The 57,671-nt window shown below is 73.2% G+C and carries 39 protein-coding genes and 5 pseudogenes (2 of these 44 only partly in view); 33 read left to right on the forward strand and 11 right to left on the reverse strand.

Annotation, left to right across the window (positions count from 1 at the left end):
- Both JD77_RS22050 and JD77_RS22055 read left to right on the forward strand, forming a co-directional pair.
- A pseudogene (locus tag JD77_RS22050) lies at window positions 1-1,420 on the forward strand (MFS transporter); it begins 148 nt to the left of the window's first position.
- Window positions 1,421-1,431: 11 nt separating this feature from the next.
- A complete protein-coding gene (locus JD77_RS22055; protein ID WP_145775988.1) occupies window positions 1,432-2,040 on the forward strand; it encodes a TetR/AcrR family transcriptional regulator in 609 nt (202 codons plus the stop codon).
- Window positions 2,041-2,059: 19 nt separating this feature from the next.
- Here JD77_RS22055 and JD77_RS22060 read toward each other — a convergent pair whose 3' ends face one another.
- Both JD77_RS22060 and JD77_RS22065 read right to left on the reverse strand, forming a co-directional pair.
- Complete coding sequence (locus JD77_RS22060; RefSeq protein WP_145775989.1) at window positions 2,060-3,982, reverse strand: helix-turn-helix domain-containing protein; 1,923 nt, start codon at window positions 3,980-3,982, stop codon at window positions 2,060-2,062.
- Between the two features lie 14 nt (window positions 3,983-3,996).
- A complete protein-coding gene (locus JD77_RS22065; protein WP_145775990.1) occupies window positions 3,997-4,779 on the reverse strand; it encodes a 3-hydroxybutyrate dehydrogenase in 783 nt (260 codons plus the stop codon).
- A 249-nt stretch (window positions 4,780-5,028) separates the two neighbouring features.
- Between JD77_RS22065 and ruvC the strand changes: the two genes are divergently transcribed.
- The 8 genes and pseudogenes from ruvC to JD77_RS22105 all read left to right on the forward strand — a co-directional run bounded on the left by ruvC (window position 5,029) and on the right by JD77_RS22105 (window position 14,517).
- Window positions 5,029-5,556, forward strand: a complete 528-nt coding sequence (gene ruvC / locus JD77_RS22070) for a crossover junction endodeoxyribonuclease RuvC (RefSeq protein WP_145775991.1) — start codon at window positions 5,029-5,031, stop codon at window positions 5,554-5,556.
- Complete coding sequence (ruvA, locus tag JD77_RS22075) at window positions 5,553-6,155, forward strand: Holliday junction branch migration protein RuvA (RefSeq protein WP_145775992.1); 603 nt, start codon at window positions 5,553-5,555, stop codon at window positions 6,153-6,155. Before ruvC ends, ruvA begins: the two co-directional genes overlap by 4 nt.
- Complete coding sequence (gene ruvB, locus JD77_RS22080) at window positions 6,152-7,228, forward strand: Holliday junction branch migration DNA helicase RuvB (protein ID WP_145775993.1); 1,077 nt, start codon at window positions 6,152-6,154, stop codon at window positions 7,226-7,228. The genes ruvA and ruvB overlap by 4 nt, the downstream gene beginning before the upstream one ends.
- Window positions 7,229-7,366: 138 nt before the next feature.
- Complete coding sequence (gene yajC, locus JD77_RS22085) at window positions 7,367-7,714, forward strand: preprotein translocase subunit YajC (RefSeq protein WP_211372628.1); 348 nt, start codon at window positions 7,367-7,369, stop codon at window positions 7,712-7,714.
- Window positions 7,715-7,938: 224 nt separating this feature from the next.
- Window positions 7,939-9,876 carry a protein translocase subunit SecD gene (secD, locus tag JD77_RS22090; protein WP_211372629.1) on the forward strand — a complete coding sequence of 646 codons (1,938 nt, stop codon included), beginning with the start codon at window positions 7,939-7,941 and terminating at the stop codon, window positions 9,874-9,876.
- Between the two features lies 1 nt (window position 9,877).
- Window positions 9,878-11,064, forward strand: a pseudogene (gene secF / locus JD77_RS22095) (protein translocase subunit SecF).
- 100 nt (window positions 11,065-11,164) lie between these two features.
- Window positions 11,165-11,730 (forward strand): annotated as a pseudogene (locus JD77_RS22100) (adenine phosphoribosyltransferase).
- Between the two features lie 333 nt (window positions 11,731-12,063).
- Window positions 12,064-14,517 carry a RelA/SpoT family protein gene (locus tag JD77_RS22105; protein ID WP_211372839.1) on the forward strand — a complete coding sequence of 818 codons (2,454 nt, stop codon included), beginning with the start codon at window positions 12,064-12,066 and terminating at the stop codon, window positions 14,515-14,517.
- 145 nt (window positions 14,518-14,662) lie between these two features.
- Here the strand turns inward: JD77_RS22105 and JD77_RS22110 are convergent, their stop codons facing one another.
- Both JD77_RS22110 and JD77_RS22115 read right to left on the reverse strand, forming a co-directional pair.
- Complete coding sequence (locus tag JD77_RS22110; RefSeq protein WP_145775997.1) at window positions 14,663-15,502, reverse strand: peptidylprolyl isomerase; 840 nt, start codon at window positions 15,500-15,502, stop codon at window positions 14,663-14,665.
- 67 nt (window positions 15,503-15,569) lie between these two features.
- A complete protein-coding gene (locus tag JD77_RS22115; protein WP_145775998.1) occupies window positions 15,570-16,454 on the reverse strand; it encodes a peptidylprolyl isomerase in 885 nt (294 codons plus the stop codon).
- A gap of 291 nt (window positions 16,455-16,745) precedes the next feature.
- On the opposite strand from JD77_RS22115, the gene JD77_RS22120 reads away from it, so the two are divergent.
- From JD77_RS22120 to JD77_RS22130, 3 genes are all read left to right on the forward strand, one after another.
- Complete coding sequence (locus JD77_RS22120) at window positions 16,746-17,465, forward strand: MBL fold metallo-hydrolase (RefSeq protein WP_145775999.1); 720 nt, start codon at window positions 16,746-16,748, stop codon at window positions 17,463-17,465.
- A gap of 54 nt (window positions 17,466-17,519) precedes the next feature.
- A complete protein-coding gene (gene hisS, locus JD77_RS22125) occupies window positions 17,520-18,848 on the forward strand; it encodes a histidine--tRNA ligase (protein ID WP_145776000.1) in 1,329 nt (442 codons plus the stop codon).
- A gap of 75 nt (window positions 18,849-18,923) precedes the next feature.
- On the forward strand, window positions 18,924-19,859 hold the full coding sequence (locus JD77_RS22130; protein WP_145776001.1) for an acyl-ACP desaturase: 936 nt from the start codon (window positions 18,924-18,926) through the stop codon (window positions 19,857-19,859).
- A 284-nt stretch (window positions 19,860-20,143) separates the two neighbouring features.
- Here the strand turns inward: JD77_RS22130 and JD77_RS22135 are convergent, their stop codons facing one another.
- Window positions 20,144-20,650, reverse strand: a complete 507-nt coding sequence (locus JD77_RS22135; protein ID WP_145776002.1) for a PaaI family thioesterase — start codon at window positions 20,648-20,650, stop codon at window positions 20,144-20,146.
- A gap of 56 nt (window positions 20,651-20,706) precedes the next feature.
- Between JD77_RS22135 and JD77_RS22140 the strand changes: the two genes are divergently transcribed.
- The 15 genes and pseudogenes from JD77_RS22140 to mltG all read left to right on the forward strand — a co-directional run bounded on the left by JD77_RS22140 (window position 20,707) and on the right by mltG (window position 38,218).
- Window positions 20,707-21,207, forward strand: a complete 501-nt coding sequence (locus JD77_RS22140) for a winged helix-turn-helix transcriptional regulator (RefSeq protein ID WP_145776003.1) — start codon at window positions 20,707-20,709, stop codon at window positions 21,205-21,207.
- A 379-nt stretch (window positions 21,208-21,586) separates the two neighbouring features.
- Window positions 21,587-22,639, forward strand: coding sequence for a S1 family peptidase (locus JD77_RS22145; RefSeq protein ID WP_145776004.1), 1,053 nt, complete (start codon window positions 21,587-21,589; stop codon window positions 22,637-22,639).
- Window positions 22,640-22,794: 155 nt separating this feature from the next.
- The gene (gene aspS / locus JD77_RS22150; RefSeq protein WP_145776005.1) at window positions 22,795-24,618 is read left to right on the forward strand and encodes an aspartate--tRNA ligase; all 1,824 of its coding nucleotides are present in this window, start codon (window positions 22,795-22,797) and stop codon (window positions 24,616-24,618) included.
- A 107-nt stretch (window positions 24,619-24,725) separates the two neighbouring features.
- Window positions 24,726-25,540: pseudogene (locus JD77_RS22155) on the forward strand (sugar nucleotide-binding protein).
- 119 nt (window positions 25,541-25,659) lie between these two features.
- Window positions 25,660-26,256: a helix-turn-helix domain-containing protein gene (locus JD77_RS22160; RefSeq protein WP_145776006.1), complete on the forward strand. Its 597-nt coding sequence runs from the start codon at window positions 25,660-25,662 to the stop codon at window positions 26,254-26,256.
- Window positions 26,253-27,602, forward strand: coding sequence for an MFS transporter (locus JD77_RS22165; protein WP_145776007.1), 1,350 nt, complete (start codon window positions 26,253-26,255; stop codon window positions 27,600-27,602). Before JD77_RS22160 ends, JD77_RS22165 begins: the two co-directional genes overlap by 4 nt.
- Entirely contained in the window at window positions 27,599-28,165 is a 567-nt protein-coding gene (locus JD77_RS22170) for a GNAT family N-acetyltransferase (RefSeq protein ID WP_145776008.1), read from the forward strand. The genes JD77_RS22165 and JD77_RS22170 overlap by 4 nt, the downstream gene beginning before the upstream one ends.
- Before the next feature lie 99 nt (window positions 28,166-28,264).
- Window positions 28,265-28,468: a hypothetical protein gene (locus JD77_RS22175; protein WP_145776009.1), complete on the forward strand. Its 204-nt coding sequence runs from the start codon at window positions 28,265-28,267 to the stop codon at window positions 28,466-28,468.
- A 75-nt stretch (window positions 28,469-28,543) separates the two neighbouring features.
- On the forward strand, window positions 28,544-30,040 hold the full coding sequence (locus JD77_RS22180; RefSeq protein WP_145776010.1) for a replication-associated recombination protein A: 1,497 nt from the start codon (window positions 28,544-28,546) through the stop codon (window positions 30,038-30,040).
- Between the two features lie 2,185 nt (window positions 30,041-32,225).
- A complete protein-coding gene (locus JD77_RS22185) occupies window positions 32,226-32,843 on the forward strand; it encodes a hypothetical protein (RefSeq protein ID WP_145777721.1) in 618 nt (205 codons plus the stop codon).
- A gap of 149 nt (window positions 32,844-32,992) precedes the next feature.
- Complete coding sequence (locus tag JD77_RS22190) at window positions 32,993-33,454, forward strand: DUF948 domain-containing protein (protein WP_145776011.1); 462 nt, start codon at window positions 32,993-32,995, stop codon at window positions 33,452-33,454.
- 28 nt (window positions 33,455-33,482) lie between these two features.
- Entirely contained in the window at window positions 33,483-33,788 is a 306-nt protein-coding gene (locus tag JD77_RS22195; protein ID WP_145776012.1) for a hypothetical protein, read from the forward strand.
- The gene (gene alaS, locus JD77_RS22200; RefSeq protein WP_145776013.1) at window positions 33,785-36,463 is read left to right on the forward strand and encodes an alanine--tRNA ligase; all 2,679 of its coding nucleotides are present in this window, start codon (window positions 33,785-33,787) and stop codon (window positions 36,461-36,463) included. The genes JD77_RS22195 and alaS overlap by 4 nt, the downstream gene beginning before the upstream one ends.
- A gap of 100 nt (window positions 36,464-36,563) precedes the next feature.
- Window positions 36,564-37,025 carry a Holliday junction resolvase RuvX gene (gene ruvX, locus JD77_RS22205; protein ID WP_145776014.1) on the forward strand — a complete coding sequence of 154 codons (462 nt, stop codon included), beginning with the start codon at window positions 36,564-36,566 and terminating at the stop codon, window positions 37,023-37,025.
- Window positions 37,022-38,218 (forward strand): endolytic transglycosylase MltG, encoded by a 1,197-nt coding sequence (gene mltG / locus JD77_RS22210; RefSeq protein ID WP_145776015.1) that lies wholly within the window; start codon window positions 37,022-37,024, stop codon window positions 38,216-38,218. The genes ruvX and mltG overlap by 4 nt, the downstream gene beginning before the upstream one ends.
- Before the next feature lie 107 nt (window positions 38,219-38,325).
- Here mltG and JD77_RS32925 read toward each other — a convergent pair whose 3' ends face one another.
- Window positions 38,326-38,685 carry a transposase gene (locus JD77_RS32925; protein WP_211372630.1) on the reverse strand — a complete coding sequence of 120 codons (360 nt, stop codon included), beginning with the start codon at window positions 38,683-38,685 and terminating at the stop codon, window positions 38,326-38,328.
- 134 nt (window positions 38,686-38,819) lie between these two features.
- Between JD77_RS32925 and JD77_RS22225 the strand changes: the two genes are divergently transcribed.
- Window positions 38,820-39,623 (forward strand): protein phosphatase 2C domain-containing protein, encoded by an 804-nt coding sequence (locus tag JD77_RS22225; protein WP_145776016.1) that lies wholly within the window; start codon window positions 38,820-38,822, stop codon window positions 39,621-39,623.
- A gap of 237 nt (window positions 39,624-39,860) precedes the next feature.
- Here the strand turns inward: JD77_RS22225 and JD77_RS22230 are convergent.
- From JD77_RS22230 to JD77_RS22250, 5 genes and pseudogenes are all read right to left on the reverse strand, one after another.
- Window positions 39,861-40,060, reverse strand: a pseudogene (locus JD77_RS22230) (type II toxin-antitoxin system RelE family toxin).
- A 77-nt stretch (window positions 40,061-40,137) separates the two neighbouring features.
- Complete coding sequence (locus JD77_RS22235; RefSeq protein ID WP_145776017.1) at window positions 40,138-40,407, reverse strand: type II toxin-antitoxin system prevent-host-death family antitoxin; 270 nt, start codon at window positions 40,405-40,407, stop codon at window positions 40,138-40,140.
- Window positions 40,408-40,841: 434 nt separating this feature from the next.
- A complete protein-coding gene (locus JD77_RS22240) occupies window positions 40,842-41,321 on the reverse strand; it encodes a hypothetical protein (protein WP_145776018.1) in 480 nt (159 codons plus the stop codon).
- Between the two features lie 12 nt (window positions 41,322-41,333).
- Window positions 41,334-41,672 carry a hypothetical protein gene (locus JD77_RS22245; protein WP_145776019.1) on the reverse strand — a complete coding sequence of 113 codons (339 nt, stop codon included), beginning with the start codon at window positions 41,670-41,672 and terminating at the stop codon, window positions 41,334-41,336.
- 317 nt (window positions 41,673-41,989) lie between these two features.
- A complete protein-coding gene (locus JD77_RS22250; protein ID WP_145776020.1) occupies window positions 41,990-42,412 on the reverse strand; it encodes a hypothetical protein in 423 nt (140 codons plus the stop codon).
- 739 nt (window positions 42,413-43,151) lie between these two features.
- Here JD77_RS22250 and JD77_RS32305 point away from each other — a divergent pair.
- The 4 genes from JD77_RS32305 to JD77_RS33950 all read left to right on the forward strand — a co-directional run.
- Complete coding sequence (locus JD77_RS32305) at window positions 43,152-43,364, forward strand: hypothetical protein (RefSeq protein ID WP_211372885.1); 213 nt, start codon at window positions 43,152-43,154, stop codon at window positions 43,362-43,364.
- Between the two features lie 93 nt (window positions 43,365-43,457).
- On the forward strand, window positions 43,458-52,406 hold the full coding sequence (locus tag JD77_RS34825; RefSeq protein ID WP_145776021.1) for a WD40 repeat domain-containing protein: 8,949 nt from the start codon (window positions 43,458-43,460) through the stop codon (window positions 52,404-52,406).
- A 721-nt stretch (window positions 52,407-53,127) separates the two neighbouring features.
- Window positions 53,128-56,469 (forward strand): WD40 repeat domain-containing protein, encoded by a 3,342-nt coding sequence (locus tag JD77_RS22260; RefSeq protein WP_145776022.1) that lies wholly within the window; start codon window positions 53,128-53,130, stop codon window positions 56,467-56,469.
- On the forward strand, window positions 56,367-57,671 hold the 5' portion of the coding sequence (locus JD77_RS33950) for a WD40 repeat domain-containing protein (protein WP_246141329.1). Its footprint extends 1,797 nt past the window's final position; 1,305 of the gene's 3,102 nt are visible here — the first part of the coding sequence; the start codon lies at window positions 56,367-56,369; the stop codon falls past the right edge of the window. Before JD77_RS22260 ends, JD77_RS33950 begins: the two co-directional genes overlap by 103 nt.

A 57,671-nucleotide genomic window follows, 5' to 3' on the forward strand; every position in this document is an offset into this window, starting at 1 on the left:
CCCAGGGCGAGCTGGAGTGGTCCATCAACTCGTACACCCTGGTCTTCGCCGGCCTGCTCTTCACCTTCGGCGTCCTCGGCGACCGTGCCGGCCGCCGGCGGTTCCTGCTGATCGGCCTGGCGTTCTTCGGGCTGGCGTCGCTGCTGTCGGCGTACGCCCAGAACCCCGGCCAGTTGATCGCGGCGCGCGCGCTGATGGGCGTGGGCGGGGCGGCGATCATGCCGGTGACCCTCTCGATCATCTCCAACGTCTTCGACCCGCGGGAACGCGGCCGAGCGATCGGCATCTGGGCCGGGGCGGTCGGCCTCGCCGTCGCGATCGGCCCGATCCTCGGCGGCGCGCTGCTGGAGCACTACTGGTGGGGCTCGGTGTTCCTGATCAACGTGCCCGTGGTGGCGCTGGGCGTGGTCCTGGTCGCCCTGCTGGTGCCCGAGTCCCGCGACCCCGACCCCGGACGGGTCGACCTGGCCGGCGTGCTGCTGTCCGTGGTGGGGCTGGTGGCGCTCACGTACGGCATCATCGACGGCGGTGAGCACGGCTTCGGTCGGCCGCTGGTCTGGGCGTCGCTCGTGGGCGGCTTGGCGATGCTGGCCTGGTTCGTCACGCACGAGCTGCGCAGCGACCACCCGTCGCTGGACGTCCGGCTGTTCCGGGTGCCCCGCTTCGCGGCGCCGGTGGCGATGGTCGGGCTGATCTTCTTCGCGGCGATGGGTGTGATGTTCTTCAGCTCGTTCTACCTGCAACTGGTGCGCGGCTACAGCCCGCTGGAGACCGGCCTGCTCTTCCTGCCGTTCGCCGTCGCCCAGCTGGTGTTCGCCCCGCGCAGCGCGGCGATGGTCCGCCGGTACGGGGGCAGGGCGGTGGCGGTCGTCGGGCTGGCGCTGACCGTCGTGGCCCTCGGGGCGTTCGCGTTCGTCGACGCGGGCACCCCCATCTGGGCGATCCTGGTGCTGTACTTCCTCCAGGGCGCGGGGATGGCCAACATCATGCCGCCGGCCACCGAGTCGATCATGTCGGCGCTGCCGCGGGAGAAGGCGGGCGTCGGCTCGGCCGTCAGCAACACCGTCCGGCAGGTGGCCGGCGCGCTGGGCGTGGCGGTCCTCGGCTCGGTGCTGTCGGCCGTGTACCGGGACGACGTCGCGCCGGCCCTGCGTGGCCTGCCCGCCCAGGCCCACGAGGCGGCCGGCGAGTCGATCTCCGGGGCGTACGCGGTGGCGGGCCAGCTCGGGCCGGCGGCGCCGCACCTCGTCGCGGCGGCCGACCACGCCTTCGTCTCGGCCATGCACTGGGCCGCGGCGCTCTCCGCGGCGGTCGCCGCGCTCGGCGTCGTGGTCGCGCTGCGCTGGCTGCCCGGCCGCGCCGGGGCCGACCGGCGCCCGCGCCGGTGGCCGGCGAGCCGGAGTTGGCTGGAACCCCGTAGGTTCGGCGACAATGTCGGACATGACATCTGCCGCCGAGGCTCCGCGGTCGCCCGGGCGACCGCGGAGCGTCCGCGCGGACGAGGCCATCGTGGAGGCCACCCTCGACCTGCTCGCCGACGGCAACACGATCGAGACGCTGACGATCGAGGCGATCGCGGCCCGGGCCGGGGTCGGCAAGAACACCATCTACCGCCGCTGGCCCGGCAAGAACGCGCTGCTGATCGACGCGCTGCGCCGGCTCAAGGGCATCGTGCCGCAGCCGGCCGGCCACTCCGTCCGGGACGACCTCGTGCTGCTGGTCGGCGCGGTCGGCCACCACATCGACCCCCGGGCCGCGAAGATCATGCCGTACCTCGTGCCCGAGGCGAACCGCAGCCCGGAGCAGTACCAGCTGTACCAGAACATCATCGAGCCCCGCCGGACGCTGATGCGCGAGGTGCTCCGCCGCGGGATGCGCAGCGGCGAGCTGCGGGCCGACCTGGACGTCGAGGTGGCGATGGCCCTGCTCACCGGCCCGATGCTGATCCAGCGGTTGCTGCGCTGGCACCCCGACCTGGACGAGGGCCTGCTCCCGGAGCGGATCGTCGACGGCGTGCTGGAGGGCATCCGCGCCCGTTGAGCGCCGGAGCCCGGCCGGCTCAGCCGGAGGGCGTACGCAGGCGGTGCAGGCGCAGTGCCAGCTGCACCTCCAGGGCCCGCTCCGGCTTCTGCCAGTCCGCGCCGAGGAGCTGGCCGACGCGCTCCAGCCGTTGCGTCACCGTGTTGACGTGCACGTGCAGCAGCTCGGCCGCCCGGGCCAGGCTCCCGCCCACCCCGAAGTAGGCCTCCAGCGTCCGGACCAGGGCGGTGCCCCGCCGGGCGTCGTAGTCCACCACCGGCCCGACCGTGGCGGCCAGGAAGCGGGCCACGTCCCGGTCGCCCCGGTCCCCGCCCACGGCCCCGAGCAGCAGCCCGACGAAGCCCAGTTCGGCCGTGCTCGCCCCCTGCCCGGCCCGGCCGAGCGCGCCCAGCGCCGTCAGGCAGCGGTCCGCCTCCTGGAAGACGGCCGCCAGCGACGCCGGCCCGGTCGACGGGCCGCTCGCCCCGGCGGTCACCGGCCGCCCGGTGATCCGGGACAGGTCCCGCGACACGGCGCGGGCGGCGGCGCCGGTGTCGCGGCCGGGCAGCATCAGCACCACCCGGCCGTCGCGCGCCGCGGCCAGGCCGCCGCGGGTCGAGGCGTACGTGGTGGCCCAGGACAGCACCCGCTGCCGGGCCGACCCGGTCGCGGCGATCGCGTCGTCGTCGACCGCGACGAGCACGTGCGGGGCGTCCAGGTCCACCCCGAGCCGGCGGGCCCGGCTGCGCAGCGCGTCGGTGTCCCGCAGCGGCCGGGCGATCAGGTCGTCGAGCAGCTCGCCCCGCACGCGCCCCTCCGCCTCGGCGACCGTCCGGCGGAACAGCAGCAGCAGCGCGGTGACCAGCGCGGCCCGCTCCAGGATCCGCTGGTCGGCGCCGGCCAGCTCGCCGTCGGGGCGCAGCACCAGCGCGCCCAGGTTCTCCGCACCCGCCACGACCGCCGCGTACCAGAGCGGGCCGCGACGGACGCTGCGCCCCTCGGTGCGCGACGCCGCCACCGCCTCGACCAGGTCCGCCCGGTCGGGCTCCTCGATCTCGCCCACCCGGGCCAGCCGCCGGCCGTCGGCGTCGAGCGCCAGCAGCGTCCCGCCGAGCACGTCGGTCACCGCGGACGCCACGTCCTCCACCCCGCCGCCGCGCAGCACCAGCGCGGTCATCCGGTCGTGGGCCGCCGCCGCCCGCTCCACGGAAGTGCTGTGGGCGCGGATCGTGGTGTTGGCCGCCGACAGCTCCTCCAGGGCCGCGCGGGTCTCGGCCAGCAGCCGGGCCGTGTCGATGGCCACGGCCGCGTGCGCCGCGAGGGAGACCAGCAGCGCCACCTCCTCGCGGGCGAACGGCCGCGCCGAGCGGTTGGCCGCGTACAGCACCCCGATCGAGGTGGAGCCCAGCCGCAACGGCACCCCGAGGATCGCCACCAGGCCCTCCTCGCCCACCCCGGCGTCGATCTCGCCGGTGTGGTGGAAGCGGTCGTCCTCCGGGTAGTTCGCGGTGACGTACGGGGTGCCGGACTGGGCCACGAGGCCGCCCAGGCCGGCGCCGAGCGGCAGCCGCAGCCGCTGGAAGCGCGCCGAGACCGAGCCGTCGGTGACCCGCATGTACGTGTCGCCGCGTTCGTCGTCGTTCAGCGTCATGTACGCCACGTCGGTGCCGAGCAGGTTGCGGGCCCGGTGCACGATCGCCCGCAGCACGTCGTCGAGGTCGCGCAGGCCGGCCAGGTCGCTCGCCGTGTCGTACAGGCCGGACAGCTCGATCTCCCGGCGGCGCCGGCGCTCCAGCAGCGCGCGGACCCGAAGCGCCACCACCTTGGCCTGCTCCAGCTCCGCCAGCCGGTCGGCGGGCAGGCCGGCGGCCCGGGCGGCGACCAGCGGCCCCTCGAACTCGACCGCGGCCGCCTCGCGGGCGAGCAGCTCCAGGAACTCCACCGGCGACGACATGACCGACATTGTGCGGGGCGCCACTAGTTCGCCGTCCAGCCCCCGTCGAGGGCGATCGAGGCGCCGGTGATGAACGAGGCCGGCGGGGAGCACAGGTAGGCGACCAGCTCCGCGACCTCCTCCGGCTCGATCAGCCGCTTGATCGCGGCCCGGGCCAGCATGATCTTCTCCACCACCTCGGACTCCGGGATGCCGTGGGTGGCCGCCTGGTCGGCGATCTGGCTCTCCACCAGCGCGGTCCGCACGTACGCCGGGTTGATGCAGTTCGCCGTCACCCCGTGCGCCGCGCCCTCCAACGCGACCACCTTCGACAGCCCCTCGAGGGCGTGCTTGGCGGAGACGTACGCCGACTTGTACGCCGAGGCGCGCAGCCCGTGTACGGAGGAGATGTTGACGATCCGGCCCCAGCCCCGGGCGTACATGTGCGGCAGGGCGCGCCGGACGAGCAGGAACGGCGCCTCCACCATCACCCGGTGGATGTCGGCGAAGCGCTCGGCCGGGAAGTCCTGCACCGGCGCGACGTGCTGCAACCCGGCGTTGTTGACCACGATGTCCACCGCGGCGTCGAGCCGGTCGACCGCCGACGCGTCGGCCAGGTCGACCCCCTCGGCCCGGCCGTCCGCCTCGGCCGCGACCTCCTTGGCCGCCTCGACGTTGCGGTCGACCACCAGCACGGACGCGCCGGCCGCGGCCAGCCGCAGTGCGCAGGCCCGGCCGATGCCGCTGCCACCGCCGGTGACGAGGGCGGTGCGACCGGTCAGGTCGACCTGTACGACGTGGGGGACCGCCACGGGTTCTGCCGTCATGGCGCAAGAAGTTACGAGTTGCGTGGCCCAACGCACATGGGGTGGCGACACATACTCGCCGGCCGAACTGTGTGGCGGGCTCACCGCGTTCGGCCCCTCGACGGGTCGCCGGTGGTGGGGGAGCTGGCCGCCGGCCTGCCGGCGGGAACCTCGTCACGGCCCCGGCCGGCGTGTCCCCGGCGGCGGGCGTCCGGGGCGACCAGTAGGGTGTCGAACACACGTACTGCCGACGGTCGGGGAGGAGGCGGCGTGCGCGTGCTGGGCGTCGACCCGGGGCTGACCCGGTGCGGGGTCGGCGTGGTCGAGGGCGTGCCGGGTCGCCCCTGCACCCTGGTCGCCTACTACGTCGTCCACACCGATCCCGAGGACGGGCTGCCGGCGCGCCTGCTGCACCTGGACACCTCGCTCACCCGGCTGGTCGCCGAGCACCGCCCCGACAGCGTCGCCGTCGAGCGGGTGTTCAGCCAGCACAACGTCCGCACGGTGATGGGCACCGCGCAGGCCAGCGGCATCGCCGTGCTGGCCGGCGCCCGGGCCGGGCTGCCCGTGCAGACCTACACTCCGAGCGAGGTGAAGGCGGCCGTCACCGGCTCCGGCCAGGCGGACAAGGCGCAGATGACGGCCATGGTCACCCGGCTGCTGCGGCTGCCCGAGCCGCCGCGGCCGGCCGACGCCGCCGACGCCCTCGCACTGGCCATCTGCCACGTCTGGCGCGGCGGGACGCGCTCGAAGCTGGCCGCCGCGGCCGACCGGGCCCGACGAGGAGGAACACGATGATCGCCAGTGTGCGCGGCACGGTCACCGCGACCGGTCCGGACCACGCGGTGGTGGAGGTCGGCGGGGTCGGCCTCGCGGTGCAGTGCGCTCCCGCCACCCTCGCCGAGCTGCGGGTCGGCGAGCCGGCCCGGCTCGCGACCAGCCTGGTGGTCCGGGAGGACTCGCTCACCCTGTACGGCTTCGCCGACGACGACGCCAAGCAGCTGTTCGAGCTGCTCCAGACGGCCAGCGGAGTGGGGCCCCGGCTGGCCCAGGCGGTGCTCGCCGTGCACACCCCGGACGCCGTGCGCAAGGCGATCGCCAACGCCGACACCGCCGCCCTGACCCGGGTGCCCGGCATCGGCAAGAAGGGCGCCGAGCGCCTCGTCCTGGAGTTGCGTGACCGGATCGGCCCAGTGCCGGTGGCGCCGGACGGCGCCGTCGGGGTGACCGCGGGCGCGTGGCCCGACCAGGTCCGCCAGGCCCTCGTCGGGCTCGGCTGGGCGGCCGCCCAGGCCGATCAGGCCGTGGCCGCCGTCGCCGAGACGGTCGACGGCGCGCCCCCGCCCGTGCCGGTCCTGCTCAAGCAGGCCATCCGCCTCCTCGGCCGGACCCGATGACGGGGGAGGACCTCGTCTCGGCGTACGTCAGCGACGCCGAGCGGGACGCGGAGGCCAGCGTCCGGCCCAAGCGGCTGGAGGAGTTCATCGCCCAGCACCGGGTCCGCGACCAGCTCGACCTGCTGCTCAAGGGCGCGATGCGGCGCGGCTCCCCGCCGGACCACATCCTCCTGTCCGGGCCGCCTGGCCTCGGGAAAACGACGTTGGCCAATATCGTGGCGGCCGAGCTGGGCTCGGGCATCCGGGTGACCAGCGGCCCGGTCATCGAGCGCTCCGGCGACCTGGCGGCGATCCTGACCAGTCTCGCCGAGGGCGACGTGCTGTTCATCGACGAGATTCACCGCATCGCCAAGCCGGCGGAGGAGCTGCTGTACAGCGCGATGGAGGACTTCCGGGTCGACGTAATCGTCGGCAAGGGCCCGGGCGCCACGGCGATCCCGCTGGACGTCGAGCCGTTCACCCTGGTCGGCGCGACCACCCGGTCCGGGCTGCTGACCGGGCCGATGCGCGACCGCTTCGGCTTCGTCGCGCACCTGGACTTCTACTCGCCGGCCGACCTGGAGGCGCTGCTGCGCCGCTCGGCGCGCATCCTGGGCGTGCCGATCACCGACGGCGGCGCCGCCGAGATCGCCGGCCGCTCCCGGGGCACCCCCCGGATCGCCAACCGGCTGCTGCGCCGGGTCCGCGACTTCGCCGAGGTCCGGGCCGACGGCGTGGTGACCGTGGAGACCGCCCGGGCGGCCCTGGCCGTGTACGACGTGGACGCGCTCGGCCTGGACCGGCTCGACCGGGCGGTGCTCACGGCCCTGGTCGACTCGTTCCGCGGCGGCCCGGTGGGCCTGTCCACCCTGGCGGTCGCGGTGGGAGAGCAGCCGGACACCGTCGAGGAGGTGTGCGAGCCGTTCCTGGTGCGGGCCGGGCTGCTCGCGCGTACGCCCCGGGGGCGGGTGGCCACCGAGGCTGCCTGGCAGCATCTGGGGCGTACGCCGCCGAATGGTACATTTGGTCCCGTCTCCCCTTCCGCGCCGGATCTGTTCTCCGCCGCGCCCGATGCCGCCGCCGGTCAGCCGTGATCCCATCGTGATCTGCGTCGCATTCGGCGTTCCCAGGCGCAGCGACTAGACTCGCCGCGGTCTGTACAGGACGTGAGAATCCGCCTCCGCTCCGGCGCCACTCGTGCCGGGCCGGGGCCAATGGGAAGGTCAGTAACCGTGCTCTACGCAGCAGCGGGCGGCGGGGGAGGCGGCAGCCTCATGCCGCTCCTCATGATCGCCCTGCTCTTCGGCGTCATGTACTTCATGATGATCCGCCCCCAGCAGAAGCGCCGCCGCGAGGCGCAGCAGATGCAGTCCGCCCTCGCCCCCGGCGACGAGGTGGTCACCATCGGCGGTCTCTACGGCACGGTGACCGGCGTCGACGACGACACCGTCCTGCTCGAGGTCGCTCCCGGCGTGCAGACCCGGTACGCGCGTCCGGCCATCGCCCGGGTGGTCAGCCAGGCCGAGCGGGTCGAGTCGACCGAGCCGGCCGTCGAGGAAGCCGAGACCGTCAAGGAGTGACCTCCGTTGCCCGACGGGGCAGCGAAGGCGCCGCTAAAACTGGATAGTTGGGTCGACACCCGACGCCGGCGCGCGACGACCGCCGGTCGGCGCACCCGCGCCGGCCCCTGGGCCGTCGTGCCGGCGTCGGGTTGCCGGCCAGCACAGACACGTCGCCGGATCCCCGGCCCGACAACCGTCGCTGCCGCGCCCGCGGCGCGGCCGTACAGGGAGACAGGACAGCCGTGGCACCACCTCAGGGACAGATGCGGCCCGGACGGCAGCTCGCCGTGCTCGGGCTCATCTTCGTCGTCCTCTATCTTTTGGTCTTCTTCGCGGGCGGCGCCACGGGTGGCTGGAAGGACCGGCTCGAGCCGCGGCTCGGCCTGGACCTGATCGGCGGCACCCGGATGACGCTGGAGGCGACGAACAGCCTCGACGGCAGGCCCCCGACGAGGGAGAACCTGGAGGAGGCCCGCCAGATCATCGAGAGCCGGGTCAACGCCTTCGGCGTGGCCGAGGCCGAGGTGGTCACCGAGGGCAACCGGAACATCGTCATCTCCCTGCCCGGCGAGAACCGGGACCTCGGGGACGTGGGCGACGCGGCCGAGCTGCGCTTCCGCAAGGTGCTCAAGGCCGCCGACGGCAGCGGCCAGACGGCCCCGCCGGCCGCGACGCCCACGCCGGCCCCGTCCGGCAGCGCGTCGCCCGCGCCGTCCGGCAGCGCCTCCCCGGCGCCGTCCGGCAGCGCCTCCCCGGCGCCATCGGGCAGCGCCGCGCCCTCGGCGAAGGCGGGCGCGTCGCCGAGCGCCGGCGGCCAGGGCGGCATGGCGCCGGCCCCGAGCGCCACCCCGTCGGCCTCCGCCTCGCCGAGCGCCGCCGCGCCGTCGCCGAGCGCCAGTGCCGAGCCGGTGCCGCAGGGCGTCGAGGAGCAGCGCAAGGCCGTCGAGCAGAAGGTCGGCGCGGCCGCGTGGCAGACGGCGAGCGGGCTGCAGGGCCCGGCCGACCTCACCGCCGACCCGTCGCTGGCGGAGAAGCTCAAGCCGTTCGGCAGGCTCACCCCGCGCGAGGTCGCGGTGCTGTCGCCGGAGATGCAGTTCAACGTCCCCACCATCAGCTGCGAGCAGCTCGACAACCGGCCGGCGGCGTCGATCAAGGACGAGAAGCAGAAGGCGGTCGCCTGCGAGGACGGCGCCGTAAAATACCTGCTCGACGTCGGCAAGGTGCTCGGCACCGACGTGAGCGACGCCAACGCGGTGCTCGACCAGACCAGCTCCTGGGTGGTCAGCCTGAACTTCACCGGCGACGGCCAGAAGAAGTGGACCGAGCTGACCCGCGAGGCGTTCAACAACACCGGCCAGGCCTGCGACCAGACCGCGCTGGGCCAGGACGGCAAGTGCCGGGTCGCCGTGGTGCTCGACAACAAGATCGTCTCGTCCCCGGAGATCCAGGGCGTACTGACCGGTGACTCGCAGATCACCGGCAACTTCGACAACAAGTCGGCCAGCAAGCTGGCCGGCCAGCTCCGCTACGGCGCGCTGCCGGTCACCTTCGAGCCGCAGGAGCAGCAGAACGTCACCGCCACCCTCGGTGCCAGCCACCTGCGCGCGGGCCTGCTCGCCGCCGGCATCGGCATGCTGCTGGTCATCATCTACTCGTTCTTCTACTACCGCCTGCTCGGCTCGGTGATCTTCCTGAGCCTGGTGCTGTCGGCGCTGCTGGTCTTCGGCGCGCTGGTGGTGCTCGGCCGGCAGATCGGCTTCACCCTGACGCTCGCCGGCATCGCCGGCATGATCGTCTCGCTCGGCGTGGCGGCGGACTCGTTCGTCATCTACTTCGAGCGGCTCAAGGACGAGATCCGCGAGGGACGCAGCCCGCGTAGCGCCGTGCCGCGTGCCTGGATCCGGGCGCGCCGCACGATCATCTCGGCGAACGCCATCACCATCCTGTCCGCGGTGGTGCTCTACGTCGTCTCGGTCGGCGCGGTGAAGGGCTTCGCCTTCGCCCTCGGCCTGGCCACGATCCTCGACCTGGTCGTGGTCTTCCTCTTCCGTCACCCGATCATGACGATGTTCGCCCGGACCCGGGCGTTCCTGTCCCCGCGGGTCAGCGGTCTCGGCCGGATCCTCCCGCCCCCGCGGACCGAGCAGGCCACCCGCACCTCGCGCGTCAAGGAGGCCTGAGATGGCTGCTAAGAGTGGGCTGGCGAGCCGCCTCTACCGGGGTGAGGCGGGCCTCGACGTCGTGGGCCGGCGCAAGCTGTGGTTCACCGTCGCCGGCGCGCTGATCCTGGTCGCCGTGCTCAGCTTCGCCCTGCGCGGCTTCAGCCTGGGCATCGAGTTCGCCGGCGGCAACTCGTTCCAGGTGCCGGCGAGCGTCGGCACCCTGGAGCAGGCCGAGCTCAAGGTCGGCGACGCGTTGGGGACCGCGGGCGGCGGAGCCAAGGTGGTCACCGCGCAGAAGGTCGGCGGCCCCGGCGGCGACTCCTACGAGCTGCGCACCACGCAGCTCAGCGCCGAGCAGGCCAACGCGGTGAAGGCCGAGATCGCCCGCGAGTTCGGGATCGACCCGGCCCAGATCAGCGGCAACCAGGTGAGTGAGGCCTGGGGCAGCCAGGTCACGGAGCGGGCGCTGCTCGGTCTGGTGATCTTCATCGCGCTGGTGATGGTCTACCTGATCCTGCGGTTCGAGTGGCGGATGGCCGTGGCCGCGGTCTCCTCGCTGTTCATGAACCTGATCCTCACCGCCGGCATCTACTCGCTGGTCGGCTTCGAGGTCACCCCGTCGACGATCATCGGCTTCCTCACGATCCTGGGCTTCGCGCTCTACGACGTGGTGGTGGTCTTCGACAAGGTCCAGGAGAACACCCGGGGCATCACCGCGAACAACAACCAGACGTACGGCGACGCGGCGAACCTGGCGATCAACCAGAGCCTGATGCGGTCGCTGAACACGTCCGTGGTCGCGCTGCTCCCGGTCGGCGGCCTGCTCTTCATCGGCGCCGGCCTGCTGGGCGCCGGCACCCTGAAGGATCTCGGCCTGGTGCTCTTCGTCGGTATGGCCGTCGCGTTCCTGACGTCCATCCTGCTGGCCACCCCGCTGCTGGTGCTCCTCAAGAACTACGAGCCGCGGATCCAGGCGCACAACAAGCGGGTGCTGGCCCGCCGGGCCGCCCTGGCCGGGGCGGAGGCCACCGGGAAGGGCGGCGCGCGGGCCGAGACCTCCGACGAGCCGATCGACCCGGAGGCGGCGGCCCTGGCCGGGCCGCGCCGAAGGTGGGCGCCGGCCGGCCGGCAAGCGCCCGAGCGGCGCGCGGGGCGGTCGCCCGCCGCGGCGGCGGCAACCGGCCGGGCGGCGCGAAGCGTCGCTGACGGGAGCGGGCACCCGGTAGCAAACGGTGCGACGGCGTCCTTCATGCTGTGCGGGCGGCGTGAAGGACGCCGTCGTCGTTGGAAGGGAGACGGGACCGCCGTGACGGAGACGCACAGCGCCGCGGTAGGGGAGACAGCGGCCCGCAGGTCGCCGAACTGGTCGCCAGCCGGGTGCTGGACGTACCGGACTTTCCCAAGCCGGGCGTCATCTTCAAGGACCTGATGCCGCTCTTCGCCGACGGCGACGTGTTCCGTGAGGTGATCGACGGGATCGTGGCGTACCACGGGCGGGACTCGTTCGACGCGGTCGTCGGGATCGAGGCCCGGGGCTTCGTGATCGCGGCGGCCATCGCGTACGCCACGGGAGTCGGCGTGGTCCCGGTGCGCAAGGCCGGCAAGCTGCCCCGCGCCACCCACTCCGCCTCGTACGCGCTGGAGTACGGCGAGGCGACGCTGGAGGTGCACCAGGACGCCTTCACGGCCGGCCACCGGGTGCTGGTGGTCGACGACGTGCTGGCCACCGGCGGCACGGCCGAGGCGACCCTCGACCTGGTGGAGCGGGCCGGCGGCACGGTCGCCGGCTTCACGGTGCTGATGGAGTTGGGCTTCCTCAAGGGTCGGGAGCGGCTTGCCCCGCGGCCGGTGCACGCCCTGCTCAGCATCTGAGCGTCCGTCCTGCGGTGGTGGCTGGGGTCCGCCGGGCGCGGACCGCCCACGCGCCGTCAGGAGTCGATCACGATACGTCCGGGTTGTCCGGACGCGGTTGGCGGCCCGGGCGCCCGGTCCGTGCCCGGTTGACCGGTCGGATGCGGACGGCCGTCGGAAGGACCCCGGCCGGTACGTCCGGCGGAGCGGCGGGGCACCGTCCGTGCGGGTAGCATTGCCCTTTGCTGACCCGGGCGGGTGACCGTCAGGGTGGCGGAAGACCAGGCTGGCCGGCACGGCTGGCATACCCGGCGAGCGGTGAGGAGGCCGGTGTCCCACGATGTCGTCCCTCCGGTGGAGGGCACGGTGCACCCGACAGGCGACGCTGACGGTTCGGTGACCGACCGGGGCGCTGACGCCCGGGGCACGGTCCCCGGGAACGGCGCGGGGCCCGCCCGCGCCGACGGCGGCACGCCGGGTGCCGGAGTCGTGGCGCCGTTCCCGGCCGGGGGCGCCAGCGAGCCGTCGCCGAGCGCCGGCTTCGCCCTCTCCAACGCGCCGACGGGCCGGCGGGTGCGCGCCCGCCTGGCCCGGTTCAACGCGCCCTGGCAGACCTCGCAGGTCAGCGAGGTGCTGGAGCCGCTGATCTCCAGCCACCGGGAAAACCACCCGAAGGCCGACGCGCGACTGGTCCAGCGCGCCTTCGACACGGCGGCCCGCTGGCACTCCGGCCAGTACCGCAAGTCCGGCGATCCGTACATCACCCACCCGCTCGCGGTGGCCACCATCCTGGCCAACCTCGGGATGGACACGACAACCCTGGTCGCGGCGCTGCTGCACGACACGATCGAGGACACCGAGTACACCCTCGACCAGATGCGGGCGGACTTCGGCGGCGAGGTGGCGCTGCTCGTCGACGGGGTGACCAAGCTCGACAAGGTCAAGCTGGGCGACGCGGCCAAGGCGGAGACGATCCGCAAGATGGTCGTGGCGATGGCCAAGGATCCGCGGGTCCTGGTGATCAAGCTGGCCGACCGGCTGCACAACATGCGCACGCTGACCTTCCTGCCCCGCCCGAAGCAGGAGCAGAAGGCCAAGGAGACGCTGGAGATCCTCGCCCCGCTGGCCCACCGGCTGGGCATGAACACGATCAAGTGGGAGCTGGAGGACCTGGCCTTCGGCACGCTGTTCCCCAAGCGGTACGAGGAGATCAACCGCCTGATCGGGGAGCACCAGCCGCAGCGGGAGGCGCTGCTGCGCCAGGTCACCCAGAAGGTGGGCACCGACCTCAAGGCCGCGAAGATCAAGGCGGAGGTCACGGGCCGGCCGAAGCACCTGTACTCGATCTACCAGAAGATGATCGTGCGGGGCCGCGACTTCAACGACATCTACGACCTGGTCGGGGTGCGCATCCTGGTCGACACGGTGCGGGACTGCTACGCGGCGCTGGGCGTGATCCACGCGAACTGGCAGCCGGTGCCGGGCCGGTTCAAGGACTACATCGCGATGCCCAAGTTCAACATGTACCAGTCGCTGCACACGACGGTCATCGGGCCCACCGGCAAGCCGGTGGAGATGCAGATCCGCACGTACGCGATGCACCGCACCGCCGAGTTCGGCATCGCCGCGCACTGGAAGTACAAGGAGCACAAGGGCACCCAGATCGTCGGCCCGCCGGCGCACATCGACGAGATGACCTGGCTGCGGCAGCTGCTGGACTGGCAGCGGGAGGCGGCGGACCCGAGCGAGTTCCTCGACGCGCTGCGCTTCGACCTGTCCAGCCAGGAGGTGTACGTCTTCACCCCGAAGGGCGACGTCATCCCGCTGCCGACGGGGTCGACGCCGGTGGACTTCGCGTACGCGGTGCACACCGAGGTCGGGCACAAGTGCATCGGGGCGCGGGTCAACGGCAAGCTGGTGCCGCTGGAGTCGACGCTGTCCAACGGCGACGTGATCGAGATCTTCACGTCGAAGTCCGACACGGCGGGGCCGACGCAGGACTGGCTGGGCTTCGTCAAGAGCCCGCGGGCGCGCACGAAGATCCGTCAGTACTTCAACAAGGAGCGGCGCGAGGAGGCGATCGAGGCCGGCAAGGACGCGATCGTCAAGGCGATGCGCAAGCAGGGCATGCCGTTGCAGCGGATGCTCACCTCCGACGCGCTGATGTCGATCGCCCGGGACCTGCACCTGGCCGACGTGGCGTCGCTGTACGCGGCGGTCGGCGACAGCCAGGTCTCGGCGCAGTCGGTGGTGCAGAAGCTGATGGCCGCGTACGGCGGCGAGGAGGGCGCGGCGGAGGACATCGCCGAGACCGCCGTCGCCACCCGGCCGCCGCGCAGCCGGGCCAGCAGCCACGACCCGGGCGTGGTCGTGCGCGGGGTCAGCGATGTCTGGATCAAGCTGGCCCGCTGCTGCACCCCGGTCCCGCCCGACGCCGTGTTCGGCTTCGTCACCCGCTCCGGCGGGGTGAGCGTGCACCGTGACGACTGCGCCAACGCCGAGGACCTCAAGGCGCAGGGCGAGCGGGTGGTCGAGGTGAGCTGGAAGCTCACCTCCGCCTCCACGTTCCTGGTGGCGATCCAGGTCGAGGCCCTCGACCGGCACAAGCTGCTGGCCGACGTGACCCGGGTGCTCTCCGACGAGCGGGTCAACATCCTCTCCGCCACCGTCACCACCACCCGCGACCGGGTCGCGGTGAGCCGGTTCAGCTTCGAGATGGCCGACCCGAAGCACCTGGGCCACCTGCTGGCCGCCGTGCGCAAGGTCGACGGCGTCTTCGACGCGTACCGGGTCACCTCGGGCGCCTGACGGCCGGATCCCGCAACATCGCCGGCGTGGCGGTGTCCCGCCACGCCGGATACCGCCAGATCGCCGACATGGCGGCGTCCCGCCCACCGCGAAAAGCGCCCGCCGGCCCCAGGCCGGCGGGCGCTTTTCGCGGTGGGGGTGAGCGTCAGCCCTGCGGCTCGCTCATCGTCAGCTTGTTGATGACGACCTCCTTCTTCGGGTGGCCGCCGCCGGCCTGCTGGGCGTACGCCTTGTCGTCGCCGGCCTTGGCGACGTCCTTCACGATGTCCATCCCGCCGGTGATCGTCCCCAGCACGGTGTAGTCCGGGTCCAGCGGCGAGTCGCCGTAGACGATGAAGAACTGGCTGCCCGTGCTGCCCGGATCCCGCGACTTGGCCATCGCGATGACCCCCTCCGGGTACGGCGGCCGCTTGTCGGTGGGCAGGTTCTCCTCGGCCATCTTGTAGCTCGGGCCGCCGGTGCCGTCGGTCTCCCGCCAGCCCTTGCCCGTCGCGCTCGGGTCGCCGCACTGGAGCACCTTGATGCCCTCGGTCACGAGGCGGTGGCACTTGGAGTTGTCGAAGAAGTTCCTGCTGGCCAGGTGGGTGAAGCTGGCCGCGGTGCACGGCACGAGGGACCGGTCGACCTTGGCGGTGATGGCACCCAGGTTGGTCTCCAACGTCAGGGTCTGGACGCCGGTGTTCGGCTGCTGCGTCTGCGGCAGCCCGACGTCCTTGATCTCCTTGGTGCGCTGGTCCTTCGGGATCTCCGTCCAGGCGCACTGCACGAAGCCGGGCGCGGCGGCGGTGTCCTGCTTCTTGTCGTCGTCGCCGCCGATGCTGGTGGCCAGCCACACGGTGCCGGCGACCACGAGCACCAGGGCCGCGGCGGCCCCGACGATGGCCTGCGTCTGCCGGCGCCTGCGGGCCTTGGCCGCCCGCTCGGCCATCTCCCGCTCGAGCCGGGCGCGCGCCGCCGCGCGCTGCCGCTCTCTCGTCGACGTCACGGTCAATCCTCCTGGACTGTCTCGGGCGCGGCCGTGTGCCGCAGGTGCGGATCTCGGGCGGAGCTGGTCAGCCCGCGCTGGGGCTGGCCGACGGGGCGCCGGACGCCGTGGTCGCGGCCGGGGCCGTCGTCGCCTCGCCGACGGTGAGGCTCTGGATCACCACGTCGGTCTTCGGCTTGACCTTGGCTCCACTCCCATTGTCCACGGTCGGCAGGGCGCCGATCTTCGTGATCACGTCGAGCCCGCCGGTGACCTTTCCGATCACCGAGTAGGCCGGCTTGGCGGGGCTGTAGTCCTTGAAGAAGACGAGGAACTGGCTGCCGTTGCTGCCCGGCGGGTTGGCCATCATCGCGACCGTGCCCTTCGGGTACGCCGGGGGCTGGCCGGGGGCGGGGCTGGCGGACGGGCTCGCCTCGGGCTGCACGGGGACGTTCTCGTCGTCGTAGAACGAGTAGGTCGGCCCGCCCAGGCCGGTGCCACTGGGATCGCCGCAGCGCAGGGCGCCCTCGGCGGTGATCTCGTGGCACTTGGTGTTGTCGTAGAACGAGCGGCTCGCCAGGTGGGCGATGCTCGCGCCGGCGCAGGGGGCCGAGGCGAGGTCGAGCTCGACCGTGACCGGGCCGCCCTGGTTGGTGGTGATGGTCATCGGCCGGGTGCCGGAGGTCGGCAGGCCCTTGGTGGCGGGCGTGCCCACGTCCTTGAGGCTGGTGTTCGCGGTGGCGTCCTGCGGGGTCCAGAGGCAGACGTCCTCGGCGGCCGCGTTCTCCTTCGGATCCTCGTCGAACGCGCCCAGCGCCCACGCCGAGCCGACCACGATCAGCGCGAGCACCACCGCCGCGCCGACGCCAGCCTGGATCCGCCGGCGCCGCCTGGCCCGGGCGGCCCGGCGGGCCAGCTGCCGGTCGAGCTTGGCCCGCGCCAGTTTGCGCTGCCGGTCCCTGCTGGAAGCCACCCGTGCTCCCCTTCCTCTGCCCTGATGGTCACCGGCGCCAGGTCTGACGCCCCGTCGGGCGGCTCGTGCGCCACGCCACACGCCCGCCAGAGTGTACGGCCACCGACTGGCAAAGTGGTGTACGAGGTCCGGGCTGGGCCTTATCGGAGTTGTTCACTGCGCCGCGCGGGGACGTGCGGGACGTGCGGGACGTGCGGGACGGTTTGGGACGGGTGGGCCGGCGTAACCGGCTCGCCGGTGCGACTAGGCTGCCAGGAAGGGACGACGAAGCTCGACGGAAGGGGAGCGGACGTGCTCGTGGCCGGCTTTCCCGCGGACGCCTTCGGCACCAACTGCTACGTGGTGGCGACCGCGCCGGGGGAGCAGTGCGTGGTGGTCGACCCGGGCATCGGGGTGATCGACCGGCTCGACGCCGTGCTCGCCGAGCACCGCCTGCACCCGGCCGCCGTGCTGCTCACCCACGGCCACCTGGACCACACCTTCTCCGTCGCGCCGGTCTGCGGCGCCCGGGGCATCACCGCGTACGTGCACCCCGACGACCGCGAGCTGCTGGCCGACCCGGCCAAGGCGCTCTCGACGGACCTCACCCAGCTCTTCGGCGGTCGGCTGCCGTACGCCGAGCCGGAGGACGTGGCCGAGCTCACCGACGGGGCCACCCTCGCCCTGGCCGGCTTGGAGATCACCGTCGACCACGCCCCGGGCCATACCGGCGGGTCGGTGCTGTTCCGGATGCCCGGCGCCGGCTCGCCCTGGGAGGCCGAGCAGATCTGCCTCTCCGGTGACGTGCTCTTCGCCGGCTCGATCGGCCGCACCGACCTGCCGGGCGGCAGCATGCCCCGGATGCTCGCCAGCCTGCGGGACAAGGTCCTCCCGCTGGCCGACGACACCGTGGTGCTGCCCGGCCACGGCCCCGCGACCACCATCGGCCGCGAGCGCGCGACCAACCCGTACCTCGTCGAGGTGGCGGGGGCGGACGCCGCGCGCCCGGCCGCGCCCACCCGCGGCCTGTAGCCGCCGCGACCGAGACCTCCCCGCGCTGTCCGCGCGGGATCCAAGGAGTACGCGATGAGCAAGCCCACGCCCATTTCCGGCTTCCCCGAGTGGACGCCGCCGCAGCGGATGATCGAGCAGTTCGTCCTCGACCGGATCCGCGCCACGTTCGAGCTGTACGGCTTCGCTCCCCTCGAGACCCGCTCGGTGGAGCCCCTGGACCAGCTGCTGCGCAAGGGGGAGACCTCCAAGGAGGTCTACGTGCTGCGCCGGTTGCAGGCCGACGCCGACGGCCCGGCCGGCGACGACGCCCTCGGCCTGCACTTCGACCTGACCGTGCCGTTCGCCCGGTACGTGCTGGAGAACGCCGGCAAGCTCCAGTTCCCGTTCCGCCGCTACCAGATCCAGAAGGTGTGGCGCGGCGAGCGCCCGCAGGAGGGGCGGTACCGGGAGTTCGTCCAGGCCGACATCGACATCGTCGACCGGGACACCCTGCCGGCGCACCACGAGGCGGAGATGCCGCTGGTCATCGGCGACGCGCTGCGGTCGCTGCCGATCCCGCCGGTGACGATCCAGGTCAACAACCGCAAGATCTGCGAGGGCTTCTACCGGGGTATCGGCCTGACCGACCCGGAGGCCGCCCTGCGCGCGGTCGACAAGCTCGACAAGATCGGCCCGGCGCGGGTGGCCGAGCTGCTCGCCGAGACGGCCGGGGCGAGCGAGGCGCAGGCCAAGGCGTGCCTGGCGCTGGCCGAGATCTCCGCGCCGGACGCGTCCTTCGCCGACGCGGTGCGCGCCCTCGGGGTGCGCGAGCCGCTGTTGGAGGAGGGCATCGAGGAGCTGGTCGCGGTGGTGGAGACCGCCGCCGCGCACTCCCCGGGGCTGTGCCGGGCCGACCTGCGGATCGCCCGTGGCCTGGACTACTACACCGGCACCGTCTACGAGACCCAGCTGACCGGTTACGAGCGGTTCGGCTCGGTCTGCTCCGGCGGCCGGTACGACAACCTGGCGAGCTCCGGCGCCACCAGCTTCCCGGGCGTGGGCATCTCGATCGGGGTGACCCGCCTGCTCGGGCTGCTCTTCGGCGCCGGCGCCCTGTCGGTCTCCCGCAGCGTGCCGACCTGCGTGCTGGTCGCCGTCACGAGCGAGGAGCAGCGGCCGGCGAGCAACCGCGTCGCCGACGCGCTGCGGTCCCGGGGCGTCCCGACGGAGGTGTCGCCGAGCGCGGCGAAGTTCGGCAAGCAGATCCGGTACGCCGAGCGGCGTGGCATCCCGTACGTCTGGTTCCCCGGCGCCGAGGGCGCGGCGGACGAGGTCAAGGACATCCGCTCGGGCGAGCAGCAGCCAGCCTCCGCCGGCGAGTGGAACCCGCCCCGCGCCGACCTCAAGCCCCTGGTGGGGTGAATGCGGGCCCGTTACTGGCGAGTACGCGGCGGAGAACCTACGGTGGCGTAAGTTACGCCACCGTAGGAGATTCTCGTGACCATACTCAGCCAGACCGCCCTGCTCATCGAACTCGAACCGGTCGTGGCGAAGAACCTCGACCGGCACCTGGCTATGGCGAAGGAGTGGTTCCCGCACGAGTATGTCCCGTGGAGCGAGGGGCGAACCTTCGACGGCCCGCTCGGCGGTGCGGCGTGGGCGGAGTCCGACTCGCGCGTTCCCGACGTGGCCCGTACGGCGCTCGTCGTCAACCTGCTGACCGAGGACAACCTCCCCTCGTACCACCACGAGATCGCCACGCTGTTCGGTCGGGACGGGGCCTGGGGGAACTGGGTGCACCGGTGGACGGCCGAGGAGGGGCGGCACGGCACCGCCATCCGTGACTACCTGACGGTGACCCGGGCGGTGGACCCGGTGGCGCTGGAGCGGGCCCGGATGACGCACATGTCCGCCGGCTACACCAATGCCCACGGCGACGAGGTGCTGCACTCGCTGGCGTACGTGTCGTTCCAGGAACTGGCCACCCGGGTCTCGCACCGCAACACCGGCCGGGCGACCGGCGACCCGGTGTGCGAGGCGCTGCTGGCCCGCGTCGCCGCCGACGAGAACCTGCACATGGTCTTCTACCGCAACCTGCTCGGCGCGGCGTTCGAGTTGGCCCCGAGTCAGGCGATGCGGGCGGTGGCCGACGTGCTGGCCGACTTCCAGATGCCCGGCGTCGGGATCGAGGGGTTCGCCCGCAAGTCCGTGGCGATCGCCCTTGCCGGCATCTACGACCTGCGGCAGCACCGCGACGAGGTGGTCGCGCCGGTGCTGCGCCAGTGGGACGTCTTCTCCGTCACCGGCCTGGACGCCGACGGCGAGGTCGCCCGCGACCAGATCGCCGCCCACCTCGACACCCTGGAGCGCCAGGCGTCCCGGTTCGAGGAGAAGCGGGACGCCCGAGCCGCCCGCCTCACCCCCACCCGCTGACCCTCCCGCCCCCGTCACCCCCCGCCCCGCCCCCGCCCCGCCCCGCCCCCGCCCCGCCCCGCCCCGCCCCCCGCGCCCCGCCGCACCTCCTCGGCGATCTTGCACTTGCGGCCCCCGAAGTGAGCGTTATGCGGCTTTCGCCGGGGCACCAAGTGCAAGATCGGCGGGGGAGGGCGGGGAGGGCGGGGAGGGCGGGAGGGCGGGGAGGGCGGGGGAGGGTGGGGGGAGGGTGGGGGAGGGTGGGGCGGGGGAGGGTGGGGCAGGGTCAGGGGTGGTGGGGGTGTTTAGTTTAGGGGGGAGAGGAGGCAGGTCGAGGTGGCGTGGGCCGTGAGGCGGCCCGCGCCGTCGAGCAGCCTGGCCTCGGCGAGCGCGGTGCGCCGGCCGCGTTGCAGGACGCTGCCCTCGCAGCGCAGGGTGCCGCTGTCCACCGTCACCGGGCGGAGGAACCTCACGTTGAGGTCGAGCGACGTGTAGCCGACCCCCGCCGGCAGGGTGCTGTGCACGGCGCAGCCCGCGGCGGTGTCCAGCAGGGTGGAGATCACTCCGCCGTGCACCGTGCCCAGCGGGTTGTAGTGGAACTCCTGCGGCACGAGCTCGACCGCGACCCGGCCCTCGTCGGCCTCCAGCCGGGCCATGTCCATCAGGTGCATGACCGGCGGCGCGGCCAGCTCACCGGCGATCATCGCCCGGAGCAGTTCCAGGCCGCTGCGCCGTCCGATGTGGGCGGCGCCGGCCACCGGGTCGGACCAGGAGAAGGTGCGGCTGCGCACAGGCTGCTGCGTCTGTGTCATGGGCCCAGCCTGCGGGCCCGTTGCTGAGTCTGTCAACCAGACCTAGGCTGGTCGTCGTGAGACCCGCGGCACTGGACTGGTCGGTGGAGAACTGCACCATCGCCCGCGCGATGGCGATCCTCGGCGAGCGGTGGACGCTGGTCGTGCTCCGCGAGGTGTTCAACGGCGTGCGCCGCTTCGACGACATGCGCGTACACACCGGCATCCCGCGCCAGTTGCTCGCCAACCGGCTGGCCGCCCTGGTCGAGCGGGAGGTGCTGCGCCGGGAGCCGTACCGGGAGCCGGGCAGCCGGGTGCGCCACGAGTGCCGGCTCACGGAGAAGGGCCTCGACCTCTGGCCCGTGCTGGTCGCCGTGCTCGACTGGGGCGACCGCTACCTCGCCGACCCGGACGGCTCGCCACTCAGCGTGGCGCACCGGGACTGCGGGGCCGAGGTGCGCGTGGAGCTGCGCTGCGCGGCCGGGCACGAGGTGGCCGTGCCGCGCGACGTGCTGCCCCGACCCGGCCCGGGCGCCCGCCGCCGCGAGGCGGCGCCGGAGCGCGGCAGCGGGGACTGACGCGCCGGGACCGGCCGCCGGGCGTGGGCGCGGCCGACGGTCCCGGCGCCGGCGTCACCAGCCGAGGCCGGCGGCGTACGAGACGCCGGCCAGCACCTGCTGGCCGGCGGTGTTCGGGTGGTCATGGTGGCCTCCGGGTCACGGGTGCCTGCGGAGAAAATCGGGACGAATCGATCGGATAGATCGATTGGTGTATCTGCAATGTTGCCCGCTTGTGACCGCGGGGATCGAGGTGAAGCTGGGGCGAACCGGGTCTTGCCTATGATCTTAATGATGTGAATACTTCGCTCAACCTGCACGGTTCCCCCAGGTCCGTCGGGTTGTCCTCGGGTCCGTCACCCCCGGCGTGACCCGTCGCCCCCTTCCGGGAGGTTGTTACATGCGACCCACGAGGTCCTCGCTCCTCCGCGCCGCGGCCGTCGCCGCGGCCGGCACCCTGGTTGCCGCCGGCGCCCTGATCGGCGCGCCTGCCCAGGCCGCCCCGCTCACGTCCGCCGACACCGCCGCCAGCCTGGCCGACCGGCTCGGCGACCGCGCCGCCGGCACGTACGCCGACGCCAGCGGCCGCATGATCGTCGCCGTGACCGACGAGGCCACCGCCCGTCAGGTCCGGGCCGCCGGCGCGATCGCGAAGCTCGTCACGCGGGGCGCCGCGGAGCTGAACCGGGCCACCGCGGAGCTGGAGCGCTCGGCGAAGATCCCGGGCACCGCCTGGTGGACCGACGTCGTCACCAACCAGGTCGTGATCTCGGTTGACCCGACCGTCACCGGCGCCAAGCTGGAGCGCGTCAAGGCCGCCGCCGCCCGGACCAACGGCGCCGTCCGCATCGAGCGTGAGGCCGGCGCGCTGAGCACCCGGATCTCCGGCGGCCAGGCCATCTACGCCCAGGGCGGTGGCCGCTGCTCGCTCGGCTTCAACGTCCGCAGCAGCTCCGGCGTCACCTACTTCCTGACCGCCGGCCACTGCACCGACATTGCCGCGAACTGGTACAGCAACTCGGCGCAGACCGCCCTCATCGGCACCCGGGCCGGCACCAGCTTCCCGGGCAACGACTACGGCATCGTCCGGCACAGCAACTCCGCCAACGCGAGTGGCGACGTGTACCTGTACAACGGCAGCTACCAGGACGTCACCGGCGCCGCCAACGCGTTCGTCGGCCAGAGCGTGCAGCGCTCCGGCAGCACCACCGGCCTGCGCGGCGGCTCCGTGACCGCTATCAACGCCACGGTCAACTACGCCCAGGGCAGCGTCTACGGCCTGATCCGCACCAACGTCTGCGCCGAGCCCGGCGACAGCGGCGGCTCGCTGTTCAGCGGCAGCACCGCCCTCGGCCTCACCTCGGGCGGCAGCGGCAACTGCACCGTCGGTGGCACGACCTACTTCCAGCCGGTCACCGAGCCGATGAGCGTCTACGGCGTCAGCATCATCTGACCCCGACCGACACCGCGGAGCGGGCCGCCGACCTCCCGGCGGCCCGCTCTGCGCGTACCCGGAAGGGCCCGCAACCGCTCCCGGTGCCGGCGGGGCGCGGGGCACCCTGACAGAATGCGGGGGCAGACCGATCGCAGATGAGGGAGACGCAAGTCGTGATCCGTACCCATGACGCCGGCAGCCTGCGCGCGACGGACGCCGGCACCACGGTGACGCTCGCCGGGTGGGTGGCCCGCCGGCGCGACCACGGCGGTGTCATCTTCGTCGACCTGCGCGACGGCTCCGGCATCGTCCAGGTGGTCTTCCGCGAGGAGGACGCCCACGCGCTGCGCAACGAGTTCTGCGTCAAGGTGACCGGCGAGGTGACCCGCCGCCCCGAGGGCAACGAGAACCCGGAACTGCCCACCGGCGAGATCGAGGTGACCGCGACCGCCCTGGAGGTGCTCTCCGAGGCGGCGCCGCTGCCGCTGCCGGTCGACGACCAGGTCGAGGCCGGCGACGACATCCGGCTCAAGTACCGCTACCTGGACCTGCGCCGCAGCGGCCCGGCCCGCGCGATGCGGCTGCGCTCGCGGGCCAACCAGCTGGCCCGCACCGTGCTGCACGAGCGGGACTTCCTGGAGATCGAGACGCCGACGCTGACCCGCTCGACCCCGGAGGGCGCCCGCGACTTCCTGGTCCCGGTCCGCCTCCAGCCGGGCAGCTGGTACGCCCTGCCGCAGTCGCCGCAGCTGTTCAAGCAGCTGCTGATGGTGGGCGGCATGGAGCGGTATTACCAGATCGCCCGCTGCTACCGCGACGAGGACTTCCGCGCCGACCGGCAGCCGGAGTTCACCCAGCTCGACATCGAGATGTCCTTCGTCACCGAGGACGACGTGATCGACCTCGGCGAGGCCATCGTCTCGGCGCTCTGGTCCGACCTCGCGGGCTACGAGATCCCCCGGCCGATCCCGCGCATCACCTGGCACGACGCCATGGCCCGGTACGGCTCGGACAAGCCGGACCTGCGCTACGGCGTCGAGCTGACCGAGCTGACCGAGTACCTGCGCGGCACCGAGTTCCGGGTCTTCGCGTCGGCGATCGACGCGGGCGGGTACGTCGGCGCGGTGGTCATGCCGGGCGGCGCGAGCCAGACCCGCAAGGAGCTGGACGGCTGGCAGGACTGGGCGAAGGCGCGCGGCGCGCGTGGCCTGGCGTACGTGGTGCTCGACGCCGAGACCGGCGAGGCCCGCGGCCCGGTGGCCAAGAACCTCTCCGAGGCGCACCTGGCCGGGCTGGCCGACGCGGTCGGCGCGAAGCCGGGCGACGCGATCTTCTTCGCCGCGAGCACGAACACCCGGGAGGCGCAGGAGCTGCTGGGCGCGGCCCGGGTCGAGATCGCCAAGCGGGCCAAGCTGGTCGACGAGAGCGCCTGGGCGTTCTGCTGGGTGGTCGACGCGCCGATGTTCGAGCCGACCTCCGACCAGGAGAACGGCCGGGAGGGCGGCTGGACGGCCGTGCACCACCCGTTCACCTCGCCGAACGCCGAGTGGGTGGACCGGTTCGAGGAGGCGCCCGACCGGGCGCTGGCGTACGCGTACGACATCGTCTGCAACGGCAACGAGATCGGCGGCGGCTCGATCCGTATCCACCGCGGCGACGTGCAGCAGCGCGTCTTCGACCTGCTCGGCATCACCCCCGAGGAGGCGCGGGACAAGTTCGGCTTCCTGCTGGAGGCGTTCAAGTACGGCGCCCCGCCGCACGGCGGCATCGCGTTCGGCTGGGACCGGGTGTGCATGCTGCTGGCCGGGGCCGACTCGATCCGCGAGGTCATCGCGTTCCCGAAGACCCGGGGTGGCTTCGACCCGCTCACCGGCGCGCCGACGCCGATCACGGCGCAGCAGCGCGCCGAGGCCGGCATCGACGCCAAGCCGAAGCCGCCCGCGGCGGCCCACACCGGCACCGCCGGGCCGGCCGCCCCGGTCGCCGACCCGACCTGACCTGACCGGTCCCGATCTGGTCGATCAGGAGGTTGGCGGGGCCCACGCCGGGGCGGGGTCGTCCCGCTAACCTCATGATCGACGGTCGGTGTGGCGGGAGGGGCGGCGTGACGGTGCTCGTGGTGGGGGCCAGCGGCTATCTCGGCGGCGAGGTGTGCCGGCAGGCCGTGGCCGCGGGGGAGCGGGTCGTCGGGACGTACCACGCCAACCCGGTGGACCTGCCCGGCGGCGCGGCGCGGCGGCTCGACGTGACCGACCGCGCCGCCGTGCGCGCGCTGGTCGCGGCCGTGCGGCCGGCCGTCGTGGTGAGTACCCCCTACCGGTACGACGACTGGACCGTCACCGCCGACGGCGCGGCCCACGTCGCGTACGCCGCCGCCGAGGTGGGCGCGCGGCTGGTGCACCTGTCCAGCGACGCGCTGCACGCCGGCCGCCCCGAGGCGTACGCCGACGACGAGCCGCCCAGCCCCGTCTTTCCGTACGGGGCGGCGAAGGCGGCGGCGGAGACCGCGGTGCGCCTGGTGGGCCCGGCTGCCGCGCTGGTGCGTACGTCCCTGATCGTCGGCGGCGAGCGGAGCAGGCAGATCCAGCTCTGCCTGGACGCGCTCGCGGGCCGGGCGAGCCTGTTCACCGACGAGGTCCGCTGCCCGGTCCACGTGGCCGACCTGGCCGCCGCCGTCCTGGAGTTGGCGGCCACCGACTACGCCGGCCCGCTCAACGTGGCCGGCCCGAGGCCGTCAGTCGCGCCGAGATGGGGCTGCTGGTGGCCCGCCGCCACCAGCTCGACGCGGCCGGGATGAAGACCACCACCATTGTCGCGGCCGGCCTGGTGCGGCCCGCCGAGGTGCGCCTCGACAGCTCCCGCGCCGCCGCGCTGCTGCGCACCCGCCTGCGCGGCATCAGCGAGATCCTCGCCCCCTGATCCCCCTGTCGGGGAGCGGTTGCCGGGCGCTGGGTCCGTCCTCCTGACCCTGTCGGGTGGTGCACACTTCCTATGCACAAGTCTTGTGCATAGGAAGTGTGCACAGATATTGTGCACCCATGGGGAACGGCGAGAGGCCGGCGCCGCGCAGCGTGCGCCTCGACCACCGACAGGTGCGGGTGCTGGCGCACCCGCTGCGGCTGCGCCTGCTCGGGGCGCTGCGGGTGAAGGGACCGGCGACGGCGACCACCCTCGCCGAGCTGCTGCACACCAACACCGGGGCGACCAGCTACCACCTGCGCCAGCTCGCCGAGGTCGAACTGGTCGTGGAGGCCCCCGACCTGGGCAGCGGCCGGCAGCGCTGGTGGCGGGCCGCGCACGACGTCACCAGCTGGGAGCCCAGCGACTTCGACGACGACCCGGACGCCCGCGCCGCCATCGAGTGGATCCAGGGCGACCAGGTGCGCCTCCTGGTCGAGCGCGCCGAGCGGTGGTTCGCCGTCCAGCACGAGTGGTCCCCGGCCTGGCGGGACGCCCTCGGCATGGGCGACATCTTCATGACCGTCCCGCCCGAGCGGCTGGAGGCGCTCAAGACCGAGCTGTGGCAGGTCCTCGAGCGCTACCGGCACGAGGCCAACGCCGGGCCGGCCGCGCCCGGCGCCGAGCGGGTGCAGATCTTCCTCGCCGCGTACCCGCTGTTCAAGGAGATGCGATGACCGCGCTGTCCGTACGCCAGGTCCGGTTCCGCTACCTCACCCTCTACGGCCTGCGCTGGCTGCCCACCGGCCTGCTGATCCCGGTCATGATCCTGCTGATGCAGGAGCGCGGCCTGTCGCTGTCGCAGATCGGCCTGGTGGCCACAGCCCAGGGGCTGGTCGTCCTCGCCCTGGAGTTGCCCACCGGCGGGTTCGCCGACGCGCTCGGCCGCAAGCCGGTGCTCGTCACCGCGTGGGCGATCTGCCTGGTCTCGCTGGCCGTCTTCGCGGTGGCCGACTCGTTCTGGTTGTTCTTCCTGGTCTGGGCGTTGCAGGGCGTCTACCGGGCGCTCGACAGCGGCCCCCTGGAGTCCTGGTACGTCGACGCCACCCTGGCCGCCGACCCGGACGCCGAGTACGAACGCGGGCTCGGTTGGGCCGGCACCGTCATCGGCCTCGCCATCGGCACCGGCGCGCTGCTCGGCGGCGGGCTGGTCGCGGTCGGCCCGGTCGGGCCGGTCAGCGCGCTCACCCTGCCCGTGCTCGTGGCCATCGCGCTCCAGGCGGTCGCCCTCGTCGCGCTGCTGGTCCTGATGGTGGAGGCCCGGCCGGCCCGGGGCGCCGGGGCGCTGCGCGCCTCGATGGTCGAGGCGCCGCGGATGGTCGGGCAGGCGGTCGGGCTGCTGCGCCGCTCCCGGGTGCTGCTCGCCCTGGTCGCGGTCGAGCTGTTCTGGGGCTTCGGCATGGTCACCTTCGAGTCGCTGCTGCCCCTCCGGCTCGCCGACGTGGTCGGCGACGCCGACCGGGCCGCCGCGCTGCTGGGCCCGGCCGGCTCGGCGGCCTGGCTGGCCAACGCCCTCGGCGCCGCGCTCACCCCGCTGCTGCTGCGCCGGCTCGGGGCGGCCCCCGCCGCCGCGCTCATGCGGGTGCTCCAGGGCGCGACCGTGGTCGGGATGGGCCTGCTCGCCGGCCCGGTCGGGGTGCTGGTGGCCTACCTGGCCTGCTACACCATCCACGGAGCGTCGAACCCGCTGCACATGGGGCTACTGCACCGGCAGGTCGACGGCCCGTACCGGACCAGTGTGCTCTCGCTGAACTCGATGATGGCGCAACCGGGCTTCGCGCTCGGTGCGGTGGTGCTGACCGCGCTGGCCGACCGCAACGGCGTCAGCACGGCGATGCTGGTCGGCGGGGTGGTGCTGGCCCTGGCCGCGCCGCTGTACCTGCCGGCCTGGCGGGCCGCCCGCGCCACGCCGCCGCCCGCGGCGGACGCACTGCCCGTCCCCGCACCCGCGCCCGCCGCGGCCGGCGGGCCCGCTGAAGCGACTGCGCCCGCTGCGGCTGGCGCTCCCGGTGGTGCGCCGTGAGAGGGGTTCCCCCCACCACCGCAGGCGTCTACCCCGTACGACTGGCCGGGGAGCGGTGCGTCCTGCGCGAGGTCGAGGACGGCGACGTCGACGCCGTGTACGCGCTGACCGCCCACCCGGGGGTGCTGGAGCGCGTGCTCGACGAGCACCCGCCGTCGCGGGAGGAGATCCGGGCCGCGCTGACGGCCTGGCGTGCGGAGGCGCGCGCGGAGCCGCGGTCGAGCTACCGGCTGGCCGCCGTGGCGGGCGGGGAACTGGTGGGCATGGGCACGCTGACCGTCGACAGTGCCGCGCACCGCCGCGGCGAGATCGGGTACGTGCTCCACCCCGACCACTGGGGCGCGGGCCTCGGCACGGAACTGTCCAGGCTGCTGCTGCGCCTGGGGTTCGAGCGGGTGGGGCTGCACCGGATCGAGGCGACGACGCGCCCGGACCACGTCGCCTCCTGCCGGGTGCTGGAGAAGGCCGGGAGGCGCCGGGAGGGGCTGAGCCGCGACCACCTCCTGGTCCGGGGGCGGTGGTGGGACTCGGTGCGGTACGCCGTCCTGGCGACGGAGCGGTGACAGCGCGTACGGCGGGGCCGGTCCACGGTGGAGATTGACGGGCGGACCGATCGGGTACATCACGGGACGACCGACTCGAAACCCCTCCGGAGGACCGACATGCTCGCCATCATCGCGGCCATCGTCTTCGGCTTCGCCCTGCTGCTCGACCTGTTCGACACGAACCTCGGCGCGCCGGACCTGTTCAACGTGCACACCCTGCTGATGCTCGGCCTGCTGCTGGTCGCCCTCCACCTGGCCGGGGTGGGCGGCGCCGCGCGTGGCGGCCGCTGGTACCGGGGCCGGCGCCCCGGCCGGGGCTGACCGGAAACGATCACGACGGGCCGGGTCCGCGGCGCACTTCGGGTGCCGCCGATCCGGCCCGGTACTGTCTTCGTGATGGAGTCCGACGCCCTCTTCACCCTCGGGGCACCCGCCGGTGCGCCCAGCGCCCCCGCGGGTGCCACCGGCGTCGACGGCCTCACGCCGGTCTCGCCCGACTCGCCGCTGCCCGTACGGATGCGCCCGGCCAGCATCGACGAGCTCGTCGGGCAGGACCACCTGCTCGCCCCGGGCGCCCCGCTGCGCCAGCTCGTCGGCGGCGCCACCCCGATGTCGGTGATCCTGTGGGGCCCGCCGGGCAGCGGCAAGACCACGATCGCCCACCTCGTGGCGCGGGCCACCGACCGCCGCTTCGTGGCGATGTCCGCGCTCTCCGCCGGGGTGAAGGACGTCCGCGCGGTGATCGACACCGCCCGCCGGCAGCGCCGCTCCGGTGGCCCGCAGACCGTGCTGTTCATCGACGAGGTGCACCGGTTCAGCAAGACCCAGCAGGACTCGCTGCTCGCCGCGGTGGAGGACCGGACGGTCACGCTGCTGGCGGCGACGACGGAGAACCCGTACTTCTCGGTCATCTCGCCGCTGCTCTCCCGGTGCGTGCTGCTCACCCTCCAGCCGCTGGACGACGCGGCGGTGCGTGGCCTGCTGCGCCGCGCGGTCGCCGACGAGCGTGGCCTCGCCGGCGCACTGACGCTCGAGACCGAGGCAGAGGACCATCTCGTACGCCTCGCCGGCGGCGACGTCCGCAAGGCGCTGACCGCCCTGGAGGCGGCGGCCGCCTCGGCCACGGCGCTGGGCACCGGCCGGATCGACCTGGCGACCGCCGAGCAGGCGGTCGACGTCGCGGCGGTGCGCTACGACCGGGCCGGGGACGCGCACTACGACGTGACGAGCGCCTTCATCAAGAGCATGCGCGGCTCCGACGTGGACGCGGCGCTGCACTGGCTGGCCCGGATGCTGGTGGCCGGCGAGGACGCCCGGTTCATCGCCCGCCGGCTGGTCATCTTCGCCAGCGAGGACGTCGGCATGGCCGATCCCACCGCGCTCGGCGTCGCCACCGCCGCCGCGCACGCGGTGGAGTTCGTCGGCCTGCCCGAGGCGCAGCTCAACCTCGCCCAGGCGGTGATCCACCTGGCGACGGCGCCGAAGTCCAACTCGGCGACCACCGCGATCGGGGCGGCCGTGGCGGACGTTCGGGCCGGTCGGGGCGGGCCGGTGCCGCGCGCCCTGCGGGACGCGCACTACTCCGGCGCCCGCGGGCTCGGCCACGGCGCCGGATACCGGTACCCGCACGACGACCCGCGCGGCGTGGTCACCCAGCAGTACGCTCCCGACGATCTTGTCGGGGCCGACTACTACCGTCCCAGCGGGCACGGTGCCGAGCGGTCCGTGGCCGCCCGGCTGCCGGTGCTGCGCCGGATCGTCCGTGGGCTGCCCGCCCCGGCGCGTCCGGACGCATCGGCGCCCGCCGGGAACGGCCGCCACCCGTCGGGCAACGGGCACGCCAGCGCGGCGGACGAGGACGGCGCAGACGCCGTCGGGGAGGGTCAGCAGTGAGATCCCGTGGTTCGGAGCGACCTGAGGACGGGCCCGAGGAGCGGCCCGAACCGCGCGCCAAGGGGCGCCGGTGGGGCCGGGGCCGATCCGACAGCGAGCCCGAGGAGCCGGTCAGCGGCGAGGAGTTCGGCTGGATCGACGACCTGCGCTCGGCCAAGCAGCAGCGCGGCGACCTGGGCCCCGGAGGGCCGGCGGGCCCGGGCCGGAGCCGGCGCGTGGTCCCGGCGGGCCGCAGGCGGCGCCGCCCGTGCGTGGCGGCGAGCCGTCCGCCCCGCGCCCCCGCCCCGTCGACGGGCCCTGGCCCGGCCCCACCGAGCCCGGGCGCCGCCCGGCCCCACCGAGCAGCCCTCGGGCCGCCTCCCGCGGCGCAGCCGCCCGTCCGTCCGGCACCGCAGCCGGCCGCCGGGGCGCAGCCGCCGGGGCAACCCGCGCGTCCGGCGCACCCGCCGGCCCAGCCGGCGGGCCCGGTGGCCGGGGCGGCCCGTCCGCCGTACCCGTCGGAGGTGACGCCCCGGCGACCGCAGCCGGCCGGCGAACAGCCCGGCCCGGTCAGCGCGCCGCCGGGGGAGGAACCCCGGCCACAGGAGCCCGTCGCCCCCGTCTCCGGTGCCCCCGGTCAGCGTCTCCGGCCGCGCGGGGCGCACGGCGCGGCCGCGGCCCCGCCGGTGCGCGGCGGCCGGCCGCCGACCGGCGGGTGGCCGGTCGGCCCGACGGGCCGCCCCCGCGCGCGACGCCGGCCTGCCGCGCCGCCGGCCGCCGCGCCGCGCCGGAGCAGCCTGCCGCGCCGGCCGGCCGCCGCGCCGCGCCGGAGCAGCCTGCCGCGCCGGCCGGCCGCCGCGCCGCGCCGGAGCAGCCTGCCGCGCCGGCCGGCCGCCGCGCCGCGCCGGAGCAGCCCGCCGCCTATCCGCCCCCGACCGGCGATGCGCTGCGCGGGGCGAGCGGCGAACACCCGGGCCGACCCGGCCGCGACCGGGACGACGCCGACGAGCCGACCGGGCGCGGCGCCGCCGTCCCGGCCCCGCCCGCCCCGGCGGTCGGCGGCGCGCTCCCGAGGAGCCCTCGATCGTGCCGGCCAGCGGCAACGCCCCGCCGGTGCCGGCCGCGCCCGGTTCGCCGGTCGTCCCCGGGCCGGCCGCCGCCCCCGGTCACGTCGACCCGGCCGGCGCACCCGAGGGCGGCCGGCGTCGGGCCGGTCGCGCCCACCACACCGACCCGGCCATGCCCGTGGTCGACCGGTCCGGCGTGCCGGCCGCCGGAGAACCGACCGGTGCGCGCCCGGCGCCGGGCGGTGCCGGCCGCGCGTCCGTCGGCCGCGTCCGGCCCGGCACCGAACCCGCCGCGCCGGGAGAGCCGGGCACCCCGGCCACCGCCCGCGCCGCCGTGACCCCGCCGCGCCCGGAGGACCCCCGCACCGGCGAGGCCCGCCCGGTGCAGGAGCAGGGCACGGGCGAGTTCCGTCCGCCCCGGGAGCGGGGCGCCGCGGTCGTCCAGCCGGCGGAGCGGGCACCGGCGAGATCCTTCCGCCGCGGGACCCGGGCGTCGGCGAGCTCCGGCAGCCGGGGCCGGCGCGCGGCGCCGCCCGTCCTGTGGGCCCGGGCGAGGGCCAGGGCCGTCCGGGGGCCGAGGACCGGCCGGCGCCGGCGGCCGGGGTCGAACTCCGGCCCGGCGTGGCTCCGGGCCCCCGGTCCCCCAGCGGTGCCCGCCCCGACGCGGCGGGCGCGAGCCCGACGATGCCCGGCGCCGGGCCGGCCCCGGAGGTCGGTCCCGGTCACCCGGACCGCCCGGACGGGCCACCGGCCGCCCCCGCGGGGCGGGCGGCGCCGCCGGGCGCCCGGCCCGGCCGAGCCACCCCACCCGGCGTCGTCCCGGCCCGACGGCGGCGCCGGCCCCCGGCCGTGGCGCGCGCGGCGGCCGCGGTCGGTCGCCCCGACGACGGGCCGGAGCACCGGGGAACCCCGCTGCAGCGCGGCGCGGGCCGACCCGGGCCCACCGGCGTGCCGGTGGCGCAGCCGGACCGCCCGGGCACCCACCCGCTGCGGCCCGGGCCACAGCCGTGGTGGCCCCCGCCGCCGTACCCGCCGACGAGCACGGCGGTGAGCCGTCGCTGCGGCGGGCCGCCGGGCAGGAGGGCGACGACGACGCCCCGGCCCGTCCCCGCGGGCTGCGCTCGGAGCTGCGCCGCCAGATGCGCCAGCGGCGGCGGCTGCGGCTGGGCGTGCTCGTGATGGTCAGTGTGGTGCTGCTCGGCGCGCTGCCGCTCTACTTCGGCATCCGGACGCTGAGCCGCGACCCGGTCTTCGACTCCCTCGACGGGCTGGACGTGCCGGGCTGGGCGGCGACGAAGACGGTGGACAACGTCAGCGGCAACCGCTGGTGCCTGGAGGAGTGCCGGCTGCGGGAACGCACGCTGGAGTCGGGGCGGCCCGTCGAGGAGACCGCGCAGGCGTACGAGCGTGCCCTGAGCGCGGCCGGCTGGCGGCGGTGGAAGACGAGCCACTGCCCGGCCCAGCCGGCGAAGGGCAGCTACACCTGCTGGCGCCGCGACGAGCTGACCCTCGACCTCTGGGTACGCGCGCCGACGTGCGTCCCGCCGCCGGTCGACGGCCAGCCGGCGCCGACGCCGCTCGCCTCGCCCGCAGCGCAGGAGTGCACCGGCTCGTTGGTGTCGGTGAAGGTCCGCAACGCGATCGACGACGAGCGGATCGGGCCGCTGCCGAGCACCGACCCGTCGCTCACGGGCGAGGACCCGTTCCCGACCCTGAGCGAGGATCCGCTGGGCGAACCGACACCCTCACCGTCGTGAGCCGGTTTTCGTCACTGACGGTAGGGTCTGGGGCTGGTACGCCCGCCTGCACCCGCTGACCCGTCCTGGGTGGTCGAGCGCCGGTACGGGTGATCACGGTCGCGCGTCCCGGGCGGCGGGCCCCGGGACTCTGCTTGAGGAGGACATGCGTGGATGGTGGACAGATCGCTGCGCTGATCGCGGCCGGCGCGTTCCTGATGCTGGTGCTCGTGCTGGCGGTGCCGATCCTGCGGCTGCGGCACACCGTGGACGCCACGACCCGGATGATCAACGAGCTCAACGACCGCACCACCCCGCTGCTCGCCGACGTCAACGTCACGGTGCGGAACGTCAACACCGCGCTGGAGCAGGTGCAGACCTCGCTGGACGGGGTGAACCTCCAGCTGGCCAAGGTCGACACGATGACCAGCCACGCGCAGAACGTCACCGCGAACGTGGCGAACCTGGCCACCGTCGTCTCCGCCGCGGCGGCGAACCCGCTGGTGAAGGTCGCCGCGTTCGGCTACGGCGTACGCCGTGCCGCCGCCGCCCGGCGGCACGCGGAGAGCGAGCGCGAGGTGCGCGACACCATCAAGCAGCAGCGCCGGGCCGCCAGGCGCGGCGACCGGTGAGCCGGCCGCAGGACGGGAGGATGAGAGCATGAGGCGCCTGTTCTGGCTCGGCATCGGGCTGGCCGTCGGCGTGGTGGTGGTCCGCAAGGCGACCCGCACCGCGCAGGCGTACACCCCGGCCGGCATCGCGAGCGGCCTGGCACAATCCGCTGGCGGCCTGGTGGAGTCGCTGCGTAGCTTCGTGGAGGACGTCCGGGTCGGGATGGCCGAGCGGGAGCAGGAGATCCACGAGGCGTTCGCCCGGGGCGAGGCGTTCGACGACCAGTTCGCCGAGCTGCGGGAGGACCCGCGCATCGGGGACCGAGAGATCTTTCCGGAGGAGCACCAGCGATGAAGACAGCGGAGATCAGGCGGCGGTACCTCGCCCACTTCGAGGCGAACGGCCATGCCGTGGTGCCGTCCGCTCCGCTGCCCGCCATCAGCGACCCGAACCTGCTGTTCGTCAACGCCGGCATGGTGCAGTTCGTCCCCTACTTCCTGGGGCAGCAGACCCCGCCCTACCCGCGGGCCGTCAGCGTGCAGAAGTGCATCCGCACCCCGGACATCGACGAGGTCGGCAAGACCAGCCGGCACGGCACGTTCTTCCAGATGAACGGCAACTTCTCCTTCGGCGACTACTTCAAGGCCGGGGCGATCCCGCTGGCCTGGGAGCTGTCCACCAAGCCGGTCGCCGAGGGCGGCTTCGGGCTGGACCCGGAGCGGATCTGGGCGACGGTCTACCTCGACGACGACGAGGCGTACCAGATCTGGCGGGAGACCGGCGTGCCGGCCGAGCGGATCGTGCGGCGGGGCAAGAAGGACAACTTCTGGTCGATGGGCATTCCCGGCCCGGCCGGCCCCTGCTCTGAGCTGTACTACGACCGGGGCCCCGCCTACGGGCGCGAGGGCGGCCCGGAGGTCGACGAGGACCGCTACCTGGAGTACTGGAACCTCGTCTTCATGCAGTACGAGATCGCCGACGTGACCAGCAAGGAGCACTTCCGCATCGTCGGCGACCTGCCCAAGAAGAACATCGACACGGGCATGGGCCTGGAGCGGATGGCCTCCCTCCTCCAGGGCGTCGACAACCTCTACGAGATCGACGAGGTCCGGCCGATCCTGGCCCGGGCCGCCGAGCTGACCGGCAAGCGGTACGGCGCGCACTCCGGCCACGTGGCCAGCGAGTCGCACCCGGACGACGTCCGGCTGCGGGTGATCGCGGACCACGTCCGGACCGCGCTCATGCTGATCGGCGACGGGGTCACCCCGAGCAACGAGGGCCGCGGGTACGTGCTGCGCCGGATCATGCGCCGCGCCATCCGGGCCGTCCGGCTGCTCGGCTGGCAGGACCGGGCGCTGCCCGAGCTGCTGCCGGTGGCCCGGGACTGCATGGCCCCGTCGTACCCGGAGATCGCGGCCGAGTTCGACCGGATCGCGCAGTACGCGTACGCCGAGGAGGACGCCTTCCTGGCGACGCTGCGCGCCGGGACGACGATCCTGGACACGGCGATCGCCGAGACCAAGGCGGCCGGGCAGCCGGCGCTGCCGGGCGACAAGGCGTTCCAGCTGCACGACACCTACGGCTTCCCGATCGACCTGACCCTGGAGATCGCGGCCGAGCAGGGGCTCCAGGTCGACGCCGACGGCTTCCGCCGGCTGATGGCCGACCAGCGGGCGCGGGCGAAGGCTGACGCGCAGGCGCGCAAGACCGGGCACGTCGACCTGTCGGCGTACCGGACGGTGCTCGACGCGGGCGGCCCGGTGGAGTTCACCGGGTACACCGAGCTGAACCGCGAGTCGCGGGTCCGCGCGGTGCTCTCCGGCGGCGACGAGGTCGGCGCGGCGGTCGAGGGCGACACGATCGAGCTGGTGCTCGACACCACCCCGTTCTACGCCGAGGGCGGCGGCCAGCAGCCCGACCAGGGCATGATCACCGTCGGCGGCGGGCTGGTCGAGGTCTTCGACGTGCAGCAGCCGGTGCCCGGCCTGATCGTGCACCGGGCCCGGGTGGTCCGGGGCGAGGTGCGCGCGGGCGAGACCGGGTACGCCGAGATCGACGTGACCCGGCGGCGGGCGATCTCCCGCTCGCACACCGCGACGCACCTGGTGCACCAGACCATGCGCAACTTCCTCGGCGAGTCGGCCACCCAGGCCGGTTCGCTGAACGCCCCGGGCCGGCTGCGGTTCGACTTCAACACCCCGACCGGGGTGGCGCCGAGCGTGCTGCACGACGTGGAGCAGCAGGTCAACGAGGTGCTGCTGGCCGACCTGGAGGTGCACGCGTTCATCACCAGCCAGGAGGAGGCCCGCCGGATCGGCGCGATGGCCCTGTTCGGCGAGAAGTACGGTGAGCGGGTCCGGGTCGTCGAGGTCGGCGACTACGCCCGGGAGCTGTGCGGCGGCACGCACGTGGCCCGCTCGGCGCAGCTCGGCCTCGTCAAGATCCTGTCCGAGTCGTCGGTCGGCTCCGGCGTCCGCCGGATCGAGGCGCTGGTCGGCATGGACGCGTTCGGCTTCCTGGCCCGCGAGCACCTGCTGGTCTCCCGCCTCGCCGAGCTGTTCCGGGTCCCCGGCGACCAGGTCGCCGACCGGGTGGAGCAGACCGTCACGCAGCTCCGCGACGCGGAGAAGGAGCTGGAGAAGCTGCGCGCCCAGCTCGTGCTCGGCGGCGCGGCGGCCCTCGCGGCGCAGGCGAAGGACGTGCGCGGCGTCGCGTACGTCGGCACGGAGGCGCCGGAGGGCGCGGCCGGCAACGACGTGCGGACCCTGGCCCAGGAGATCCGCGGCAAGATCGACCCGGCCCGCCCGGCCGTGGTGGCCGTGGCGGCCCGGGCCGGCGGGAAGGCGTCCCTGGTGGTGGCCGTGAACGCGGCGGCCCGGGGCCGGGGCGTGTCGGCGAAGGACCTGGTGAAGGCGGCGCTGTCCGGCCGGGGCGGCGGCAGCGACGACCTCGCCCAGGGTGGCGGCCTGCCGGCGGCCGAGGCGCCGAACCTGCTGGCCACCGTCGAGAAGGCGATCGCCGAGGCGTGATCGCGCAGCGTGTCGAGTCGGGGCGGACCGAGCCGGTTCGCCCCGACTCGTTCCATGACGGGGGAAGTAACGGCTCGTCCCACGGCGGGGTGAACGACAGATGACGGAATCGTCGCGCGGTGTCCGGTTGGGCGTGGACGTCGGTCAGGTCCGGGTCGGGGTGGCCCGGTCGGACCCGCACGGGGTGCTCGCCACGCCGCTGGTCACCCTCGCCCGGGACCTGACCGCCGAGCCCGACGCGGTGCCGGCGGACATGGCGGAGCTGGCGGCGCTGGTCGCCGAGCACGAGGCGGTCGAGGTGGTGGTCGGTCTTCCGGTCAACCTGGCCGGCCAGCACGGCCCGGCGGCCCGAAACGTGAAGGCGTACGCTGACCGACTGGCCGGTGTAATAGCACCCGTTCCGGTAACGCTCACCGACGAGAGGATGTCGACCGTGGTCGCGTCTCGTAGGCTGGCCGAGCGTGGCGTCAGGGGGAAGCGCCAACGCGCGGTGGTCGACCAGGCCGCCGCGGTCGAGATCCTGCAGAGCTGGCTGGACGCGCAGCGGAGGCGGACGCGATGATCGACGATCTGGACCTCGGGTTCGACGAGTCGGATCGGGGTGAGAAGGGCCGGCACCGGCGCAGCGCGGTGCGCAGACGCCAGGGCAAGTCCTCTGGCGGTGGCGGGAAGACGGTCTTCGCCCTGCTCATGGCCCTCGTCCTGCTCGGTGGCATCGGTGGCGGGGCGTTCTACGGCTTCGACCGGGTCCAGAGCTACTTCGTCACCCCCGACTACGACGGCGCCGGCACCGGGGAGGTCGTGGTCGAGATCAAGCAGGGTGCGCTGATCGCCGACATGGCCGACGCCCTGTACACGGCCGGGGTGGTCAAGAGCTCGAAGGCGTTCATCGAGGCCGCCGCCGGGAACTCGCGGAGCAAGAACATCCAGCCCGGCAGCTACAAGGTGCGCAAGCAGATGAGCGCCGAGCACGCGCTGGGCATGCTGCTGGACCTGAAGAACAAGGTGATGAACGGGATCACCATTCCCGAGGGCCGCACCGCCAAGAGCGTCTACAAGCTGCTGTCGGAGAAGACCAAGATCCCGGTCAAGGACTTCGAGGCCGCCGCGAAGGACCCGGAGGCGCTCGGCGTGCCGGACTGGTGGTTCAAGCGCACCGACAACAAGCCGGTGAAGAAGTCGATCGAGGGCTTCCTTTACCCGGACACGTACGAGATCCCGCCGAAGGCCACCGCCGAGAGCATCCTGTCGATGATGGTGGAGAACTTCCTCACCGTCACGAGCGAGATGAAGTTCGTCGACCGGGTGCAGGCGGAGCGCAAGATCGCGCCGTACGAGGCGCTGATCGTCGCGTCGCTGGCGCAGGCCGAGGCCGGCAACCCCGACGACCTGGGCAAGGTCGCCCGCGTGGCCTACAACCGGGTGTACGGGGAGTTCCCGTGCAACTGCCTGGAGATGGACGTCACGGTCAACTACTACCTGGAGCTCACCGGCCAGAAGACCAAGGCGTCGAAGGATATGACCCCCGCCGAGTTGGACGACTCGAAGAACCCGTACAACCGGAAGCTGCGCGGCCTGCCGCCCACCCCGATCGACAACCCGGGCAAGCAGGCGCTGGAGGGCGCGATGGCCCCGCCGAACGGCAAGTGGCTCTACTTCGTGGCGATCGACAAGGAGGGGCACTCCGAGTTCGCCGATACGTACGAGCAGCACGAGCGGAACATGGCCAGGGCCAAGGAGGCCGGGATCATCTGATATCCGGCATAACGCGGCGGCGGACGTGGTCTTCTGGGTCCTCCGGGTTGTTGACCTCGGGCGGAAGGTCCACCTGATCGTGGACCGGCACCCGGTCCACCGCCGAGTCACCGTGCGCGACTGGCTGTCGGAACGCGTTGAGCATATTGAGAAAAGGCTTTCACGGCTTCGGGCTGGTTCTGCCTGCGGCGCAGGTGCGCAGCAGCCGCTGCGGCGAGTTCGGCGGGGTTGGCCGGGTTCGCTTGCGCCACATGCCGTTTGATGTCGCTGTTGAGCAGTTCCATGGGGTTGAGTTCGGGTGCGTAGCCGGGCAGGAAGTGCGTTCGGCAAGCCAGAGGTCCGCTACGCCGCCGGCTGATCAGCACATGTTTGCCCTTCGGGCCGCACTCGCTTCCGAAGGACGCCGAGAGATACGGCAGGAAGGGCCCCCAGCGGGGGCCGTTTTTGTCCGGATTGCCGTTGGCCACTTTATCGCTACTGTCCGACAGCCTGGCACACGACGTACGACACCGCCGGACGCCCCGTGGAAGTCATGCTCGCCGTCATCGCAGGCGATATGGTCCAGATGTCGTACCGATTCAAGATCCCCGACTGAGGCGGCCTGTGCACGGCACCTACACGGCCGCAACCGGAGGCGGCGCCGGACGGCCCCAACGAGGACCACTTCGCCGTCGGCGACGGGTGGGCCCTGGTCCTGGACGGCGCAGGTCGCTATCCCAACGAGTCAGGCGGCTGCATTCACCCCGTCACCTGGGTCGTTGCTCGCCTCGGCGCCCATCTCAGCCGCCACCTGGCCGAGCGGCCCGAGCAGCCGCTCACCGCGATAGCCCGCTCTGCGATCGAGGCAACCATGGCCGATCACGGCCCGGCCTGCGACCTAAGCCACCCACTCTCCCCAGGGGCGACAGCCGCGATCATTCGGCTTCGAGACGACCAAGTCGAGTGGTTGGTGGTCGGTGACTGCGCGGTCGTCATCGACCAAGGGCAAGGCGAACCCACGAGCATCATCGATGACCGGGTTGATCGCCTGCCCGGCGCACCGGTTGTCGAGGGCCGCGTACGCACCTACTCGCCGGCCTATGTGGCAACGATTCGCAATCGGCCAGGCGGGTTCTGGGTCCTGGGAGCCGCGCCTGCTGCGGCCGAACACGCGCTGACGGGAGCCCTTCCACAGCGCTCGGTCACACAGATCCTGCGGTGCACCGACGGCGTCTCACGCCTGACTGAGCGTTACGGGTGGGGTTGGAGTGCTGTCTTTGCCCTATGCGAGGAAGGCGGCCCCGAGGCGCTCATCCGTGCCGTGCGTAGCGCCGAACGCGATGATCCGAACCCGCGGCGTTGGCGGGGCAAACGTCATGACGATGCGACCGTGGTCGTCCTACGGATGGATCAGGTCTACGCCTGACCGAGGTCGCGGCGCTGGTAGTCATGGCGCTCGACCCGATCGGCGTTGACGAGGCGGCCACACCGCTCTGTCGAGAGCTTGCACCAAATGGCGGCGGCGGGCTCGTAGGCATCGCGCGGGTGGGGCCTGCCCGGAAAGTCAAAACCCCGGCTGCGTGCCCGCGTGGGGCAGAGGCGGACCGGGGTCTTCGTAGCTGAGCGTAGCGCTTGATCGGCACCTTTGGGACGTCAGCGCGGCTCAGAGAGTGTCGTAGACGTCGCTGCGGTGGCCGAGGTGGACCACGAGGACGATCAGCTCCTGGTCGCGGACGGTGTAAACGATGCGGTAGGCACCGACGCGGATTCGGAGCAGGCCGGGGTGTCCGGTCAGGGCTTTGACGCCGGCTGGGCGGGGTTCGTGGCCAGGCCGGCGATGGCGGTGACGAGGCGAGCCTGCACGGGACGGTCGAGCTTGCGCAGCAGCTTGGCGGCGGCGCGGTCGACCTGGACGGTGTACGCCGGCGGCGTCGGGCTGGTCACAGGCCGAGCTCGTTGCGCAGCTCAGTCAGCGGGACCGGGGTGTCGCCGGCGTCGATGCGGGCCAGGGCCTCGCGGGCGGCGGCGACGTCGGCGGCGTCCTCGGCCCGCTCGATCGCCTCGGCGACCTCGGCCGGCACGATGGCGGCCAGGCGTTGCCCGCGGCGGGTGACGTAGGTGATTCGCCCGGCGTAGTGGGCGCGGGAGACCACGTCCGCGAGGCTGTCGCGGGCGTCGGAGATCGGCAGTTCGGCTGCGGGCTCACTCATGCCCGCATCGTACAACTCGTACAACTCGTACGACTAACATCCGGCGCCGGAGGTCGGGCGTTCGGCTGAGGTTCACTCGCACCCGCCATTCGCACACTCGTACGAATCAATATTCCTGAGCAGCAAAAAGACGGATGGCGAGATCACGAGGACGCCTCGTACCCTCGGAGGCTCGACCGTCGACCCCTCCGGAGGTGACGCCGCGTATGCCGCCCGTCCCGGTCATCACTCTCACCGCCAGCCATCTGCCCGACCAGGAAGCCGTCTGCACTGTCGCCGAATGCCCCAGGGCTCCGGTGGTGACCTGGCAGGTGGCCCGGTCCGGGGTCATCTTCGGAGACCGGTAGATCGCCGGCGAGGACGTCGACCTGTGCCGGGAGCACGACAAGCGGGCCCTGCGGCTGACCGGCGCCGAGGACTACGTCGACGCCTGATCAGGGTCGGGGTAGCCGCAACTGGAAGCGGGCGTGTTCGGCCAGGGCGGCGACGTCGTCGACGGGCTGGCCGTGCCGGTACAGCACTGCGAGGTTGCGGCTGGCGAGGTGGGCCAGGGCGTCGCGGACGACGGCCGTGGGGTGGCCGGTGTAATCGGCGAGGCGGGTCAGGGTGGCGTCGGTGGTCTGGCCGCCGAAAGCAACGATCAGGGTGCCTGCGGCGGCGGCCGTGGCGTCCTCGGGCGGGTCGGCGTACTCCGGTGGCTGGTGAACGCGGCGGCGGTCGGGCAGCGGATCCTCGCCGAGGGCGTGCAGCACTTCGTTGAGGGCGTCGCGGATCCGGTGGCGGTCCCACGTGTGGCGGCCGGCGCGGAGCTGGCCGGCGAGCGCGGCCAGGACGGTTTCCCACTGGGAGGCGGGTGGTGGCCCGTCCCGTAGGGGCGGGGCGGCGGACGCCGGAACCACGACGGCGGGTGCCATCGCTGGCGTCCGTCACGTCATGGCCACGCCCAAAAGGCAGACTTTTGCTCCAACCTGCTCCGGCAGCGCCGGGGCGTCGACGACGTCGACGTCGGGGCCGTGCCCCGGCCACAAGAACCTCTTTTTCTGCAACTTGCTCCGCGCACGCGGCGTCCGACCGGGGGGCGGCAACGCCCGGCGCAACGCTCCCCGGGTGGTTCCCCGAGAGCTGCCCCGGAAGGTTCCTCGGGAGCTTCCGTAAATCGCCGGGCCGGTCGGCGCGCTGCGGCACGTCAGGCTGTTGGCAACGCCCTGGCAACGCTGGTCGACAACTTCTTCGTCGCGATGCTGGCCGCGCGCCTCGAAGCTCACGCCCCGCACCGCGTGCCCCTCCCCCAGCGGTCGGGCCGAGAATGCAAGAGGGTGTGCCGCGTACAAGGCAGCCAGCGGCCGTGACCTGGGCGGACACGGCGGCCGGGACCGGCTGACATTGCGGCCAGGATCGAACAGCTCGGCGGGGCGGCTGGACCGCTTGGTCGCGATGCCTGGGTGTGTCTTCCTGGCGGGCGCTTCTCGGCGGGGACCTGGTCGTGGTCGACGTCGTGTCGGCGCGCCGCTCAGGGGAGAGAGAAGGAGTTCCCTCCTCACGGGAGGGAGTCTGGCTTTCGCGACCTGGTCGGCTGGGTCTGTCAGACGGCCGTTGACCTGCGCTGTGAGCCGACCGGGCGGGGGCTGTGGTGTGCTGCTCGGGGGTGCGCCGTGGTGAAGGCGTGGTGAAGCCCCGGCGGAAGGGGCGGAAGGCGGCTCGCGGTCAGATGGTCGCCGCCGGGCCGGCCGGGTGTGTCACGGCGGCGGGTGTGCTGACAGAACCGGCTGTGACCTGCGCTGTGAGCCGGTGTGGGTGGCGGTGGGCGGTCAGGCGGCGCGCGGCTGGCCTGGGCGGCGGCGATCGCGTGGCGCGGCGCGGACAGGGACACGGGCCGGTCGTTCTCCAGCTCGGTCAGCCCGAGTTCGATCCACTCGCGGATGAGGGTGGATGCCTTCACGCCGGCGGCGTCGGCGTCGGCGCGGACCCGCTGGTCCAGGTTCACGGGCAGGCGCACTCCGCGCACAGGTAAGAGGCTTGCGCATGCAATCGATGCGTGGACATACATACATAACTGCCAGTCCTCAGTGCTGACCCATGCTCCTGCTGTTGGTGTGCCGGTAAGAGCGGGGGTCATGAACACCGCTATGGCGTTCAGTCCGCTGAACGTCTTGCTTTGGCCGCGCCGTGATCGGGGGCCTCAGCGTGGCCGGAACGGGTTGTCCGCCTGGAACGGTGGGGTGTCGGTCTCGCCGTGTCGGTGTCGCTCGGCCTGCCAGGCGTCCAGGCGCGTTCGAGGTGTGGGGTCGAGGATGCCGGCAGTTGTTTGCTGCGGCAGAACTCGCGGAAGTCCAGCTCCGGCTCGGCTGCCCGGCGGCGACGCTCGGCACGCCGGTCAGGCAGGACGGCCGCGTTCTTCAGGTCGGCCACGCGGCGGGCGCGGGCCAGCTCGTCGACGTCGACGGCGATGCGGTGCAGGATTGCCGCCCACCCGTGGCAGGTCCACCACCACCTGCGCCCGGTCCGGGTGGTCTCCCTCAGGCCGCAGGTCGAGCGTGAACCGGCGCTTCGGTTCAGCCGTGAGATGGTAGGGGGGCCGACCGGAATACGCCGGAAACGGCAATAGGCTGGTGAATCCGCTGGTCAGCGGTCGGTGAGGAGGCTGTTGATGGCGGCTTCGCGGTCGGCGTCGGTGGGCAAGCTGTACGCCCCGGGTGGTTTCGAGGCGTGCGTGTCCCATGAGCTCGGCGACCAGGACGATGGTCGTGGCCTTTGCGGACCAGGCGGGTGCCGAAGGTGTGGCGCAGGACGTGGCCGCCGGTGAAGTCGGCGGTGATGCCGGCTTCGTCGGTGATGGTGAGCAGGATGTCGTGGGCACCGCGGTCGGAGAGCGTGTCGGGGTCAACACGGAGGAGACCGGCATAATTTTGGTGCCGGACATGAGCGGCGGTCAGCGCGGCTGGTTTGCACGTGGCTGACTGATCCGCATTGGGTGCCCCTGTTTCGGGGCGGGAGGGAAGCGTTGCGCGTTGGCCGCCGCCGGTCCGACCCTTGAGCTCAGCGAGAGCGCGTTGCGGGCTTTGGAAGCGTTCACCGGGATGAGGGTGTCCCGGGCGGAGCTGCCGTTGTTGCGGGATGACATCGGCACGCTGGGAACGCTGGCGGGTCGGGTGCGTACGGTGCTGGGTCCGTTGCTGGAGCAGACGATCAGGGCGGTCCGGCAGGCGGGGGAGGGTGAGGCCTTCGACCGGTTCGTGGCGCAGACCGCTCCGTTTGTGAGGAAGATGGCCGAGACGGCCGACCTGATGCTCGCCGTGGTCGAGGCGGAGAAGAAGTTCTTCGTGGAGACGGAGGTCGGCAAGCGTACGGCGTTGGCCATGTTCAACTTCATGATTGCCGAGTTCGCTGTCGCCGCGGCGATGTGGTTCTGGAATCCGGTGGGGGCGGCGGCGCACGTCGCGCAGACGCGGACGATCATTCAGGCGATTCTGCGTTCGGCGTTGGTGCGGTCGGCGGCGAGTGGCACGGCTATGCAGATGTTGTTCATGCCGGGTTCTGCGTTGCTGGCCGAGGTGTCGATGATGACCGATGGTCTGCAGCCGGGGGTGAACTGGTCGACGGTCGGTAAGCAGGCGGCGTTCGCGGGGGCGGCGGCGTTCCTCGGCACGGTGGGCGGGCCGGCGTTGGGCAGGGCCGCTGGCGTTGTCGCGGGCGCGGTCGGCAAGCTCGCCGTGTCGGACACCACCAAGCATCTGCTGACCGATGTGCTGACGCGGCCGGTGACGGAGACCCTCGGGGAGGGGCTGTTCGGTATCGGTGCCAGCTTGATGGTCGATGGGTACTGGGACCCCGGTAATCTTGGTGCGGATCTTCTGTCCGGGGCGATTTCGGGGGCAGGCGGGGCGGCCGCGAGCGGGCTCGGGTTCGTCGTGAGTCGCGCCGTGGTGCAGCCCCGGGTGCAGATGCCTCACCTCGCGTTCACGCCGGACGGTAAGCCGGTCCTGCCGGTGGGGCCGACACCGGTGGGGTTGGACACGTCCGCGGGGTACGAGGCTGGGGTCGACGATCCGAAGCCTGTGGTGACCGGCGGGCAGGCCCCGCCGCCCCCGCCCGTGCCGCTGCTGCCGGCGTCGAATCTGCCCGCGCCGGCGCTGGACCTGCCCGCGCCGAAGCTGGATCTGTCCGTGCCGTCGTGGTCGGTGCCGTCGTGGTCGATGCCGGCTGCGCCGGTGCCGCAGTGGGTCGCGCTCGCCGGTGCGCCGGTGGTGGAGCAGTGGCATGGGTTCCAGCAGGAACTGGCGGACCACTACGGTGGGTTGTTGGCCGGGACGGGGCAGGCGCGGCAGTTCCTGGCCGGGCTGCCCGTGCCGGTCGAGCAGGTGTTCACCGAGTGGGCCGACGTCCGGCAGAACGACCCGGCCGTCCCCGTTTTCCTGTCTCAGGTCGGTCTGCCCGCCACCGCCCTGACCGACCAGTTCCTGTTCGGTGTCCGGGACCGGGCGGTCGCCCAGGTCACCGAAACCCTCGCGGGGCAGGTCCCGGCGGGCGGGCAGATCCCGGCGGCGGTACGTCCGGAGCAGGTTGTCGCGGCGCTGCCGGGGGAGTTCGACCGGCAGGCGTTGCGTTCGATCGCGCACCTGGCCGTCGGGCATCACCTCGATCAGTACTTCACCACGGGCGCACCGGCGACCGTCCCCCTGCCAGGCGGCGTCGTCCTGCCAGGCGGTGTCGTCCCGCCAGGGGTCGCTGGCGTGCCGGGGGCTGCTGGCGTGCCGGGGGGTTCCGGGGCGGCGGCGCCACCGTCGGATGCTGTGCGCGCCGCGGTCGAGCGGGAGGTGCGGGCCCACGTGGACCGGAGCCTCGACGCGATCCTCGGCGCCACTCCACTACCCGCCGCACCACTGACCGCACTACTGGCCGTGCCGCCCGTCGTGCCGCCGGCTGCGGTGGTCAGGCCCGACGCCGCGCAGGTGAGCGCCGTGGCGGACGTGGTCCGGCAGGCGGTCACCGACCTGCCCGCCCGTGTCACGGCCGCGGCCATCTCCGACACCACCGCACCACACACCACCCCATCCGGCACGGACACCCCGACACACCGGCGTACCGACCTGCCGACGGTGCCGGTGACTCCCGAGCAGCACACCGCAGCAGCGACCAGCCAGGCGGAAACCCAGTTCACCGCCCTGGCCCGCGAGTACGGCGTCGAACCGGCCAGCCACGACACCCTCGCCGGATCCTTCCAACGGGACTGGGTCAACGGATACCACCAGGTACTCGCCCAGGCCACCGGCAACGCCACGCCCGCCACCCCCAGCACGCCAGGCACGCCGGGCACGCCGGATGCGGCCGGCGCCCGCAGTACGGTGCCGGGTGGTGTTGCCCCCCGCACCGACGGCACGCCGAACCACGACCACATCAGCGACAGGACGTCGGTCAGTGACCCGTCCGTCTCCAGCATCTTCAGCCGCGATAACAGGCCCGACGACACCTTCACGGTCAGTGACCTTTCCTCACTGGACGAGCCGATCAGCCGCGACCCGGTCACACGCGACTTCATCGACGGGGATCCGGTCAGTGGCGTCCCGTCGCTAAACGAGTCGGACAATGGTGAAGCGGCCAAGCGCGAATTCAGGGACACGGACCCGTTCAGGGACGCCTCTTCGCGGGACGGGTTGATCAGCGGCGACCCGGTCGGACGCGGCGAGCCGGCTGTCGCGGCAACTGGGCAGGCTGTCGCGCCGTTCGGGTCCGGGCAGCGGGTCGCCAACTGGGCGGCTGGGGAGCAGGTACGTCCCGGCAGCAGCGGCGACCTGTGGTGGTGCGTGGCGGCCACGCTCGATGTGTTCCAAACCGAGTACAAGCGGCTGGGCAACCGGGCGGTGTTCGACGACCGGATCATCGGACCGGACGGCCGGCTCGCGCCCACCATGGGCTGGCCGCAACTGATGGAGATCCTCGACACGGTACCCGAGCGTGTCGCCCACCCGGACGGGGTCGCGGGAGAGGACGTGCTGGCCGCGTTGCGGGCGGTGCCGGGGTCGATGGTCGTGGTCAGGGCCGCGCCACCGAACGAGCCCCAACACGTGTTCGCCCTCCACAGCCAACCACAACCATCCGGACCGCCGACGATCAAGGTGCGCGACGGCCTGGTGCCCGGCGCCGAGGACCGACCACCCGACCCGTGGCTGCGACACCTGTTCATGTCCGGCACCTGGCTGGCCGCGTTCGACGCGGACGGGCGACCCGCCACCATCACCGACCTACTCGGCCAGGCCGCCCGCCACCCGCGGCCGATCACCACGACGGGCGCCGACACCAGCGCGTTCCTGCTCGCCTCTACCAGCACGCCGCGCAGTCCGTCCCAGGCGATGCGAGCCACCTCTACCGACCCGGCCGACTCGGCCGGCTCCGCCCCGGGCAGGCAGCCGTCCGATCCGGTGGAAGGTGACGGATCGTCTGCTCCTGCCCCGTCGACCGTGGTGGACACCGGAGCGTTGAGTGGCCGGGTTGGCCAGGGTGAGGCAGCTGCCGCGGAGCCGGACGTGCACGTCGGGCAGGCTCCCGCCGGTGCTGCCACGCCGCCGCCAGCGGTGGTGTCCTCGCAGCTGCTGACCGGCCACCCCGGCCTGGTGTTCGCGTCGACGTCGTGGCAGGAGGCGTCGGGCCGGTGGCTGCGGGCCTCGGCCGGCACGGATGGGACGGTGCGGATCTGGGATGCGGCCGACGGTCGCCTGCTCCAGACGTTGGAAGGCCACACCCTCCCGGTGTGGGCGGTGACGTCGTGGCAGGAGGAGTCGGGCCGGCGGCTGGTGGCCTCCGCCAGCGGGGATGGGACGGTGCGGATCTGGGATGCGGCCGACGGCCGCCTGCTCCAGATGTTGGAAGGCCACATCGACGAGGTGCGGGCGGTGACGTCGTGGCAGGCGGGGCCGGGCCGGCGGCTGGTGGCCTCCGCCAGCGGGGATGGGACGGTGCGGATCTGGGATGCGGCCGACGGCCGCCTGCTCCAGATGTTGGAAGGCCACACCGGCCAGGTGTTGGCGGTGACGTCGTGGCCGGCGGGGCCGGGCCGGCAGCTGCTGGCCTCCGCCGGCGCGGATCGGACGGTGCGGATCTGGGATGCGGCCGACGGCCGCCTGCTCCAGACGTTGGAAGGCCACACCGACGAGGTGTCGGCGGTGACGTCGTGGCCGGCGGGGCCGGGCCGGCAGCTGCTGGCCTCCGCCAGCGACGACTCGACGGTGCGGATCTGGGATGCGGCCGACGGCCGCCTGCTCCAGACGTTGGAAGGCCACACCGACGAAGTGTGGGCGGTGACGTCGTGGGAGGAGGCGTCGGGCCGGCGGCTGCTGGCCTCCGCCGGCGAGGATCGGACGGTGCGGATCTGGGATGCGGCCGACGGTCGCCTGGTCCGGACGTTGGACGGCCACACCGGCTCGGTGTGGGCGGTGACGTCGTGGCCGGCGGGGCCGGGCCGGCGGATGCTGGTCTCCGCCAGCGAGGATCGGACGGTGCGGTTGTGGTCCCTGCCGGATGGTGTTGCGGGGCTGGCGGGGTTGCCTGCCGTGCCGGGTGGGCGGGCTGCCGCTGGAAACGACCCCGCACCTGTGTCCGCGACCAGTGTCGGGGAGTTGAGTGGCCGGATTGGCCGGGTTGAGGCAGCGGCCGCGGAGTTGGACGCGCACGTCGGGCAGGCTCCCGCCGGTGCTGCCACGCCGCCACCGGCGGTGGTGTCCCCGCGGCTGCTGACCGGCCACGCCGGCCCGGTGTGGGGGGTGACGTCGTGGCAGGAGGCGTCGGGCCGGTGGCTGGTGGCCTCCACCGGCACGGATCGGAGGGTGCGGATCTGGGATGCGGCCGATGGTCGCCTGATCGGGACGTTGGAAGGCCACACCGGCGCGGTGCGGGCGGTGACGTCGTGGCAGGAGGGGCCGGGCCGGCGGATGCTGGCCTCCGCCAGCGGGGATCGGACGGTGCGGATCTGGGATGCGGCCGACGGCCGCCTGCTCCAGACATTAAGAGGCCACACCGGCACGGTGTTCGCGGTGACGTCGTGGCAGGCGGGGTCGGGCCGGCGGATGCTGGCCTCCACCGGCACGGATCGGACGGTGCGGATCTGGGATGCAGCCGACGGCCGCCTGCTCCGGACATTGGACGGCCACACCGGCCCGGTGTCGGCGGTGACGTCGTGGCAGGAGGGGCCGGGCCGGCGGATGCTGGCCTCCACCAGCGGGGATCAGACGGTGCGGATCTGGGATGCGGCCGACGGCCGCCTGCTCCGGACATTGGACGGCCACACCGGCCCGGTGCGGGCGGTGACGTCGTGGCAGGAGGAGTCGGGCCAGCGGCTGCTGGCCTCCACCAGCACGGATCGGACGGTGCGGATCTGGGATGCGGCCGACGGCCGCCTGCTCCGGACGTTGGACGGCCACACCGGCCAGGTGTTGGCGGTGACGTCGTGGCAGGAGGAGTCGGGCCGACGGCTGCTGGCCTCCGCCGGCGCGGATCGGACGGTGCGGATCTGGGATGCAGCCGACGGCCGCCTGATCCGGACATTGGAAGGCCACACCGGCACGGTGTGGGCGGTGACGTCGTGGCAGGAGGAGTCGGGCCGACGGCTGCTGGCCTCCACCAGCGGGGATCAGACGGTGCGGTTGTGGCCCCTGCCGGATAGTGCTGCAGAGCTGGCGGGGTTGCCTGCCGTGCCGGGTGGGCGGGTTGCCGCTGGAAACGATCCCGGACCTGTGTCCGCGACCGGTGTCGGGGCGTTGAGTGGCCGGATTGGCCAGGGTGAGGCAGCTGCCGCGGAGCCGGACGCGCACGTCGGGCAGGCTCCCGCCGGTGCTGCCACACCGCCGCCGGCGGTGTCTCCGCAGTTGCTGACCGGCCACACCGGCCCGGTGTACGCGTCGACATCGTGGCAGGAGGAGTCGGGCCAGCGGCTGCTGGCCTCCACCAGCTACGACCGGACGGTACGGATCTGGAATGCGGCCGACGGCCGCCTGATCCGGACATTGGAAGGCCACACCGCCGCGGTGTCGGCGGTGACATCGTGGCCGGCGGCGTCGGGCCAGCGGCTGCTGGCCTCCACCAGCTACGACCGGATGGTACGGATCTGGAATGCGGCCGACGGCCGCCTGATCCGGACGTTGGAAGGCCACACCGCCGCGGTGTTGGCGGTGACATCGTGGCCGGCGGCGTCGGGCCAGCGGATGCTGGCCTCCACCAGCACGGATCGGACGGTACGGATCTGGGATGCCGCCGACGGCCGCCTGCTCCAGACGTTGGAGGGCCACACCGGCCCGGTGTTGGCGGTGACATCGTGGCCGGCGGCGTCGGGCCAGCGGATGCTGGCCTCCACCAGCTGGGATCAGACGGTGCGGATCTGGGATGCGGCCGACGGTCGCCTGGTCCGGACGTTGGAAGGCCACACCGGCCAGGTGTTGGCGGTGACGTCGTGGCAGGAGGGGCCGGGCCAGCGGCTGCTGGCCTCCACCAGCGGGGATCAGACGGTGCGGATCTGGAATGCGGCCGACGGTCGCCTGATCCGGACGTTGGAAGGCCACACCGGCACGGTGCGGGCGGTGACATCGTGGCCAGCGGCGTCGGGCCAGTGGCTGCTGGCCTCCGCCAGCGCGGATCGGACGGTACGGATCTGGAATGCGGCCGACGGCCGCCTGGTCCGGACGTTGGACGGCCACACCGGCACGGTGTCGGCGGTGACGTCGTGGCAGACGGGGCCGGGCCGGCGGATGCTGGCCTCCGCCAGCGAGGATCGGACGGTGCGGTTGTGGCCCCTGCCGGATGGTGCTGCGGGGCTGGCGGGATTGCCTGCCGTGCCGGGTGGGCGGGCTGCCGCTGGAAACAACCCCGCACCTGTGTCCGGGCCCGGCATTGGTGTGACCGCTGGGCACGGTGCGACGTCCGTCGGCCGGCCGAGCATCGACGATCAGGCCGGCGACGGCAGCGGGAACCTCGGCGCCTGGGCCACCTACCAGGGGCCGGACATCATGGATTGGCAACCATCCGCGCCCTCCCCGGCGGTGACCCGCACCGACGCCGGCACTGTCCACGCCGGCGACACCCTTCATTCCCCCGCCGACGAGCCACCCACCACCCTCGCCCCGCTGCACCCCGACCAACCCCAACCCGCTGCGGGCAGCCGGTGGGTGCGCGACCGGAATGAGGCCCGGACGCTGTTCGACCAGCACGCCGACCACATCGCCACCACAACACGGCAGCGGGATCAGCTGCGGCAGTTGTGGGACGCCCTGATCGACCATATGGACGCCTACGGGATCATCACCGCCAGCGGGTTCGCCCTCGCCGCGGCGACATCCACACCGCGGAGGAGGGTGCATCACCAGATCGGGGTATTGCGCGGCAGTGGTCTGCTGCATCCGGTCCAGAGAGGTCACGGTCGCGTGGGGGCGCCGTACAGGGTGATCGATCCGGGTCAGCCCCGGCGACTATCGGTCCCGCCAGACCGCATCGCCGAGGAAGTCACCGCACGGCCGCCGACGGTCCCGGCCGACTCGGCCGGCTCCGCCCCAGGTTTCCTGACGGTTCGGGGTGTCGCCAGTGCTGCCGGCCCCGCCGAGGCGGTGGTGGTGTATCCGGATGGTGTGGGCGCTGAGGTTGATCCGCGAGGTCTGTCTGTGGTGGCGCAGCGGCAGGCGGTGACGGATGCCGAAACGTGGTCGGCGAGGGCGGTTGAGAGGACGTGGAATCGGTCTGCGGATGAACTGCTGGACGAGGTGCAGGGCCGTGGTGGGGTGTGGCGGGTGGTACTGGCGTTCGGCGATCGCGGGCATGAGGGTGTGCTGGATCTCGTGAGGCGATTGCTTGATGGCCGGCTCCCGGGGGTGCAGGTGCCTGCGACGGCGGTGATCGAGTTGTCGCCGTATGGTGCTGGTCCGTTGGTGGAGCCTCGGACGGTGGTCGAGGTCGCGGCGTTGCGGGTAAGGCGTGGCCAGTCGGGGGCGGTAGCGATCCGTTCGCGGTATGTGGCGGGCGTGGGGGCGAGGTCTGTTCCTCAGGGTCTGATTCCTGTCGATTTCTCGGGTCGGGAGACGTTCGCGGGTGGGGCGTTGCTGTGGGAGTTCCACGCGCGTCCGATCCGTCCGGAGGATGCCCGGTCGGCTCAGTTCTACCGGGAGGCGCGGGGATTGCACGGTGTGCATGCGCCGTATCTTCTGCCGCCGGACCGGCGTTGGGCGCGGTTCGGGCAGCGGGCGGCCTCGTATATGCGGGATTGGGTGTTCCCTCCGGTGCCGTCGTCAGGGCTTGGTCGGTGGCGGGTGGTGGAGTTGCGGCAGGCGGGGTTGCTTGCCGGGGAGAGTGTGGCGGGGGCGACGCCGGACGTGGGGCCGGTGGGGTGGGTGCCGGATGGCGCGCGGGTGTTGGTGGTGGGTGTGCCGCGGCCGCATCCGGTGCATCCCACGGCGGTCGTGGACACATTGTTCGACACGTTCCTGAACAGTGCGTTGCCGCCGGTGGAGTCGGGGTTGCGGGAGCCGGTGTATGTGGTGGTGCACGGGTTCGGTGGGCGGGCATCGCCGGTGGTGTTGGCGCATGTGGCGGAGGGTGACCTGTGGCCGGTGCGGATGGGTGAGATGGCCGCCGGCCAGCCGGTGGTAGGCACTCGGGAGGTGTCGAATCTCGTCGAGGCGCAGAGTTGGACCCGGGTGCGGTCCGAGTTGCCCCCGATCGCGGCGGCGCTGCAACCGGGCGGGGCGGCTGAGCAGTGGCGGGCTCGGGTTCCGGAGCTGACGGCGATGCTTCCCGATGTGACCGTGACCGATCCGCTGGCGGTCGACCTGTCGACCCCGGACGCCGCCGGCACGGTAGGGGTGCGGGCGCACCGCCGGATGGGTGAGCGGGTGGAGCAGCTGGTCGCGTTGGGTGCAGGAGTTGGTCCGGCATACACGCGAGTGGGTGGGTGGGGCTGCGGTAAACGGATCGGCTCGATCTGCGGCTGGAGGAATGGGCGGGGCACGGCGACAGTCAGCAGTTGGTGACGGCGTTCGCGAGGGCTGGGCGGTTGACCGGATGAGGTGGAAGGCCTGGTAGCGGACCATATTGGGCGGGTGTGGGCCGCGGCGGTGCCACCGGGGATCGTCTTGGCCGCAGAGGGCGCGACGGTACCGGACGCCGTCCGGGACGTGTTGCGGGCGGTGTATCTGGGTGCCTGGGTCCTTGCTACGGGATCGGGCGGACCGGTCGTGGTTCGAGGATACGCTGGCGGCGGCAGGCTGACCTGTCCCGCGTGCGGTCTGGCAGTGGGGCGGAGTTCACCCGGTTCCTGGCTGATCATGGCGGGGACGTGGCGTTGTTGTGGTCGGCGGACGGTCCGGCAGACCCGGGAGCGCAGGTTTCCAGGCTCCGGGCTGCCCTGGACGTGCCGCTGGTGCCGCGGCGGGTGGACGTGGTGGGGCGGGTGCCGGGGGTGTCCGAGCAGCGGAGCGCGGAGTTGCTCTCCGCGGTGAGCGCGTTCGGGTTGGCGCGGGAGTTGTTGGAGGAACAGATCCGGTTGCTGCCGGCTCGGGCGGCGGTGTTGCCGGGGCAGGCCAGCGTAACGGCGCCACCACCGGAAGCGGCACCGTCACCACACGCCGGCGATGCTCCGGTGGTGTACGAGTGGGTGGCCGGGCCGCAGGGTGTGGCTCCGGGTGGGGGGCAGCCGTCGGCGGGTGGGTTGCCGGAGTGGATGCACCGGGGGATCGCCGGGGTGACGGGCTGTTGTGTTTGCTGGACTCGTTGGCGCAGACGCTCAATGGTGTGCGGCCGGGCCAGTATCGCGGGTTCGACAACGTGGAGACACGGGCGCAGGCGCTGCTGGACCGGATGGAGGGGCGGCTGGGTTCCGATCATGTGGTGATCCGGGATCTGCGGTCTGCGCGCGGTGCCGAAGTGTATTCGGGTGGGTTCCTGAACGCGTTGGCGGAGCTTTTCCAGGTGCGGGTCCAGGTCGTCGAGCAAGGAGGCGACCGCAGGTGGTACGGACACCCGGTGGTGGGACGGGACGGAAACGCGCCGTTGATGTTGGTCGAGTTCGTGTCACCCGGTTCGGGTGGTCGGGGTGGTCCGGCCGATGAGGAAATGGGTACGTTCTATCCGTTGTTCGTCGATACGGTGCATGCCGCCGCTCTCGGTGGCGCGGCCACCATCACCGATCATCTCATCCAGCGGTGGGAGGCTCTGGTCGGTGGCCATGCGGAGCGTATCGACAGACTTCAAGCCGCTGAGAGGCCGTTGGTGGAGGCGGCCGAACGCGGCCAGGACGTCGGCCAGGCGCGGTCGGTCCTGGATCGGCTGTCCGACCGGTACCTCGACGGGCTGCGGGACCTCAGGCTCGCGCGGGGGTCGCGTGACCTGAGCGAGTACGTCCGATCGGTGTCCGACATCGCTGCGTTGAGCGGCCGCATTGGCCGGATTGAGGCAGCGGCCGCGGAGTTGGACGCGCACGTCGGGCAGGCTCCCGCCGGTGCTGCCACGCCGCCACCGCTCGTGTCCCCACAGCTACTGACCGGCCACACCGGCATGGTGCGGGCGGTGACGTCGTGGCAGGAGGAGTCGGGCCGGCGGCTGCTGGCCTCCGCCAGCTTGGACGAGACGGTACGGATCTGGGATGCGGCCGACGGCCGCCCGGTCCGGACGTTGGAAGACCACACCGGCCCGGTGTCGGCGGTGACGTCGTGGCAGGAGGCGTCGGGCCGGCGGCTGCTGGCCTCCGCCAGCGGGGACGGGACGGTGCGGATCTGGGATGCGGCCGACGGTCGCCTGATCCGGACGTTGGAAGGCCACACCGACGCGGTGTGGGCGGTGACGTCGTGGCAGGAGGAGTCGGGCCGGCGGCTGCTGGCCTCCGCCAGCGGGGACGGGACGGTGCGGATCTGGGATGCGGCCGACGGCCGCCTGCTCCGGACGTTGGAAGGCCACACCGACGAGGTGTCGGCGGTGACGTCGTGGCAGGAGGAGTCGGGCGGGCGGCTGCTGGCCTCCGCCAGCGGGGACGAGACGGTGCGGATCTGGGATGCGGCCGACGGCCGCCTGCTCCGGACGTTGGACGGCCACACCGGCGAGGTGTCGGCGGTGACGTCGTGGCAGGAGGAGTCGGGCCGGCGGCTGCTGGCCTCCGCCAGCGGGGACGGGACGGTGCGGATCTGGGATGCGGCCGACGGCCGCCTGGTCCGGACGTTGGACGGCCACACCGACGAGGTGTCGGCGGTGACGTCGTGGCAGGAGGAGTCGGGCCGGCGGCTGCTGGCCTCCGCCAGCGTGGACGAGACGGTGCGGATCTGGGATGCGGCCGACGGCCGCCTGATCCAGACGTTGGAAGACCACACCGACATGGTGTTGACGGTGACGTCGTGGCCGGCGGGGCCGGGCCGGCGGATGCTGGCCTCCGCCGGCGGGGATCAGACGGTGCGGTTGTGGACCCTGCCGGACGCTGCTGCGGGGCTGGCGGGGTTGCCTGCCGTGCCGGGTGGGCGGGTTGCCGCTGGAAACGACCCCGGACCTGTGCCCGCGACCAGTGTCGGGGAGTTGGGCAGCGGGAACCTCGGCGCCTGGGCTACCTACCAGGGGCCGGACATGGACTGGCAACCATCCGCGCCCTCCCCGGCGGTGGTGGTGTCTCCGCAGCTACTGACCGGCCACACCGGCCCGGTGTCGGCGGTGACGTCGTGGCAGGAGGAGTCGGGCCGGCGGATGCTGGCCTCCGCCAGCTGGGACGAGACGGTACGGATCTGGGATGCGGCCGACGGCCGCCTGGTCGGGACGTTGGCAGGCCACACCGACGCGGTGTCGGCGGTGACGTCGTGGCAGGCGGCGTCGGGCCGGCGGCTGCTGGCCTCCGCCGGCGAGGATGGGACGGTGCGGATCTGGGATGCGGCCGACGGCCGTCTGATCCGGACATTGGAAGGCCACACCCGCGCGGTGTGGGCGGTGACGTCGTGGCAGGCGGCGTCGGGCCAGCGGCTGCTGGCCTCCGCCAGCGGGGATCGGACGGTGCGGATCTGGGATGCGGCCGACGGCCGCCTGATCCGGACATTGGAAGGCCACACCGGCCAGGTGTTGGCGGTGACGTCGTGGCAGGACGAGTCGGGCCGGCGGCTGTTGGCCTCCACCAGCACGGATCGGACGGTGCGGATCTGGGATGCGGCCGACGGCCGCCTGCTCCAGACGTTGGAAGGCCATACCGGCCCGGTGTCGGCGGTGACGTCGTGGCAGGAGGAGTCGGGCCAGCGGCTGTTGGCCTCCGCCAGCGGGGACGAGACGGTGCGGATCTGGGATGCGGCCGACGGTCGCCTGCTCCAGACGTTGGCAGGCCACACCGGCCCGGTGTCGGCGGTGACATCGTGGCAGGCGGCGTCGGGCCAGCGGCTGTTGGCCTCCGCCAGCGGGGATCGGACGGTGCGGATCTGGGATGCGGCCGACGGCCGCCTGATCCGGACATTGGAAGGCCACACCGGCTCGGTGTTCGCGGTGACGTCGTGGGAGGCGGGGCCGGGCCGGCGGATGCTGGCCTCCGCCGGCAGGAATCAGACGGTGCGGTTGTGGCCCCTGCCGGATGGTGCTGCAGGGTTGGCGGGGTTGCCTGCCGTGCCGGGTGGGCGGGTTGGCGCTGGAAACGACCCCGCACCGGTGCTCGCGACCAGTGTCGGGGAGGTGAGCGGCCGGATTGGCCGGGTTGAGGCAGCGACCGCGGAGCCGGACGCACACGTCGGACAGACTCCCGCCGATGCTGCCACGCCGCCAGCAGTGGTGTCCCCGCAGCTGCTGACCCACACCGGCATGGTGTCGGCGGTGACGTCGTGGCAGGAGGAGTCGGGCCAGCGGCTGTTGGCCTCCGCCAGCTGGGATCAGACGGTACGGATCTGGGATGCGGCCGACGGCCGCCTGCTCCAGACATTGGACGGCCACACCGACCCGGTGTACGCGGTGACCTCGTGGCAGGCGGGCCGGGCCAGCGGCTGCTGGCCTCCGCCAGCAGGGACCGGACGGTACGGATCTGGGATGCGGCCGACGGTCGCCTACTCCGGACATTGGCAGGCCACACCCGCCCGGTGTTGGCGGTGACATCGTGGGAGGAGGAGGGGTCGGGCCGGCGGCTGCTGGCCTCCGCCAGCGGGGATCGGACGGTGCGGATCTGGGATGCGGCCGACGGCCGCCTGCTCCGGACATTGGAAGGCCACACCGACCCGGTGTACGCGGTGACCTCGTGGCAGGCGGGGCCGGGCCAGCGGCTGCTGGCCTCCGCCAGCAGGGACGAGACGGTACGGATCTGGGATGCGGCCGACGGCCGCCTGGTCGGGACGTTGGCAGGCCACACCGGCCCGGTGTTGGCGGTGACGTCGTGGCAGGCGGCGTCGGGCCGGCGGCTGCTGGCCTCCGCCAGCGGGGACGAGACGGTGCGGATCTGGGATGCGGCCGACGGCCGCCTGCTCCGGACATTGGAAGGCCACACCGACCCGGTGTGGGCGGTGACGTCGTGGCAGGCGGCGTCGGGCCAGCGGCTGCTGGCCTCCGCCAGCAGGGACGAGACGGTGCGGATCTGGGATGCGGCCGACGGCCGCCTGCTCCAGACATTGGAAGGCCACACCGGCGAGGTGTCGGCGGTGACGTCGTGGGAGGCGGGGCCGGGCCGGCGGATGCTGGCCTCCGCCAGCGCGGATCAGACGGTGCGGTTGTGGACCCTGCCGGATGGTGCTGCAGGGTTGGCGGGGTTGCCTGCCGTGCCGGGTGGGCGGGTTGCCGCTGGAAACGACCCCGCACCCGTGTCCGCGACCAGTGTCGGGGCGTTGAGTGGCCGGATTGGCCAGGGTGAGGCAGCGACCGCGGAGTCGGACGCGCACGTCGGGCAGGCTCCCGCCGGTGCTGCCACGCCGCCGCCGGCGGTGGTGTCCCCGCGGCTGCTGACCGGCCACACCGAGTGGGTGCGGGCGGTGACGTCGTGGCAGGAGGAGTCGGGCCGGCGGCTGCTGGCCTCCGCCAGCACGGATCAGACGGTGCGGATCTGGGATGCGGCCGACGGTCGCCTGATCCGGACGTTGGAAGGCCACACCGGCCCGGTGTTGGCGGTGACGTCGTGGCAGGAGGCGTCGGGCCGGCGGCTGCTGGCCTCCGCCGGCACGGATGGGACGGTGCGGATCTGGGATGCGGCCGACGGCCGCCTGATCGGGACGTTGGCAGGCCACACCGGCCCGGTGCGGGCGGTGACGTCGTGGCAGGAGGCGTCGGGCCGGCGGCTGCTGGCCTCCGCCAGCGGGGACGAGACGGTG

This window comes from Micromonospora olivasterospora, assembly GCF_007830265.1.
GTDB lineage: Bacteria > Actinomycetota > Actinomycetes > Mycobacteriales > Micromonosporaceae > Micromonospora > Micromonospora olivasterospora.

Bases quoted from the DNA above. Each gene is read 5' to 3' on its own strand.
- JD77_RS22055 (WP_145775988.1), top strand. From the start codon at position 1,432: ATGTCGGACATGACATCTGCCGCCGAGGCTCCGCGGTCGCCCGGGCGA.
- JD77_RS22060 (WP_145775989.1), bottom strand. From the start codon at position 3,982: ATGTCGGTCATGTCGTCGCCGGTGGAGTTCCTGGAGCTGCTCGCCCGC.
- JD77_RS22065 (WP_145775990.1), bottom strand. From the start codon at position 4,779: ATGACGGCAGAACCCGTGGCGGTCCCCCACGTCGTACAGGTCGACCTG.
- ruvA (WP_145775992.1), top strand. From the start codon at position 5,553: ATGATCGCCAGTGTGCGCGGCACGGTCACCGCGACCGGTCCGGACCAC.
- ruvB (WP_145775993.1), top strand. From the start codon at position 6,152: ATGACGGGGGAGGACCTCGTCTCGGCGTACGTCAGCGACGCCGAGCGG.
- hisS (WP_145776000.1), top strand. From the start codon at position 17,520: ATGAGCAAGCCCACGCCCATTTCCGGCTTCCCCGAGTGGACGCCGCCG.
- JD77_RS22135 (WP_145776002.1), bottom strand. From the start codon at position 20,650: ATGACACAGACGCAGCAGCCTGTGCGCAGCCGCACCTTCTCCTGGTCC.
- JD77_RS22145 (WP_145776004.1), top strand. From the start codon at position 21,587: ATGCGACCCACGAGGTCCTCGCTCCTCCGCGCCGCGGCCGTCGCCGCG.
- JD77_RS22160 (WP_145776006.1), top strand. From the start codon at position 25,660: ATGGGGAACGGCGAGAGGCCGGCGCCGCGCAGCGTGCGCCTCGACCAC.
- JD77_RS22165 (WP_145776007.1), top strand. From the start codon at position 26,253: ATGACCGCGCTGTCCGTACGCCAGGTCCGGTTCCGCTACCTCACCCTC.
- JD77_RS22175 (WP_145776009.1), top strand. From the start codon at position 28,265: ATGCTCGCCATCATCGCGGCCATCGTCTTCGGCTTCGCCCTGCTGCTC.
- JD77_RS22180 (WP_145776010.1), top strand. From the start codon at position 28,544: ATGGAGTCCGACGCCCTCTTCACCCTCGGGGCACCCGCCGGTGCGCCC.
- JD77_RS22185 (WP_145777721.1), top strand. From the start codon at position 32,226: ATGCGCCAGCGGCGGCGGCTGCGGCTGGGCGTGCTCGTGATGGTCAGT.
- JD77_RS22195 (WP_145776012.1), top strand. From the start codon at position 33,483: ATGAGGCGCCTGTTCTGGCTCGGCATCGGGCTGGCCGTCGGCGTGGTG.
- alaS (WP_145776013.1), top strand. From the start codon at position 33,785: ATGAAGACAGCGGAGATCAGGCGGCGGTACCTCGCCCACTTCGAGGCG.
- ruvX (WP_145776014.1), top strand. From the start codon at position 36,564: ATGACGGAATCGTCGCGCGGTGTCCGGTTGGGCGTGGACGTCGGTCAG.
- mltG (WP_145776015.1), top strand. From the start codon at position 37,022: ATGATCGACGATCTGGACCTCGGGTTCGACGAGTCGGATCGGGGTGAG.
- JD77_RS22235 (WP_145776017.1), bottom strand. From the start codon at position 40,407: ATGAGTGAGCCCGCAGCCGAACTGCCGATCTCCGACGCCCGCGACAGC.
- JD77_RS22240 (WP_145776018.1), bottom strand. From the start codon at position 41,321: ATGGCACCCGCCGTCGTGGTTCCGGCGTCCGCCGCCCCGCCCCTACGG.